Origin of the sequence: Streptomyces diacarni (genome assembly GCF_003323715.1) — a bacterium.
Classification (GTDB): Bacteria; Actinomycetota; Actinomycetes; order Streptomycetales; family Streptomycetaceae; genus Streptomyces; species Streptomyces diacarni.
On the sequence record NZ_QOIN01000041.1, the window covers coordinates 1 to 41658 of the forward strand.

39 protein-coding genes and 5 pseudogenes are annotated in these 41658 nt (G+C 69.0%); 22 read left to right on the forward strand and 22 right to left on the reverse strand.

Features of this window, described 5'->3' with window-relative positions; genetic code table 11:
- A pseudogene (locus DTL70_RS12290) lies at positions 1 to 121 on the forward strand (IS5/IS1182 family transposase); the annotation flags it as partial.
- Here DTL70_RS12290 and DTL70_RS12295 read toward each other — a convergent pair.
- Both DTL70_RS12295 and DTL70_RS34235 read right to left on the reverse strand, forming a co-directional pair.
- Positions 120 to 425 (reverse strand): annotated as a pseudogene (locus tag DTL70_RS12295) (hypothetical protein); the annotation flags it as partial. The pseudogenes DTL70_RS12290 and DTL70_RS12295 sit on opposite strands and share 2 nt — an antisense overlap.
- 2 nt (positions 426 to 427) lie before the next feature.
- On the reverse strand, positions 428 to 742 hold the full coding sequence (locus DTL70_RS34235; RefSeq protein ID WP_245979318.1) for a hypothetical protein: 315 nt from the start codon (positions 740 to 742) through the stop codon (positions 428 to 430).
- Between the two features lie 67 nt (positions 743 to 809).
- Between DTL70_RS34235 and DTL70_RS12305 the strand changes: the two genes are divergently transcribed.
- Positions 810 to 1592: an SDR family oxidoreductase gene (locus tag DTL70_RS12305; protein ID WP_245979320.1), complete on the forward strand. Its 783-nt coding sequence runs from the start codon at positions 810 to 812 to the stop codon at positions 1590 to 1592.
- Positions 1593 to 2021: 429 nt separating this feature from the next.
- Here the strand turns inward: DTL70_RS12305 and DTL70_RS12310 are convergent, their stop codons facing one another.
- From DTL70_RS12310 to DTL70_RS33845, 3 genes are read right to left on the reverse strand one after another with little or no spacing between them, the layout of a single operon-like run.
- A complete protein-coding gene (locus DTL70_RS12310) occupies positions 2022 to 3515 on the reverse strand; it encodes a phytoene desaturase family protein (protein WP_114021961.1) in 1494 nt (497 codons plus the stop codon).
- Complete coding sequence (locus tag DTL70_RS35115; protein WP_425470355.1) at positions 3515 to 4030, reverse strand: carotenoid biosynthesis protein; 516 nt, start codon at positions 4028 to 4030, stop codon at positions 3515 to 3517. The genes DTL70_RS12310 and DTL70_RS35115 overlap by 1 nt, the downstream gene beginning before the upstream one ends.
- The gene (locus DTL70_RS33845) at positions 3973 to 4476 is read right to left on the reverse strand and encodes a carotenoid biosynthesis protein (protein WP_220183614.1); all 504 of its coding nucleotides are present in this window, start codon (positions 4474 to 4476) and stop codon (positions 3973 to 3975) included. The genes DTL70_RS35115 and DTL70_RS33845 overlap by 58 nt, the downstream gene beginning before the upstream one ends.
- A 337-nt stretch (positions 4477 to 4813) precedes the next feature.
- Between DTL70_RS33845 and DTL70_RS12320 the strand changes: the two genes are divergently transcribed.
- The gene (locus tag DTL70_RS12320) at positions 4814 to 6373 is read left to right on the forward strand and encodes an FAD-dependent oxidoreductase (RefSeq protein ID WP_245979321.1); all 1560 of its coding nucleotides are present in this window, start codon (positions 4814 to 4816) and stop codon (positions 6371 to 6373) included.
- A 201-nt stretch (positions 6374 to 6574) separates the two neighbouring features.
- Positions 6575 to 6976, forward strand: coding sequence for an OsmC family protein (locus tag DTL70_RS12325; protein WP_019359438.1), 402 nt, complete (start codon positions 6575 to 6577; stop codon positions 6974 to 6976).
- A gap of 44 nt (positions 6977 to 7020) precedes the next feature.
- Here DTL70_RS12325 and DTL70_RS33510 read toward each other — a convergent pair whose 3' ends face one another.
- From DTL70_RS33510 to DTL70_RS12335, 3 genes are all read right to left on the reverse strand, one after another.
- On the reverse strand, positions 7021 to 7188 hold the full coding sequence (locus DTL70_RS33510) for a hypothetical protein (protein ID WP_181860897.1): 168 nt from the start codon (positions 7186 to 7188) through the stop codon (positions 7021 to 7023).
- A gap of 379 nt (positions 7189 to 7567) precedes the next feature.
- Positions 7568 to 8788 carry a phospholipase D-like domain-containing protein gene (locus DTL70_RS12330; protein ID WP_245979323.1) on the reverse strand — a complete coding sequence of 407 codons (1221 nt, stop codon included), beginning with the start codon at positions 8786 to 8788 and terminating at the stop codon, positions 7568 to 7570.
- 92 nt (positions 8789 to 8880) lie between these two features.
- Positions 8881 to 10128: a hypothetical protein gene (locus tag DTL70_RS12335; RefSeq protein WP_245979325.1), complete on the reverse strand. Its 1248-nt coding sequence runs from the start codon at positions 10126 to 10128 to the stop codon at positions 8881 to 8883.
- A 581-nt stretch (positions 10129 to 10709) separates the two neighbouring features.
- On the opposite strand from DTL70_RS12335, the gene DTL70_RS12340 reads away from it, so the two are divergent.
- Together DTL70_RS12340 and DTL70_RS12345 are read left to right on the forward strand one after the other, a co-directional pair.
- Positions 10710 to 11912: a PP2C family protein-serine/threonine phosphatase gene (locus DTL70_RS12340; RefSeq protein ID WP_245979327.1), complete on the forward strand. Its 1203-nt coding sequence runs from the start codon at positions 10710 to 10712 to the stop codon at positions 11910 to 11912.
- A 191-nt stretch (positions 11913 to 12103) separates the two neighbouring features.
- Positions 12104 to 12726 (forward strand): annotated as a pseudogene (locus tag DTL70_RS12345) (GAF and ANTAR domain-containing protein).
- Positions 12727 to 13102: 376 nt separating this feature from the next.
- Here the strand turns inward: DTL70_RS12345 and DTL70_RS12350 are convergent.
- The 8 genes and pseudogenes from DTL70_RS12350 to DTL70_RS12385 all read right to left on the reverse strand — a co-directional run bounded on the left by DTL70_RS12350 (position 13103) and on the right by DTL70_RS12385 (position 21744).
- Positions 13103 to 13672 (reverse strand): Dps family protein, encoded by a 570-nt coding sequence (locus DTL70_RS12350; protein ID WP_114021964.1) that lies wholly within the window; start codon positions 13670 to 13672, stop codon positions 13103 to 13105.
- Between the two features lie 30 nt (positions 13673 to 13702).
- Positions 13703 to 15355: pseudogene (locus DTL70_RS12355) on the reverse strand (FAD-dependent oxidoreductase).
- Positions 15355 to 16578, reverse strand: coding sequence for a lycopene cyclase family protein (locus DTL70_RS12360; protein WP_342776488.1), 1224 nt, complete (start codon positions 16576 to 16578; stop codon positions 15355 to 15357). Before DTL70_RS12360 ends, DTL70_RS12355 begins: the two are co-directional and overlap by 1 nt.
- Positions 16579 to 16637: 59 nt before the next feature.
- Positions 16638 to 17639 (reverse strand): Rieske (2Fe-2S) protein, encoded by a 1002-nt coding sequence (locus DTL70_RS12365; protein WP_114021966.1) that lies wholly within the window; start codon positions 17637 to 17639, stop codon positions 16638 to 16640.
- A complete protein-coding gene (locus tag DTL70_RS12370) occupies positions 17636 to 18619 on the reverse strand; it encodes a phytoene/squalene synthase family protein (RefSeq protein WP_114021967.1) in 984 nt (327 codons plus the stop codon). Before DTL70_RS12370 ends, DTL70_RS12365 begins: the two co-directional genes overlap by 4 nt.
- Positions 18616 to 20187, reverse strand: coding sequence for a phytoene desaturase family protein (crtI, locus tag DTL70_RS12375; RefSeq protein ID WP_114021968.1), 1572 nt, complete (start codon positions 20185 to 20187; stop codon positions 18616 to 18618). The genes DTL70_RS12370 and crtI overlap by 4 nt, the downstream gene beginning before the upstream one ends.
- Positions 20184 to 21443, reverse strand: a complete 1260-nt coding sequence (locus DTL70_RS12380) for a polyprenyl synthetase family protein (protein WP_147266771.1) — start codon at positions 21441 to 21443, stop codon at positions 20184 to 20186. The genes crtI and DTL70_RS12380 overlap by 4 nt, the downstream gene beginning before the upstream one ends.
- A 61-nt stretch (positions 21444 to 21504) precedes the next feature.
- Positions 21505 to 21744 carry a hypothetical protein gene (locus DTL70_RS12385; RefSeq protein ID WP_019359421.1) on the reverse strand — a complete coding sequence of 80 codons (240 nt, stop codon included), beginning with the start codon at positions 21742 to 21744 and terminating at the stop codon, positions 21505 to 21507.
- 139 nt (positions 21745 to 21883) lie between these two features.
- Here DTL70_RS12385 and DTL70_RS12390 point away from each other — a divergent pair, with 139 nt between their 5' ends.
- Both DTL70_RS12390 and DTL70_RS12395 read left to right on the forward strand, forming a co-directional pair.
- Positions 21884 to 22783, forward strand: a complete 900-nt coding sequence (locus DTL70_RS12390; protein WP_181860898.1) for a MerR family transcriptional regulator — start codon at positions 21884 to 21886, stop codon at positions 22781 to 22783.
- A gap of 419 nt (positions 22784 to 23202) precedes the next feature.
- Complete coding sequence (locus DTL70_RS12395; protein ID WP_181860899.1) at positions 23203 to 24234, forward strand: NAD-dependent epimerase/dehydratase family protein; 1032 nt, start codon at positions 23203 to 23205, stop codon at positions 24232 to 24234.
- Positions 24235 to 24239: 5 nt separating this feature from the next.
- Here DTL70_RS12395 and DTL70_RS12400 read toward each other — a convergent pair whose 3' ends face one another.
- Complete coding sequence (locus DTL70_RS12400) at positions 24240 to 25586, reverse strand: NsdA family TPR-like regulatory protein (protein WP_114021971.1); 1347 nt, start codon at positions 25584 to 25586, stop codon at positions 24240 to 24242.
- 192 nt (positions 25587 to 25778) lie between these two features.
- On the opposite strand from DTL70_RS12400, the gene DTL70_RS12405 reads away from it, so the two are divergent.
- From DTL70_RS12405 to DTL70_RS12475, 14 genes are all read left to right on the forward strand, one after another.
- Positions 25779 to 26255, forward strand: a complete 477-nt coding sequence (locus DTL70_RS12405) for an ATP-binding protein (RefSeq protein ID WP_114021972.1) — start codon at positions 25779 to 25781, stop codon at positions 26253 to 26255.
- On the forward strand, positions 26255 to 26752 hold the full coding sequence (locus tag DTL70_RS12410) for a hypothetical protein (protein WP_114021973.1): 498 nt from the start codon (positions 26255 to 26257) through the stop codon (positions 26750 to 26752). The genes DTL70_RS12405 and DTL70_RS12410 overlap by 1 nt, the downstream gene beginning before the upstream one ends.
- Before the next feature lie 36 nt (positions 26753 to 26788).
- A complete protein-coding gene (locus DTL70_RS12415; RefSeq protein ID WP_114021974.1) occupies positions 26789 to 27253 on the forward strand; it encodes a helix-turn-helix domain-containing protein in 465 nt (154 codons plus the stop codon).
- 294 nt (positions 27254 to 27547) lie between these two features.
- On the forward strand, positions 27548 to 27778 hold the full coding sequence (locus DTL70_RS33850) for a DUF5999 family protein (protein ID WP_114021975.1): 231 nt from the start codon (positions 27548 to 27550) through the stop codon (positions 27776 to 27778).
- Positions 27775 to 28428: a hypothetical protein gene (locus DTL70_RS12425; protein ID WP_114021976.1), complete on the forward strand. Its 654-nt coding sequence runs from the start codon at positions 27775 to 27777 to the stop codon at positions 28426 to 28428. The genes DTL70_RS33850 and DTL70_RS12425 overlap by 4 nt, the downstream gene beginning before the upstream one ends.
- Positions 28429 to 28529: 101 nt before the next feature.
- Positions 28530 to 28775 (forward strand): hypothetical protein, encoded by a 246-nt coding sequence (locus DTL70_RS12430; protein ID WP_114021977.1) that lies wholly within the window; start codon positions 28530 to 28532, stop codon positions 28773 to 28775.
- A 107-nt stretch (positions 28776 to 28882) separates the two neighbouring features.
- A complete protein-coding gene (locus DTL70_RS12435; protein WP_114021978.1) occupies positions 28883 to 29866 on the forward strand; it encodes an MvdC/MvdD family ATP grasp protein in 984 nt (327 codons plus the stop codon).
- Positions 29859 to 30359, forward strand: a complete 501-nt coding sequence (locus DTL70_RS12440; protein ID WP_114021979.1) for an RpiB/LacA/LacB family sugar-phosphate isomerase — start codon at positions 29859 to 29861, stop codon at positions 30357 to 30359. The genes DTL70_RS12435 and DTL70_RS12440 overlap by 8 nt, the downstream gene beginning before the upstream one ends.
- On the forward strand, positions 30359 to 31567 hold the full coding sequence (locus tag DTL70_RS12445; protein WP_114021980.1) for a DegT/DnrJ/EryC1/StrS family aminotransferase: 1209 nt from the start codon (positions 30359 to 30361) through the stop codon (positions 31565 to 31567). Before DTL70_RS12440 ends, DTL70_RS12445 begins: the two co-directional genes overlap by 1 nt.
- A gap of 13 nt (positions 31568 to 31580) precedes the next feature.
- Positions 31581 to 33383, forward strand: coding sequence for a B12-binding domain-containing radical SAM protein (locus DTL70_RS12450; RefSeq protein WP_114021981.1), 1803 nt, complete (start codon positions 31581 to 31583; stop codon positions 33381 to 33383).
- Positions 33380 to 34198 (forward strand): nucleoside phosphorylase, encoded by an 819-nt coding sequence (locus tag DTL70_RS12455; RefSeq protein ID WP_114021982.1) that lies wholly within the window; start codon positions 33380 to 33382, stop codon positions 34196 to 34198. The genes DTL70_RS12450 and DTL70_RS12455 overlap by 4 nt, the downstream gene beginning before the upstream one ends.
- 122 nt (positions 34199 to 34320) lie before the next feature.
- Entirely contained in the window at positions 34321 to 35151 is an 831-nt protein-coding gene (locus DTL70_RS12460; RefSeq protein WP_114021992.1) for a glycosyltransferase family 2 protein, read from the forward strand.
- Positions 35152 to 35744: 593 nt separating this feature from the next.
- The gene (locus DTL70_RS12470; RefSeq protein ID WP_114021993.1) at positions 35745 to 36161 is read left to right on the forward strand and encodes a helix-turn-helix transcriptional regulator; all 417 of its coding nucleotides are present in this window, start codon (positions 35745 to 35747) and stop codon (positions 36159 to 36161) included.
- A 121-nt stretch (positions 36162 to 36282) separates the two neighbouring features.
- Positions 36283 to 37545, forward strand: coding sequence for a tyrosine-type recombinase/integrase (locus DTL70_RS12475; RefSeq protein WP_114021983.1), 1263 nt, complete (start codon positions 36283 to 36285; stop codon positions 37543 to 37545).
- 384 nt (positions 37546 to 37929) lie between these two features.
- Here DTL70_RS12475 and DTL70_RS12485 read toward each other — a convergent pair whose 3' ends face one another.
- The 5 genes and pseudogenes from DTL70_RS12485 to DTL70_RS12505 all read right to left on the reverse strand — a co-directional run bounded on the left by DTL70_RS12485 (position 37930) and on the right by DTL70_RS12505 (position 41467).
- The gene (locus DTL70_RS12485) at positions 37930 to 38847 is read right to left on the reverse strand and encodes an AraC family transcriptional regulator (RefSeq protein ID WP_114021984.1); all 918 of its coding nucleotides are present in this window, start codon (positions 38845 to 38847) and stop codon (positions 37930 to 37932) included.
- A 70-nt stretch (positions 38848 to 38917) separates the two neighbouring features.
- On the reverse strand, positions 38918 to 39826 hold the full coding sequence (locus tag DTL70_RS12490) for a zinc-binding dehydrogenase (RefSeq protein WP_114021985.1): 909 nt from the start codon (positions 39824 to 39826) through the stop codon (positions 38918 to 38920).
- 211 nt (positions 39827 to 40037) lie between these two features.
- Positions 40038 to 40454, reverse strand: a complete 417-nt coding sequence (locus DTL70_RS12495) for a nuclear transport factor 2 family protein (protein ID WP_114021986.1) — start codon at positions 40452 to 40454, stop codon at positions 40038 to 40040.
- Positions 40455 to 40526: 72 nt separating this feature from the next.
- Positions 40527 to 40834 (reverse strand): annotated as a pseudogene (locus DTL70_RS12500) (transposase); the annotation flags it as partial.
- A gap of 261 nt (positions 40835 to 41095) precedes the next feature.
- Positions 41096 to 41467 (reverse strand): hypothetical protein, encoded by a 372-nt coding sequence (locus DTL70_RS12505; RefSeq protein ID WP_147266772.1) that lies wholly within the window; start codon positions 41465 to 41467, stop codon positions 41096 to 41098.
- Between the last annotated feature and the right edge of the window lie 191 nt (positions 41468 to 41658).

The window sequence follows — 41658 nt, forward strand, 5'->3', positions numbered from 1 at the left end:
CCGCGCGATCGCCACACGCTTCGACAAACTCGCCGCCCGCTACAAGGCCGGAGTCCACCTCGCCGCACTCATCCTCTGGCTCCGCGAACCCACCCAAGACCCTTTGTCAGACACGGCTTAGGCCGGTTGATCCTCTGGTGCCGCAGGAAGGTAACGACGTGCAGGTACCGCTTGCCGTCGACCTCGTAGCGGCAGATCAGCCCCGCCGTCGCGAGCTGGGTCAGATCGTCCTCGACACCGACCGGGCCGTGCTCGGGGCGCAACGACCACAATAGTCCGGCGATAACGGCGGGCTGGTCTCGGAAGCGACCGTGATCGTCGCACTGGGTCAGCAGGCCGAAGAACGTCCGCTCGGCGTGGATGCTCACCTCGGCGAGCGACTCCGAGGCGAACGCCTCGGGCTTGAGCGTGCGAATCCGGGCCATGCTCAGCACCCCCCGTCGACAGCGGCGTATCCCACGGCCGCGGGCCGCAGCGTGCCCGAAACGAGGTCGAGGTCGTGCGGCTCGTCCCAGTCCAGCTCCGGGCTGGCCCGGATAACCCAGCGGGCAGCGGTCAGCCGCTGGGCGCGGTTCAGGATCAGCAGCCGTCCCCGCTCGTCGTAGGCGCGAGCGAAGGGGCTGGGCCAGCAACGGTCCGGTTCACGCTGGGAGACACGGATGACGCAGGCGCCGGGGATCATGTCGGCGAGCAGCTCGGCAAGGCGTGCGTGGCAGGCGCCGGAAGCACCGTCACCGATCACCAGGCACTGGACCAGGCTGCCGATATGGTGGAGGACACCTGGGGGCCGATCGATGTGTGGGTCAACAATGCCGGCAATCTTCGCCCCGGTCTCGCTGGTGGGCGCGGACAGCTTCCGGCGCGTCACTGAGGTCACCTACCTGGGTTACGTCTTCGGGACACAATGTGCACTGCGGAAGATGCTGCCCCGCGATGCCGGAACGATCGTGCAGGTCGGCTCGGCCTTGGCCTACCGCGGCATTCCCCTGCAGGCGGCCTACTGCGCTGCCAAGCACGCCATCCTGGGCTTCCATGAGTCGCTGCGCTGCGAGCTGCTGCCGACGGGCAGCAAGGTCGCCGTGACGATGGTGCAACTGCCTTCAGTCAATACGCCGCTTTACGACTGGCTGCCCGCCGAAGCCGGCAGGCAGCCCAGGCCCGTGCCTCCTGCTTACCATCCCGACGTCGCGGCGCGCGGTATCCTCCATGCCGCGGACCATCCGCGCCGCCGCGAGTACTGGGTGGGTGGCCAGAGCCTTGCGACCATACTGGCGACCAAGGCGGCGCCTGCCGTCGTGGACCGCGTCCTCGTCGCGGCGGGCTACTGGCTCGCAAGCTCCTCGAAGCCGCACCCCGCCCTCCCCTCGAACTTGTGGGCCGCCGCAGACGATGATCAAGACCGGGGCGTCAAAGGCCACTGCGTGAGCTACACCCGGCGCTTCTCCATGCAGTTGTGGGCCTCACACCATCGTGTGCCGGTCGCCGCCATCGGGGCTCTCGCCGCCTGGGCTCTCGTGCGCCGTCTCGCGTCCGCTCATGCCCGGTCTCTGAAAGCTCGCGCTTGCCAACGGCTGGCGCTGAGGGAGCGCTGATACGTGGAACGGCGGAGATCCTCGGGATGGACGCCGAGGAGGCGGACGTCGCCGGGTGCCGGTGACCGGCGGCCGGTCAGGGCAACGAAGCGCGAACCAGGGCCGCCATCGCGGCCCGGAGCGCAGAGACCACTGTCCAAAAACGTACCGCGCAACGCCTGCACCGCCCGGCTGGTGCCGCAGCTGCCGAGGGGACGTGTGTTCGGCGCCCGGTGCGTGCCGTCCGGCCCGGGCGAGGCAGGAGCCGCTCCTGCCTCGCCCGGGCCGGGCTGTCTCCGCCGCAGTGCGGATAGACAGTGCACTTCTCACGGCCCGTACCGCGGTGGTCGTGCATCGCGCGGGTTTGCCGGATTGCTGTGCGGGCGGCCAATAGCCCCTGGGAGGGCTACTGAGCAGTGCCTCGCCTCGGGGCCTGGCGCGCGGCGGGGATCAGCACGCTCCGATCAGGGACGCGGTGATGGAGGCGGACAGCGCCACGAGGGGCAACCCGCCGCCCGGGTGGCTGGAGCCGCCGACGAGGAAGAGGCCAGGGACCGGCGACCGGTTGGCCGGCCGCAGGAAGGCAGCACGAGGGCCGTTGCTGGAGGTGCCGTAGATGGCGCCCCCGGGTGCGCTGTGGTGCCGTTCCAGGTCAGCGGGTGTGCGGGTCTCGTACCACAGCAGGCGGTCACGCACGTCGAGTCCCCGGTCTGCCAGCACGTCCAGCACGTGTTCCGCATAGCTGTGCCGCAAGCCGGTGGTCTCCCAGTCCACCGTCCCCGCTGCCTCGCTTGGGGAGTGGCGTGGGGCGTTGACCAGAACGAACCAGGCTTCGTGCGCGTTGTCCGGGCGCAGGGCCGGATCGTCGGGGGCGCTGATGTAGATGGCTGGGTCGGTGACGGGCCGGGCATGGCTGCCGAAGAGCGCGTCGAACTCCGCGTCGTAGTCGCGGGGGAAGAAGACCCGATGATGCGGCGTACCGCGCTCGCGTCCCCGCAGGGCCATCAGGAGGGCGAACCCGGAAAACGACGGGACCGCGCGGCGCAGCGCGGTGTGCGCCCCCCGAGAACGCGGATCAGCGGTGAGGCGGCCGTAGAGGTGTGCGGCGTCGGCGTTGGAGATCACCACGTCCGCCGCCAGTGCGCTGCCGTCCCTGAGCCGTACGCCGTCGACGCGAGTGCCCGCAGTGGTGACCTCGACAACCTCGCAGCCGTGGTGGAAGCGGACACCGCGCTCCAGGCACCGTTCGTGCAGCGCCTGGGCCAGGCGGTGCAGTCCGCCCTTCACATACCAGGCGCCGTAGTGCTGCTCGATGTGGGCGGCGACCGCCATGACCGCGGGGGTCCGTCGCGGATCGGAGCCCGTGTAGGTGGCATAACGGTCCAGCCAGGTGCGCAACCGCCAATCGTGCAGGTGTCTGCTGCCCATGCCGCGCAGGGTTCGCCACGGCGCGATGGCCGCCAGGTCGCGTAGGCGTGTCGCGTGGCGCAGAAGGTCGCGGGGCCCCTGCAGAGGGCGTTGCATGACTGTGTCGTTGACGATGTGCCACAGCCGTGCGGTGGTCTCGTGGAGGCTGCTCCACTGCTGACCGGCCCCGTCGCCGAGCGCCTGGTCCAAGGCGGCCGGCACCTCTCGCGAATTGCCCGGCATGGAGAGTTGGGTGCCGTCGGCGAAGCGGTACCAGCACGCCGGGTCGACTCGCGACAGGTCGCAGTAGTACTCAAGAGGCGCACCCGTGTCGGTGAACAGCTGGCGGTAGACGTCGGGCATGGTGAGCAAAGACGGGCCTGTGTCGAAGACGAACCCTTCCCGGCGATGCACACCGAGTTTCCCGCCGCTTACTTGGGTCCGCTCGCAGACGGTGACGCGATGTCCGCCGACGGCGAGTCGTGCGGCTGCGGCCAGTCCGCCCATGCCCGCACCCACCACGACAATGCGAGCCATCAGCCGCCCCTTCCTCGCTCCGGTGCCTGACGAGACGTTGTCGTGCCGGTCGGCTGACGAAGCGGCGGCGTGGGCGCGCTTCTCGCTGCGCGAGGACGTCGCCACCGATGGCGTCGCGCGCTGCCGCGGCAGCGCGCTGCCAAGCCCACACGGCCTGAAACGACTGTCAGGACTGACCTGCTGCGCCAAGCCACCGAGGCCATGGGTACAGCGGTGACGCCCATCAGCAGTCCTCCGACGAGGGCCACCGAGGGCCGGCCGAAGAAGACGGCGGCGGCCAGCACGCAGGAGGCGTAAGTCCACAGATACAGCGTGACCGCTGGGCCGCTGCACGCGCCGTCGAAGCGCACCTCAGCGCGAGGGGCCCCGGCGGTGCGCCCGACCGCGGTGTCGAGCGCGGCCATCATGAGGGTGGCCACAGCCAGCCAGCCGGCGAAGTTCGACAGAGGAATCCCGGCTACACCGGGTAGCGCGGGGTGCGGGTCGTGCCACCGCCAGTGGCCAGCATCGACCATCTGCGGGTCCAGAAACACATCCCAGGACGCCAGCGCCCATCCCCCACCAGAGTCGTGCGCAGCCGGTTGTGCCGCCGCGGGGTGCGGTCGCGGTTGCGGACGGTCAGGCCGCGTGCGACGACGAGTGCGGGCCAGGCCATCATGGCCCACGCCAGCGGCACGACGAGCGGGACACCGGCCAGCGAGGGACCCAGCGTGTCGCTGTACTCGTAGGAGCCGAAGGGGAAGCCGCTGCGCAACCCCACGATCTCCACAGCCAGGCCGCCTCCTGCGGCCACCAGCAACACTGTGAGCGCGCCCCGGCGACCGTGGCACCGGGAAGCGTCCAGCAGCGAAGCACTGCAGAAGAACAGCACCGTCACGATGGTCAGACTGTTGCGCTGGGAAGGCGTCGCGAGCGGGTAGAGGATCTGGCACACGATGGCGATGCCGGCCAGGCCACACACCGTAGCCGTGAGCCGACGATGCCGCCCACGCGCAGGCGCAGGTGCCGGGGGCTGAACCGACTGCAGCATGGGCATGAGCTTAGAAAGGCACACGTCAAGCGCCCGGGAGCTGCAGGCCCATTTTCCGCCCCCGCAGTGCCACTGGGCGCCCAACGCAGCACGCTCAGACGTCCATGCGTCATGTACCGCTGCTCACTCAGCACCCGTTCGGCGCAGCAGGCGGGCGTGTCGCGGCGATCCCCCTCGGCGCGGCTGGGAGGCTCGATTACCCCACTGGGCGTCTGCTCGGGAGAGTGAAGTGTTTACTCCGGCGTTTGTAACTCCCCGCCCACGCGAGGTGAGGCCCGGCCGTGACAGGCGCGCCGTACGGCACACGGCCACGCCGGGCGATCCGCACGCACCCAGGAAACCGCGCAACGTCGCGGTCATCGGTGGAGGCATCGCCGGCATCACCGCCGCCACCGCCCTGGCTGAACGCGGCGTACGCGTCGACCTCTTCGAAGGCCAAGCATCACTGGGAGGGCGGCTGGCAGGCTGGCCGAGCACACTGAGGGACGGAAGCCAGGTGACCATGTCGCGCGGCTTCCACGCCTTCTTCCGCCAGTACTACAACCTTCGGGCCCTGCTGCGCCGTGTCGACCCACAGCTTGAGTCCCTCTCCCCCGTACCCGACTACCCCCTCTGGCACAGCGCCGGCCACCATGACAGCTTCGCCGGCCTGCCCAGAACCCCGCCATGGAACGTGGCAGCGTTCATCCTGCGCAGCCCTACCTTCTCCATGGCAGACCTCAAAGCGATCGACCGACAGACCGCGCTGTCACTCTTCAACGTCGGTGTCCCCGAGACCTACCGACGACTCGATCACCTCGACGCCCGCACCTACCTGCGCTCCATGCGTTTCCCCGAGCGCGCCCACCATCTGGCCTTCGAAGTCTTCTCCCGCAGCTTCTTCGCCGACCCGTCCCAGCTCTCCGCTGCCGAACTGGCCGTCATGTTCCACCTCTACTTCCTGGGATCGAGCGAGGGACTCCTCTTCGACGTCCCGACGCGGCCCTTCCCCCAAGCCCTGTGGGAGCCATTGGGTGACTACCTGCGCGCCCACCACGTCTCCATCCATACCCGCACGCCCGTCAAGCGCCTCGTGGCGGACACCACGCACGAGCTCACGGTCGAGACGGAGGACAGTGGCCCGCAAGGCGGCCTTCGAGGCCAGCGGTTCGACGGCGTCGTCTTGGCGATGGACACCGACGGCCTGAAGAAGCTCGTCGCTTCCTCGCCGAATCTGGGAACCGGCACCTGGCGCCGCCGGATCGACCAGCTCCGCACCGCCCCGCCCTTCCAGGTCACCCGCCTGTGGCTGGACCGGCCACTGGATTCCACCCGCCCCGCCTTCCTGGGCACAGCCGACTGCGGCCCCCTGGACAACATCAGTGTCCTCAACCGCTACGAGCAGGAGGCACAGGCCTGGGCAGAGCGCCGCAACGGCGCCGTCGTGGAACTGCACGCGTACGCGCTCCCCGGCAGCCAGGATGCAGCACGTACGCGGGAACGACTGCTCGAAGAGCTGCGACGCATCTATCCGGAGACTGCCTCCGCGCGCGTGGTCGACGAACGTACCGAAGTCCGGGCCGACTGCCCGCTCTTCCCGGTCGGCCAGTTCGACCGGCGGCCGACCGTTGCCACCCCCGATCCGCGCGTGATGTGCGCAGGTGACCTCGTCCGAGTCGACCTCCCCGTCGCCTTGATGGAGCGAGCCGCCACAAGTGGCTTCCAGGCAGCCAACGCGCTCCTTGCCCGGTGGAAGCTGCCCGGGCACGACATCTGGAGCGTGCCCACGGGCGGCCGTGCACGGATCCTGCGTGCCGCGGCCGCCCGCACCAGCGTCCGTGCCCCGTGACATCCCTCCATCGGCAAGGCGCGAGTAGCAACCGCAGGCGACCGGCGTGCCGAGACTGCGAACGCCGACCGTGTGCCTGAGCGTGCGATGCCGCAAAGGGCCGACCTGATCGATCTCCGCACGTGCCGCGCACCTACCCGAGCCGCTGGAACCCATCACGCGCCGCACGTGCGCGGCCCACCACACCCGACCGGAGGCAACATGACACAGGAACGCAGCATCTACACAACGACGGCCCGAGCCCGAGCCGGCCAGGTGAAGGTCGAGGGAACCGGGGAAACGCTGCCGGTCGCCCTTCCCACTGCGTTGGGCGGGGCCAACGCCTGGGAGGGATGGAGCCCGGAGCAGTTGCACGCCGCTGCCCTGGCTTCCTGCATGCAACAGTCCTTGGCCCTGGCAGCGAGTGTCCGCGGCCTGTCCGTGGAGAACAGCAGCGTGACCGCCGACGTCTCACTCGAACACAGCGGCCCGCTGCGATACGCCTTCCAGGCCAGCATGCGCATCGACCTGCCGGACCTGGAAGCCGGCGAGTACCAGAACCTGATCGCCGAAGCCGCACGCGCGTGCCCCATGGCTTCCGGCGTCCACATCGACGGACTCTGAAGCCCACGACGGTGCCGTCTTGTCATCCAGCGTCTCGGACGCGCTCACTCGCGGAACAGAGCTTCGAGGAGCTGAGTGACCTTGACAGCGTCCTTGCCGGGCAGCGCAGAGACCACGAGCGCCTGGACGGCCTTATGGAGCGCTACTGGGCAGCCGACAGCCCAGACATTGAGCGGACCGTCGAGGAACTGATCCGGCTGGTCGCCAGCCATACGTTCGCCGAGGGATTGTGCTGTACCCGGTCGTGCGCGGTCGCGTGCCAGAAGGCTGCCGGCTCGAACGGGACTTCAACGACCTCCGACCGGCGGCTCGGATGACCATCGTCCCCGGGGGCCGCTCGCTCCGGAGGAGGCACGGGCCGCCTCCCCGACACGGCACGGCTTGTTGACTCGGGGCTCAGTCAGGGCCACGGACAATCTGCGGCAGTGTCGCACCATCGTCATCTGGTGGGTGATGTCCATCCAGGGCCTGGACCACGCATCACCGAGCAGGCTCCCGTCTGCGCACCCCGCGAGCCCCGTGAACTTCTCCGGGGTCGCGGCGGTGTATCAGGCGCCTCGCCCGAAACGTCCCGATGCTCTCCGTGGGTGATCAAAGGAAGCGGCGGATGGGACGTACAGCTGCTTCCCCGAGGCGCTGCTGCACGGGCCTGCGCTTCCAGCGTCCGGGCGTGATGAGGTCGCCTCCCTCCCAGTCCTCGGCGAAGTGCTTGTCCAGCGTGGCGGTGAGCTCCTCGTCCACGACAGCGAGCATGACCTCTTCGTCGTGTTCGAGTGAGCGACGGTTGAAGTTGGTGGAGCCGACCAGGGAAACGATGCCGTCGATGGTCACGATTTTGGCGTGCAGCATCGTCGGCTGGTACTCGGCGATCCGGACCCCGGCATCCAGGAGGTCCTCGTAGGAGCGGCGGCCGCCCAGCTGTGAGACGCGTTTGTCCGTGTGCGGGCCGGGGATGAGGATGTCGATCGTGACTCCCCGGCGAGCTGTGCGGCAGAGCAACTGGACGAAGAAGTCGTCCGGGGTGAAGTACGCGGTCGAGACCCGGACCCGCTCCTGCGCCGACTCCAGCAGCACGCGCAGCAGGGTCTGCATGTCCTGCCAGCCGAAACTGGCCGAACCGCGGACCACCTGGACCACGGACCGACCGGTCGTGTCGTGTTCAATGAACCGGTCTTTCTCGTCGAAAAGCTCCTGGTGGCACTCCGCCCAGTTCTGTGCGAACGCGGCCGTGATGCCGTCGACCGCGGGGCCGCGAACCTGGATGTGAGTGTCCCGCCATTCACCCGGATGGCGGGCGTCCCCGCACCATTCCTCGGCGATGCCCACCCCTCCGGTGAAGGCGGTGCGCTCGTCGACCACGAGAGCCTTGCGGTGGCAGCGGTGGTTCTGCTTGAGAGGAGAGACCCACAGCGGCTTGCGGAACCACACCACATGCACGCCGGCCGAGGACATCTCATCGAGCAGGTCCTGCTGGATCGGGCTGCTGCCGAACCCGTCCAGCAACAGCCGTACGCGTACGCCTTCCCGGGCGCGTTCCGAGAGCGCGGCTGCGAAGTCACGGGCGATGTCACCGCGCCAGTAGACGAACGTCATCATGTCGACCGTGTGCTCGGCCGCTCGGATCGCCCCGAGCATCGCGGGGAAGATCTCATCGCCGTTACGCAACACGCGCAGCTCGTTGCCTTCTGTGGCGGCGATGCCGATCAGTCGTTCCAGACGTCTGCGTATCTCCTGCTTCCGTTTACCGACCGGCACAGCCGCAGAATTCTTGTCGTCATCGGCGGGACTGTCGGCCTGCTCCACAACACTCATGAGGGGGACCATACGGATCGCGACGACGGGATGGAAAAACCCCTCGTCACAGCAGTGATGCCCCTCGGACACCGGACGACGGTGGCCGGAGCTCAGCTCTCGTGCTCTTCAGCGCGTGTCGCCTCGCGGCCGGTGCGCTGCTCTTCCTTGTCGCGCTGCGCCTGACGCTCAAGCTCTCGTTCGCTGTAGGCGGCCCGGCGCACGGCGTCCTCACCCGCGAGACCGGATCCCAGAGCACCTGCGATCGTTCCCATGGACGCGGACAGCCACGCGATGGTCGCGAGGTCGGGAATGCCGGCGCCGTGCCGGAGCGTGGTGGCGAGGTAGCCGGTCGGGATGGCTACGAACGCGGCAAGCAGCGTGACGGCGTACAGCAACAGGTACATACAGAAGACACCGAAAGACACGGTCAGCGTCGTCACCGAGTTGTACAACGCCGATTCGGACCGCAGGCGACGGTTTCTCGGGCTCTCCCACAGGCCGTTGTCGAAGATCAGCCAGACGATCATCGCGAGCACCGCGGCCGCGTTGACCAGGATCAGGCGCGCGGTGCTGAAGGCATCTGCCAACTGCCAGATGTTGGAGTAGAACACGCCGAACGCGGCACCGGCAGCAGCGCCCGCCAACGCCGGCGAGAGGCTCGGGACCAGACGCCATGGACGGTTCGCCCTCACCATCCCGGTCAACAGCCGCAGCTTCCCGCGCGCCCCCGTCAGCACAAGATGCAGGGATTCCCCCTGGGTACCGAGCTGAACGTCGGAATCCTCGCTGCCGTCCTCCTCGATGTCGGCGCGCCTCTCTTCCCGATCGCTGATGATCTCGTAGGAGAACCCCAGCGCGGGCCCAGGAGACTTCCGCTCCCCACCTGACTCCTCGGCCGCGGATCGAGCACCGCCCGCGTTCCCGAGATGCGCGGCCACCAGATACGCGATCGTGTCGCGCGCCCGGCGACGCACCCGAAACGCCCCCAACGCGGGCAACGACACCAGCCCCACCCCGGCCTCAGGATGACAGTCGGCGACAATCGGCTGCCGACCAGCACGGCGCGGCAGCTCAGTCAGCAGGACAGTGACGTCCCAGCCTTGCTCCTCGCGCTGACGACGCCCGATGTCGAGTAGCGGCAACGCGCCTTCCTCGTCCAAAGGCAGCAGCTGCGACGAGGTCTCCACCCGCCAGCGCTCCGGGCCATCCTCCCGCTCCGCGAGGAGAGCAGGCAGCTCCTGCCCGATCGCATCCACGAGCTCAGCCGACAGACCAGGGTCAGCGACCAGTCCGAGAACGGCTTTTGCATCGTCTCCGCGACCGTTGCCCGCTTCTGCCGGGTCTTCCTGCGTGCTCAAAAACATCTCCCATTCGCACCGCCCTATTGCCCGGTCACGGAAGTAAGTGTCCAGGTCGGCGGCTTCTTTTCTCCGTACGTTGTTCTGCTTGCGGCGAAGTGCGTGCCGAGAAGCCCATCTCCTGCGGTACCCGGACACGCGCCGCCCAAGCCCGGGAGGCTTTCACAGCCGAAACGGGTTTCCGCAACTCTTTTTCGCTGGTAAGGCGCGCGCACACATGAACCAGAGGGGTACGTATCTCCGCTCTCGGCATGCGTCTGCGCTGGTCGGGAGGTTTGCACGGTTGCGGACGGGTACGCGAGCCGTGCTTGACCGTTTCGGAAAAGAGCCGGTCGGGAAGTGCGCCAGAGCGTCCCGGGCGCTCTGGCGGGGCGCACCCACTGCCGCAAAGTGGCCGGTGCTGCGGGCGACCGAAGGCCGCTGGCAGTCCCTCGCAAGAGCGCTACTCACGGTCGTAAGCCCACGTACTGTTGGCGGGCTTGACACGGCTCCTCCGGCTACCCTGGGAGAGCAACGCCTGAGTTTCTCGTCGGAGTGGCTGGTCCGCCGGACATGGTCGGTATCTGCAGGGCGGTGGTGATGTGCAAAGGCGTGCGGAGGAGGGGCAGGGGACGCTGGCCCTCCTGACGGAGGAGATGCACAAGGTGGCGCCGGACCGGCTGCCGGGGCTGTTCAACCAGCACGCCTCCGACCTGGGGCTGGAGGAAATCACCGTCTACCTGGCGGATGTCCGCCAGGACACTCTGGTGTCCATGCCCGAGGGGGCGCAGCGGCCCTCCCATCGCCTCAGCGTAGAGCGGAGCGACGCCGGGCGGGCCTACCGCACCGGGCGGGCGGAGACTCACGAGAACCGCGGCAGCGGGCTGCAACTGTGGCTGCCCCTGCTTGACGGTGTCGAGCGTATCGGCGTCCTCGGCGTCCGTGCCCAGAGTCTTGACAAGCCTACGCTGCGTATCTGCCGTGTTCTGGCCTCCCTCATGTCGCTGGCCGTGGTCAGCAAGACGCATTACAGCGACACCTTCTCCCGCCTCCAGCGCAGCGCGAAGATGCGGCTATCCGCGGAGATGGTGTGGGCTTACCTGCCGCCGCGCACGATGGGCACCGACCAGGTCACCTCCAGCGCTGTGCTGGAGCCGGCCTACGACCTGGGCGGCGACGCCTTCGACCACTCCCTGATCGACGGCGACCTGCACGCCACGATCCTGGATGCCATGGGCCACGACCTGCTTTCCGGCCTGACTTCCACCGTCGCCATGGCCGGCTGCCGCCAGGTACGCCGCAGCGACGGCGGCGAGCTGCGGGACATCGTGGCCAATGCCGACGGGGAGCTGGAGCGCTGGTTCCCCGAACGCCAGGTGACCGCCGTCTTCGCACACCTCCAGCTAGCCAGCGGCATGCTGACCTGGATCAACTGTGGCCACCCGACTCCGCTGCTGCTGCGCGACCAAAACGTCGTCCCGCAGGCGCTGGAGCGCCCGTCTCAGCTGCCGCTGGGCATGGGCAGCGCGGACACGCACCACACCTGGCGCGTCGATGACCTGCAACTGGAGCCCGGCGACCGCATCCTCCTCTTCAGCGACGGAGTCCCCGACGCCCGCAGCCCCTCGGGTGAGCGCTTCGGTGAGGAACGCTTCACCGACTTCATCATCCGCGCCATCGCCGCGGGCGAACCCGCCCCCGAAGCCCTCCGCCGCCTGGTCAACGACATCCTCACCCACCAACAAGGCCACCTCAGCGATGACGCCACCATCCTCTTGATCGAGTGGCACCCCACCCGCGGGTGACCGCCGCAACGCAGCCACTCGCCTCACGCCGGCCCCCTCGCGCGGGGTGAGAACGCCACTATCATCGGCGCCTGCACGGGGGTACTCGCCTGCCCCTCGCCGTCCACGCCACGGACAGGGACTGGCCGCCCCGACGCGAAAACGGAGCCGATCGCGGGCCGCCCGTGCGGCTCGGGAGAGGGGAGCCTGCCATGAGCGATCAGGACCTCGGCCACGATGTGGTCCCGGACCTCGACCTGACACATCTGGTGCTGGAGACCGACACCTTCTACGACTTTCTCCATGCCCTCGCCGGCCAAGCAGCCCACCACGCGTCGGCTTCGGACGGCTGCGGCATCACCCTGCAGCGAGAGCACCGCCCGCTGACGGTCGTCAGCGTGGGAGACAGCGCCAGCGCCCTGGACGAGAAGCAGTACGGACTCGATACCGGCCCCTGCCTGCAGGCCCTCCGCGAGGGCACCGAGATCCGGGTGGACGACATGCTCGATGAGAAGCGCTGGGGTTCCTACCCCTTCTATGCCGTGGCCTGCGGTGCCCGCTCCTCACTGTCGCTGCCCATCGCCGCCCGCACCCACACCACCGGCGCCCTCAATCTCTACGCCTCCGCCGCCGGCGCCTTCACCCACACCGACCTCGGCCCCCTGCGCGTCCTGACCGCCCAGGCCAGCGCAAGTGCCCCGCCGACGACGCCTTCGCCCTCCTGCGTGAGACCTCTCAACAGCACAACCGCAAACTCCGCGACCTGCGCGCCGACCTGATCACCGACATCGGAGGCCGGCCCCCGACCACCACCGACGTCCAGCGCCGCCCATAGCGCGGAGCACGCACGGTGTTGTGCGCCAGGTCGGCGACCGCCTCCGTGTAGGTCACACCGGGGGTCTCATAACGACCAGCAGGGCCTCGGTTCCAAGGTCAGCGACACCGTGCCCGAGATGGCCGGCTTCGTGCGCTGTTCCGCCGACCACCCGCCCCCGAGGAACCGGCCGCCCAGATGGACGGTAGCCCACGCCCCCGCCAGGTGGGGCATGAACACCGCTCAGGACAGGGACGCCTGGCGCGGGCCTCGGTCCAGCATCGATCTGGAGATACGACCCGGACGACGCCGCCCCGGCCAACCTCGCATCCACCGGGCCCGGGACCCGGTACCTCGGGCCTGGCGGGGAGGATTCGGGGCCGGGGCTTGGCGCGTGTCAGGGCTGTTGCCGGGCTTGCTGGTCGGCCTGGGCTGCTGCCTGGGTTTCGGTGTTGGCACTGGTGGTGCTCAGGTTGCCGCTGGCGCTCTCCAGATGGGCTCGGACGAACCATTGGAACAGCTCCAGGTCGCGGAGGTGTTCGATGAGCATGTCCTGGGTGACCAGGTCGAGGTCGTCGGTGGCGGCCATGGCTTTTCGGTGGTCTTCGATGACGCCGGTGTAGACGAGGTCGAGGGCGCCGAGGTGGGCGATGGAGTCCGCTCTGCCGACGGCGTAGTCGCTCCAGGTGCGTTCGGCGACCAGGGCGCCGGGCGTGCCGCAGGGGGAGCCGCCGAGGGTGGCGATGCGTTCGGCGGTCTGGTCGGTCATGTCGCGGACCTTGTCGACCTGGGGGTCAAGCATCTCGTGGACGGCGATGAAGTGGGGGCCGACCACGTTCCAGTGGATGTGCTTGAGAGTGAGGTGCAGCTCGTTGAGGGCGTGCAGGCGCCTGCGGAGCAGGTCGAGGATCTGCTGTCCGGACTGGGTGGACAGGCCGGGAACGGTGTAGCGGGGGGTGTCAGCCATGGGGTACCTCCGGTGGGTGGAGCCTGCGCTTCAGGTCTGCGCGGGCGTCGGGCTTGCGTGCCGGTCGGTTCCTGTTCTAGCGGGACGGCTGCGGTCGGGGTGGGATGTCAGGGCGGGGCTGAGAGCGCGGGCGAACAGGCGCAGACAGGCGGTGCGGCCTTGTGCGGGCACGGTCAGCAGGGGGTGGCCGCGTACGTGCCAGGTACCGAGCAGGGCGTTGGCGGCTTGGAAGCCGCTGGTGGCGGCGCGTTCCATCAGGGCGACGGGTGCGTCGGTGCGGACGAGGTCGCCGGCGAGGACGAGCCGGGGGTGGGCGGTGGTGATGGTGGGGCGGTCCGGGTAGCTGCCGGGGGCGAACAGAGGGCAGTCGTTGCGCCATTCGTGGCGCTGATCGAGGACGTTGGCGGTGGCCGTCTCGGGGTAGAGGCGAGCCAGCTCGGCTCGGAGGCGTTGTTGCAAGGCGCTGCGGTCGGTGTGCGGGTCGGTGGCGTAGGCGTGGAGTTCGACGACGCTGCCGCCAGTACGGGCGGCCCACCGGACGGCTTGGCCCTCGAAGCGGTCCAGGACGCTGATGTTGTCCAGCGGTCCGTAACCTGCGGTGCCCAGAAAGCCGGGTCGTGCGGGGTGGACGGGGCTGTCGAGCCAGTAGCGGGAGACGAGGAAGGGCGGGGCCTGCTGCAGGCCGGCGATGCGGGCGCGCCAGCTCGGGTCGCCCACATGCGGGGATGCGTCGAGCAGGGCTTTGAGGCCGGCGGTGTCGAGGGCGAGGACGACGGCGTCGTAGGTGCGCTCGTGGGTGCTGCCGGGCCCGTGAGCGGGGGCGGTGGTGAGGGTGAAGCCGCCCGCGTGGTGCGGTGTCAGACCGAGTGCGCTCGTGGCTGTGTGCACGTGCGCGCCGTGTCGGGCCAGGTGGTCGGCCAGCGGATCTCACAGGGCGGTGGGAAAGGGGTCGGCCGCGGTGTCGAAGAGCAGGCCCTCTGCGGAGCCGAGGAAGTAGATGTGGAACATCAGTGCCAGTTCGGCGGCCGACAGGTTCTCGGGAGCGGCGAAAAAGCTGCGGGAGAAGACTTCGAAGGCCAGGTGACGGGCGCGGGCGGGAAAGTTGATGGCGGTGAGGAACTGGTCGGCGCTGAGGTGGTCGAGCTGGCGGTAGATGCCTGGGGGGTGCACGTCCAGCAGGTGCAGGGCGGCACGGGGGTGCATGTGGGCCAGATCGGCGGTGGTGAAGGTGTCGCTGGCGGTGGTGAAGCCGAGCGCGTTCCAGGGCGGGGTGCGGGGGATGCCGGCGAAGCTGTCGCGTGCGCCGGCGGCGTGCTGAAGGGGATAGTCGTCGAGTGGCGTCAGCATCGCCAGGTGGGGGTCGACGCGGCGCAGCAGATTGCGCAGGTTGTAGTACTGGCGGAAGAACGCGTGGAAGCCGCGGCTCATGGTCTGAGTGGTGCCGTCGGCCAGTTGGGTGGGCCAGCCGGCGACCCGGCCGCCGAGGTAGGGCTGCTGCTCGAAGAGGTCGACTCGCATGCCCCGTTCGACAAGGGCGGTGGCCGCCGCGAGACCGGCGATGCCGCCGCCGACGACAGCGCAGCGGGCCTGCCCGTCCATGCGTGCGGCTCCTGGCGGCGCGGGCCGGTAGGCGGCTTGGCGGTCACGCGCCAGACGGTGCGGGGAGCTGCTGAAAGCGCGCATCACGACCGGGTTTCTGTGCGGTGAGGAGTGTGGGCGGGGTCGCTGCCGTGTGCGGGCTGACGGGGCACGAAGGGCAGTTCGGCCAGGGTCCGGCTCATGGGAGCAATCGGGCAGTGGGAGCCGAGGACGATGTCCTGGAGCGGGCTTGAGGTGCCGTGCAGGAACGACAGCACGCGGTCGAGCGGGTTGCGGGTGAACATACGGGTGAAGAAGGCGGGTCCGTCGATGCGTCCTTGGGCCAGCGCGCGCAGCCAGACGGCGTCCATCATCAGGTGGCGGCGGCTGTGCGGCCTCGGCGGCACGGGGCGGCGCCCAGCGCGGCATGCCTCGGCGACCGCGCTGGTCTGCGCCTGGATGGTGGCGAAGGTGTAGCCGGTCGCGGGTCGAGTGGCTCCCGAGGCTGTCCCGATGCGGAAGAGGGAGCGGCCTTGCCGGCGGACGAAGGCAGCATCAGTCATCGGAATGACGCCCTGCTCGGTTTTGGTGACGGTGAACGGACCCAGTGGGCGGATGTGGCGGGTGTAGTGGTCGAGGGCCGCGTCGTAGGTCCTGCTGTCCAGCGTGCAGGGAGAGAACTCGGTGTATTCGACCAGTGCCCGACGCCGGGTGAGCGGAAGGAGGTAGGCGAAGGACAGGCCGCGGGGCGGTTGCGGGGTGCGGAAGTCCATCAGTTCCGCCAGGCCGGGATCGAACCGGTCGCTGTCGGTCTCGATGAACCAGCCGCGGAAGTGCTGCAAGAGCGTGGTGCGAGCGGGAGGCAGAGGGCGGGGCGGGCGGGAGTCGAAGACCCAGCGGCCGTGCACGCTCAGGGCGCGGCCCTGGGGGGTGACGGCGGTTACCTGGGCGCCGTGGGAGACGTCGCTGACGCCGGTGACCGTCGCCGTCATCTGCTCCACGTGGGGGGAGGCGGCGAGCTCCGCGCGGACGGCCGGAAGGAAGTCCGGTGAGCGGATCATCTTGTACCGGTACGAGCTGGTACCTGTGATGGGCTGCCCACCTGCGCTGCGGACACACAGGCGAGGCCAGGAGTGAGCGACGAACTCGTCCAGCTCACCAGGCCCCTTCTCCCAGAAACACCAGGTACGTGGCGGACTGGTGAGTGTCCCTGGCGGAGGTTCGATGACAACGACCTCCAGCGCCCGTCGGCTCGGGGCGGGCGGAGCGGCCAGGCGCCGGGCCAGGGACAGTCCTGCCGCGCCCGCGCCGACCACAACGACATCCACACGCCTCACCTTCGTCTCCTCTCCTGTCGTCCCGTGACTTGACCGGATACAGGGCTGGGTCAGGCTTTCCCTGGGAAACGGCCGCGGCTGCGCAGGTGCCAGCGGCGTTCGGCGTAGGCCAGGTCGTCGCGCCACAGCCGTGCCGCTGCCCGCCGCATCAGCGGGCGCAGCAGGGGAGCGGCCGCCCGGGCCGCCGCGAACCCGGTGCGGTGGGAGGTGGCGATGACCGCCTCGACGACGGCCGTGCGGGGGCTGGTGGCGGAGGGTGTGGTCAGCGGAGTCGCATGGGTCTCCACCACGGAGCCGGTGCCTTCGCCCTCCAGGATGCGCATCACGATGGTGCGCGGGCCCGGTGCGGTGAATTCCGCCAGTACGGGTACCGCCGCGCGGGTGCTGAGGCGATAGGAGACCTGGACGAGGAAGCGGTCGCCGTTTTCGGGGCCGGGTTCTTCCAGGACGGTCAGGTGGGCGAAGGCGTAGGGGTGAAACCAAGCGCCGTGCCAGGGGTCCAGCCGGTTGGCGATCACATCTTCCGGCTCGCAGCGGCCTATCAGCGTGGTGACGGCCTCGATCGCTGCTGATGGGGAAGGCCGCGCGGGCACCGCGGGCTTCGGCCAGCCGGACTCGCTGCCGGGTACCGGCAGGCGCACCCACACCAGGACACCGTCATCATGGGCGGGCAGGGGAGACCATCCGGGGCCGCCTTCGGGACCGAGCCGCAGTCCGTGCCAGTGGCAGATCAGCTCTTCCCCGACCGCGGGTGACTGGCACAGCGGAGCTCCCAGATGCGGGCAGGCACCTGGACCTGCCACGACGTGGCCGTCAGGGGTGCGCCAGGCGACGATCTCCTCGCCGACGACGGTGCGGCCCCAGGTACGGCCGGGCGGCAGGTGCCGGCTGGCACCCAGCACGTACCAGTTCCCCGTGGGTCGGGCAGCGGCCCGCTCGTAGGCGTCGGCGATCAGTCGCGGTTTGGCCGCCTGCCATGTGGAGGGCTGCTGACTCCAGTCGGGGTAACGGCCCAGTCGCAGAGGACTACGCCATGGGGTGGGGCGCGTCACGTCGCTGCTCCTTCCACAGCCTGGCGCCGAAGGGGTGAGTGGGTGTGCTGGTGGCGTGCCCGGTGGGCGGTGGCTGAGGCCAGACCGCACGCGGCGACGGCGGTCTTGTAGGGGCGAGGCACGATCGTCCGGCGTGCGATGATCGCGCAGTCGGCGGCTTCGATGCGCGTCAGAATGGCGCTGTAGAGAACGAAAGCGGTGTGCACGCACGGCCTGGAGGCCGGGTCGAGCAGCCGGATGCCGCGGGCGGCGTGCCGGTAGATGCCGCGGGTGAGGCCGATCATCTCCCGTAGCGCGGCGCGGACGCGCATGTCGGTGTGCCCAGCGCGGCGGCACCAGTTCAGCAAGGGGCGGTCGACGCCGTGGGCGGCCAGCAGGTCGGCGGGCAGGTAGATGCGGCCCCGGTCAAGGTCCTCCCCCACATCCCGCAGGAAGTTGGTCAGCTGGAAGGCGACCCCCAAGGAGGCGGCGTGCGGAGCCGCCTCCCGCCTCGGGACTGTCGTGCCCAGGATCGGTAGCAGTTGCAGGCCGATGACGGCGGCGGAGCCGTACATGTAGGAGCGCAGCGCCTCCCACGTCGGGTAATCCGCGGTGTCCAGGTCCATGCGCATGGAGCGCATGAACGCGGTGAAGTAGGCCGGGTCGATGCGGTAGCGGGCCGCTGTGTGCGCCAGTGCGGCCAGCACCGGATGGCTGCTGCGGCCGGTGGCGAGCGCTTCGTCCACGGAGGCGCGAAGTGCCATCAGATCCCGGGCCCGTGCGTCGGTGTTCTCGTAGGCATCCGGGTCATCGACGATGTCGTCGGCGTACCGAGCGAATCCGTACAGTGCGTGGACGGCGGGTCGCTGGGCGGGCGCCAGCAGGCGGGTGGCCAGGAAGTAGGTGGCGCCGCCTTGCGCGTTGATGCGCCGGCAGCGGCTGTAGGCGGCCCGGAGCCGCAGGTCGTCGATCCCGGCGGCGTCCAGTTCGCGGGTGGTCACCGGGAGCCTCCCTCGGATGTGAGGTGGGCACGAGACGTGCGGTGCTGGCCTGGTAGACGTTTGCCGCCCCCAGCGCGGTCCGGATGACGGTGAGGGGTGCCGGTGATGCGGGCGGCGGCGAGTTTCCCGGACAACAGCACGGTGGGCACGCCCACGCCGGGTGTGGTGCCACATCCGGCCAGCACGACGTTGTCCCAGCCGCGTGGCAGGTTACGGGGGCGGAAGGGGCCGGTCTGGGCGAAGGTGTGTGCGGCGGAGAACGGGGTTCCGGCGGCCAGGCCCTGCCGGGCCCAGTCGGCCGGGGTGACCACCTTTTCCACTTCCAGGTCCTGGCCGAAGCCGGTCAGGCCGCGCTGTTCCAGGGTGGCGCACAGATGGTCGCGATAGCGGGGTCCCAGCCGGTCCCAGTCGAAGCGGCCCCGGTGCAGGTTGGGGCAAGGGGCCAGCAGATAGTGCAGATGCCGCCCCGGTGGCGCCAAGCCGGGGTCGGTACTCGTGGGGCGGGTGATCAGCAAGGAAGGGTCGCTCATCAACTCGCCGGTGCGGGTCACCTGGCGGAAGGTGTGCTTCCAGGCATGGCCGAAGGAAAGGGTGTGGTGGCTCAGCTGCGGCCACGTGGTGGCCGCACCGGTGTGCAGCAGCACGGCCGAGGGCGCGTACCGCAGCGGGATGGGCCTGCGCGGTGCCGCGCCCAGCAGCCTGTGAGCGACGGGCAGATCGCAGGTGAGGATGAGCGCGTCGCAAGCGAGGCGCTGACCGTGCTCGGTGCGCACCGCCCTCGCGCGGCCGCCGGAGCGCTCCAGCGACACGACACGGTCGCCGTAGCGAAAGCGGGCACCGGCCGCGGCTGCGGCCGCGGCCATCGCGCGGGGCAGCGCGTGCATACCCCCTTTGGGAAACCACACGCCGGCCACCGTGTCCATGTAGGCGATGACCGCGTAGGCGGCCAGCGCCCGGGCGGGTGGCACCCCCGCGTACAGGGCCTGGAAGGAGAAGAGGCGCTGCAACCGCTCATCAGACAGGTAGCGGGAGATGCGGCCATGCCAGGTGCCGAAGCCGCCCAGTGCGGCCAGCCGGGCCAGGTCCGGGGTCAGCAGCCCGAGCGGTGAGTCGAAGTTGGCGTCGATGAAGGTGCGCATCTGTACGCGGTACAGGTGGTGCAGCCAGCTGCGCAGACGACGGTAGCCCGCCGCTTCCCGCTGGCCGGCCACCTGTGCGATCTCGGCTTCCATGGCGTCGGGGTCGGTGTGCACGTCGATGCGGGACCCGTCCGCGAACAGCGCCCGGTAGGCCGGGTCCAGCCGCACCAGGTCGAGATGGTCGCTCATCCGGGCGCCCGCTGCGGCCATCGCCTCCTCGACAAGGTCGGGCATGGTCAGCACCGTGGGCCCCGTATCGATGCGGTAGCCGGACATGTCGTCGAGACCGGCCCGGCCGCCGGGGGCCTGTGCCGCTTCCACGACGGTCACCGACCGCCCCTCCGCCAGCAGATGCAGCGCTGCCGACAGGCCCGACAAACCGGCTCCCACCACAACGACATGGTCGCTGGGGCCACGCACTGCCTTCATACCGGATCTACCCCCTCGGCGCTCGCGTGTCGGGGCGGAGCCGCACGAAGGGTGGCGCCGACCAGCGCGGTGAGGCTGTCGGCTGCCGCCCGGGGCATGGCCGACTCGGCGACCGCCTCCCGGGCTTCGTCCGCCAGCTCGCGGACCAGTTTTTCGACGTGGCCGCGGGCACCTACCTGCGTCACCGCTGCGCGGACCTCGTCGAGTCCGTCCTCGCTCAACTCGGGATTCCCTTGTGCGCGGGTCAGGACTTGCTGCGCTGTGCGGTGACCGCCGCGGCTGGCGGCCTCCAACGCCACGGTCATCAAGTAGGTCGGCTTGCCCTGCCGGACGTCTTCCCCGGTCCGCCTGCCCAACTGCTGCTCGTTCCCGAAAAGATCGGCCACATCGTCTGCCAGCTGGAAGGCCAGTCCGGCGCACCGGCCGACCCGTTCCAGCCCCGCGCTGAGGTCAGCGGATGCTCCGCCGAGCGTGGCGCCCAGCAACAACGGGCGCTGCACCGTGTACAGACCGGACTTGAGGTAGGCAGTGCGCAGCGCCTCGTCCGGGCAGCTTGCGCCGTCAGCCTGGGAACGCAGGTCAAGGTACTGTCCGGCGACCATTTCGGTGCGCATCGCCTGCCACAAGCGACGCGTCCGCTGCCGAGAGGGCTGCGGCAGGTCCGTCTGCTCCCACAAGTCCTGTGCCCATGCCAGTGCCAGGTCACCAGCCAGCAGAGCAGCCGAGTATCCGAACGCCTCGGCCGAGCCACTTGCGCCCCGGCTGCGGTGCACGGCCTGAAAAGCGACGTGCAGGGCGGGCCGGCCCCGACGACTTGTCGCGGAGTCCATGAGGTCGTCGTGGATGAGCGCGCAGCCCTGCAGCAACTCCAGCGCCGCACCGATCTCCAGTACGGCGTCTGCCGAGACGTCGGCTGCTCCTGCCGCGTGCCAACCACACCACAGGAACGCCGGCCTCAGCCGCTTCCCGCCTCCCAGGACGAGCCGGGTGAGATGGTGGACGACTTCGTCGGCGAACGCGGCAGTCAGCGCGGCGCTTTCCGTGCGGCGCTGCGCCAAATGGGTGTCGAGGACACGTTCGACACGTGCGGCGACGCTCCGCGCACAAGAGCCCGGCGGCGTCTCGTCCGCCTCGCAGGCCGGGGTGATGCGTGTGTCCGGCAGCGGTGGTGCGGTCCGGACCGGGCCGTCGTGCCGCATCGCACTCCCTTCGGTTTCGCCGACATGCACAACACCTGCGCTGACGAGGTCACTCATCCGTGCCGTCCGGCAGCTCCAGCCAGACGACGACCGCGGTGGTGCGGTGGCCGTTGCACGATCACTGGGAGGACAAGGTGCCCTCGCTGCGCTCGTACTGGGACAGTGCCAGCCCAAGAGCGAAGAAGGTCGGGGCCCACTCGCCGACGAAGATGCCCCAACGGTCCGCGCGGTCCATACCGGCGTGCTCGGCCTTGTTGGAGGTCAGCCAGGTGACGAAGGAGGCGCCGATCGACGCGAACGCTCCCAAGTAGGCGTGCTCGCTGCGTAGTCCTGCTTCATGCAGTTTCTTGACGATCATGCCGTCCCTTTCTCCGTTGTGACCGGACGACACGACGAGTAACCTGCCCCCGAAAGCGGCAAACCTCGACAGAACTTATGCACCCGTTCGTGCCTTGCGATGTTGCGACGTGCGGCCCGGTCGCCGGAATATGGCGCGCATGAGCACGCACGCGACACCCTGTCGGACCTCGGCAACGCCCGAGGCGGAGGTGAGCCTGTTCTCGGTGGGTGTCGCGGCCCAGCGGCTACAGACCAAAGCGGCGACCCTGCGCGCCTGGGGGACCCGCTATGGCCTGGAGCCCTCCGGCCGTACCCCCGGTGGCCACCGGCGCTACTCGCTGGAAGACCTACAGCGGCTGGATCGCATGCTCCATCTTGTCCGCCAAGGCGTCGCCGCCGCCCAGGCAGCCCGCGCAGTCTCGGCCGGCCCCCCGCCGGACTCCACAGGGTCCGTGCCGGTCAGCGCACAGGATCTGCGCGCGGCGATGGACGCCTTCGACCCCGAAGCCGTCACACGCCTGGCCGCAGCCGCGCTCGCCCGCCAGGGCGCCGCGCTGGCGTGGACGACCGTCTTCGCCCCCGCTCTGGTGGCGATCGGCGAGCACTGGGAGAAGACCGGCTGCGGAGTCGAGATCGAGCACATGACCAGCGGCCTCCTCGAAGCCGCCCTGCGCCAGCACGCCCAAGCCCACGCCCCGAACCCGTCAGCACAGGCCCCGCTCGTGCTGCTGGCAGCCACCTCCGACGAACAGCACACTCTGCCCCTGACCGCCTTGGCTGCCGCCCTGGCAGACCGCAGCTACACCAGCGTCCTGCTCGGCAGCCTTCCTTCCCGCTACCTGATCGAAGCCATCTCCCGTACCCAGCCACACGCCACCGTGCTGTGGGCACGCGACCCGGCCACAGCCGACACCGGCATGCTGCAAGACGCTGCCAGCAGCGCGAGCGCACTGGTCTACCCGGCGGGACCAGGATGGCCCTGCTCCCCTTGCACCGGACACGCCGCATCCGTGCTCCAGACCCTGCCTCAAACCCTCGACGTCCTCACCGGCATCTGATCGCCACGCCGCAGACGACTCAACCGACCGTTTCTGGCAGTCGAACTGTCGAGCTGACTGGGACACTTCCAGGCCTCGGCCACGACGCCGGCCGGGGCGTGGCACCCAACCCGTCAGCGCGGTGGCCATCCGCACCACCGAATACTCCAGGCCGAATCCAGTGGTACCAGCTGGTGCGGCAGGCGCAGTTCCTCCCCAGCGCGCAAGGCGATGGCCGCAATGACCTCGTGGCCCGCCACATAGTCCTGCACTCCGCAGCACAGTGTGTCTCCTCAGCTCACCGCCAGAAAGGGGGTGCTGACGAGACCGGCCAAGCTGTCGGCGAAACGCCCCCCTGCCCAGGAACCGGCCGAGGCCGCGCAGGCAAGCCGTCACGGGACTCTGGCTGATCGGGTGACCGTTCGGGCAGGATCGCAGGCATGAGACTCCTTGTGCTGGGCGGTGGATGGTTCCTCGGGCACGCGGTCGCACACGAGGCTATGAGCCGAGGGTGGGAGGTGCACGTATTCAACCGCGGCAGGACCGGAGCGGTCCCGGACGGCGCCAGCCCGGTGCATGGCGATCGAACCATTGCCGCAGATCTCGAACGGCTTGCTTCCGCAGGGCCCTGGGACGCCGTCGTGGACACATCCGCGTCCGAGCTGGCCCCACGCGATGTCCTTGCAGGGGCCCGAGTCCTGGAACGAGTCGCCAGGCGGTACGTCTACATCAGCACAGTGAACGCCTATCGCGGTTGGCCAAACGAGTCGTTGACGGAAGGCTCTGAGCTGCTGGACGGCCCTCCGGACGCCGGTGCCGATTACGGCCGCCTCCCGGCCGACTGGACAGGTCCCGACTGGCATTACGGTCGGCAGAAAGCGGGCGCTGAGCGTGCAGTTACTACCGTATACGGCCTCGGGAGAACGAGCGTTTTGCGCCCGGGTGTCATCCTGGGGCCACGTGAGTACGTCGGACGGCTTCCCTGGTGGTTGCGCCGTGCTTCCCGCGGTGGTCGCATGCTGGCTCCTGGGGCACCAGAGAAGACCATCCAGCCGATCGACGTGCGGGATGTGGCTGCGTTTGCTCTCGACCAGGCGGTTGCCGACAGCGGAGGCGCCTACAACTGCGTCGCACCAGTCGACCAGGCGACTATGAGCGATCTGCTGACAGCGTGCGTCCTGGCCACGGGCGGACACGCACAGCTGATCTGGGCTTCCGACAAGCTGCTCCTGAACCACGAGGTGAGGCAGTGGACGGAGCTGCCGCTATGGCGCACGCATGCCGGCGTATGGCGGATCGACTCGACGCGCGCGCAGGCTGCTGGGCTGGTCTGTAGACCGCTGGCAGACACGGTCGCAGACACCTGGGCATGGATGACAGAAGGTGGCACGCCGGTGGAACACCCGCGATGGGCCGAGCACGGCATCTCGCCCGAGAAGGAACGAGCGATCCTGGCCGCGCTCGGCCGGTAGAACGGTCAGGCTTCGATTGCCAGGGGGCTGACTGCTCCGAGTCGGCGGGCCGGCGACAGCGCGCTGAATTCCTCTATGCGTTCCGCCAGGTCGACCGCGGCCGGAGCCCGCTCGAACGCGGGGCTGGTCAGCTCGATCCTGGCTGCGGTCAACCGTTCCAGTAGGCCCGCACCGCGCCACTCCGGTGGAATCTGCAAGACCGAAGCGAGCGCTTCACCAGCGCCTTCAACCTCCCGGCGCATCAGCCGCGCACGGGCCAGGTCGATGGCGGCCGGGCCGGAGACCACGATCGGCTGCTCGCTCTCGGGACGGTTGCTCAGCAAGGCGAGGGCTTCGGTAGCGGACGCTTCCGCTGCTTCGCCGTCCCGCAGCAGCAAGCTCGTGGTGGCGTTGCTCATCGCCGTGCGAGCGAGGTCGAAGTCGAACTCCCCACCGATATCGTCGTGGAGCTCGTCACGGTCGCCGGCCGCCTGCTCCCCCGCCTGGCGTATGGCGCGCTGGGCCTCGCGGTCGTTGCGCAGATGCCCGTGTGCGCGCGCCTCGATGGCGAGCAGACGGCGGCGTGCAGTGTCCCCCAGGCCACCGAACTCCAGCGCCTGCCGGGCGAGGCGCACTGCACCAGTGGGGCGCCCTTCCCAGAAGGCCATGAAGGCGAGCATTCCGTGGGCATATGCCTGAACAGGGCCGTTTTCGATGGTTTTGCCGTACTGCGCGCTAGAACGCGCGAGGGAGACCGCGGGTGCCATCGCGCCCAGGTCGAAGGAGACTGCACTGAGCAGCGCCGTAGCTTGCGCTGCCGCATAGTAGAGGCGGGTGTGCTGCTGTGGTGAGCTCGTCCGCTCCAGCATGCTTTGCGCAGCTTGGAGCAGTGTCTTCGCGCGTTCGTAGGTCTGTGACGGGGCGGTCATTCCGTAGGAGCGGGCGAGAACGACCAGGTCGTCGTCGAGCTGGTCGAGGCTCATCTCGTCCAGGTGGAGAGAAGCGGCCTGGCCTGCGTGTGCAGCGGCGTCCTGAGCGGTCATCAGCAGTTCACTTTCGTTGGGCGCACGGGTCTGCGAAACGGCGTCTACCGGGGCCGACTGGGACGTAGGGGCGGGACTCAGCAGTTCAGCGATGGGCCGCTGGAACATGTATTCCAGAACCCGGACGGTCGGCGCGAAGGGCTCCGTCTTGACGGCACCCACCTTGAGAAGGCGGGTCAAGTGCCGCTGGGTCGGTGCTGGAGCCACATCCGCCCCACGGCGGGTCAGGTCGCTCGCGGCGGCACGATAAGCCTCACTGAACTTGCTGTGGGCTTTGATGCCCTGCGCAGTTGCCAACTCGCAGAGCAGCGTGCGGTCCTCGCCGTTCATGGCCCCCTCCGCAGATTCGGTTCCCTCCCGGGATACCGCCTCAGTCTGCTGTAGGAAACGGTGCGCAAACAGAAGGCCGACAAGAAGTCCTCCTGAGACATGCAAGTCCTGGAGAAGTCCAACTTCCCGTCCTAGCCAACACGTCCCCCTCTCTTGAACTCTGTGTGTTCACCTCGCGACGAGGAGGAACCGATGAGCGTGCATGTGCTCACGAAGACGGTGGAGAAGAGGGACAGGACGAAGCGCCCGCCGACCGGGACGTCAGACTCCAGTGAGCTCCTGCCGCAGACCTCGCGGGCCTTCGCGGTGGCCTTCGCACCGGACAGTGCCCGTGTCCCCGAAATACGACGCACCGCTGGCACCATCCTGCGATCTTGGAACCTGCCCACGCAGTTAGTCGAGGATGTCCAACTCGCTGTCTCCGAACTGCTCGCCAACGCGCTGGAGCACGGCGATGGCGACATCGAAGCGCGGGTGCTGCGCGTTCTCGACGAGGTGCGCATCGAGGTCACCGACGACAACCCGGAGCCCGCTCAACTGCGCTGCCCCGACGTTGATGACCTCTCCGGCCGCGGGCTGCTTCTCGTCGCTGCCCTCGCGCAGAGCTGGGGCGTCAGCCGCGACGGCCGTACGACCTGGTGCTCCTTCCGCCTCGCTCGGAGGGCCTGATGATCGCCGTAGACGACGCCACCGCCGCCACGCTGGTGCGACGCCGGTTCTCCACCGACACCGAGACGCTGGTCAAGTACCTGGGCTCCATGCGCCGCTGGCTGGCGGCGGAGGAAGGCATCGGCGACGACCTCTACAACGTGCTGGAGCAGATCGTCGGCGAACGGGCCCAGCCCGCCCCCGACAGCCTCCGCCGCCCCAAGCTCGACGACGTCTTGGTACGCCTCCGGCTTCCGCTACCGCGGCGTTGTCGGCGCGGCAGCGCCCCGCCTATGGACCCAGCAGAGGCAGCGCGGATCACCGACCACTTCCGCAGCGCGACGACCGAGCTCAAGCAGCTCGCACCGCACCGTACCGCGGTCTGCCCCATCCGGGAGATCGCGCGCCTGATCGCTCTCGCTGACGAGCGCCCGCCACCCGACCAGGCCGTCGCGCACCTGCGGCGGTACGCCTTCGCGATCCTCGACGTCCTCGACCTGATGGGAGACGACGCGTGACACGCCCCACCACTCCTCCCGGCAAGGAGCACCTCTGTGACCATTTCTGTCGCCAGACCCCAGCTCGCACCCCGGGAACGGCAGGTCCTCGCAGGCTTAGCAGGGGGAAACACCCTCGGAGAGGTCGCAAGCCGGCTCCGGCTTCGGGAGGGTACGGCCCGGGGCTACCTCGACCTGGCGAAGTCCAAGCTGTTCGGCGCCCGCAGTACCGAGTCCGCGATCGCGGCCGGCTACGCCGTCAACGCCATCACCCAGCCGATGCCGTTGCCGCCTGAGCAACTGCTCCTGACTCCCGAGCAGCGCGCCCTCGTGCCCTTCATCGCCCAGGGGATGAGCGCGACCCAGATGGCGGCGCAGCTCACTCGGCCGCTCAACACCGTTCGCCGAGACGGCCGTGAACTCCTGGCGGCTGCGAGGGCGGTCAACCCGGCTCACCTTGTCACGCGGACGTGGCAGCACCAGGTCCTGACCGAGAAGCAGGTGCTGACGTGGCTGCCCTGACCCGCGGTGGTCGCCGCCTTACCTCATAGACCGGTCGTCTCTGCCGCGCAGGCCCCCTCGCCCGGGTGCACGCCACTTGGCGGAGACGACCCTCCAGATGGGCTTCCTCCCCGGCGCGCTCCCGAGACCTGGCCGGGGACGCCGGCCGCCCCCGAGGGGGGCGGCGCCGTCCCCGCCTGCCGACCCGTACCGGTACCCCCCGGGGGCGAGCGCCCCGGCCGCCGCTCACATGGGCTGGAGGAGCGGCGGCCGGCCTCAACACCGCTACCTACCGCGACGAAAGGCACTACCACCATGACTCCCGCTCCGCGCGTTCCCGAGGGGTGTCCGCACCAGCCGTCCTGCCCGACCGCGGAGGCAGGCGACAGGGAAGCAGCGCAGCCTGTGGCCTTCCACCCTGAGCAGGGGTGGTCGCTCCTGTGCAATGGCGTAGTCCTGTTCGATGACACGGGAGAGCTGCTGCCGGATGGCCGCGTCGTCGGCCCGCACCGTCCGCTCGGTGATCACCTCCTGACCGCCGCATGAGCCCTCAGCAGTACTACGAAGACGGCCTGCGCGTGCCTTACGTCGCGTCCTGGCAGTACGAGGACACCTTCATGCCGACACCGGTCGAGCGGCGGCATGGCGTCGGCGGCGCGGGCATTGGCTACCTGGGTGAGGCGCGCACGGGCGGGGTCGACCGGCGAAACGGCGTCCTGTGGGTCAGGGCGCCCCTCGCGCGGGGGCGGGGGCGGGCGCGGCTGGGCAGTGTCCATCCGCTGCGTCAGCGGCAGGCGATGAGTCACATGCTCTGCCAGGTCTGCGGCGCTGACACCTTCGACAGGAGCGACGAGCGGCACATGGTCCTCGCGCGTGGGGAGACACCCATCCGCGAGGGAGAGCGGACCGCCTCACCCCCCGTGCATGAGAGCTGTGCAGCCGAGTCGGTCCGTGACTGCCCGCATCTGCGCCGAGGCCACGTGGCTGCCTTGGTCCGGCACTTCCAGCCCTGGGGCGTGGCTGGCCTCCTCCACCACCCGAAGACTCTGAAGATCCGCTACAGCGGCACGAGAGACGGGCTCACTTTCGTGGGATTCGGCGATCCACACATCCGCTGGACCCTCGCCGCCCGGGACGTCAGCACCCTGCACGGCGTGGAGGCCATCGACTTGGACGACCTCCACCTCACCGCGTGACTGGCTGCGGAAGCACGTTTTCGCTCGCCCCGAGCCGTCTCCGGGCTTTCCGCCTGGAGCGCAGCACCCTCACCGAGAGAACCGAGAAAGAGGAATCTGACATGCCGACCATCTCAAGTCCGGACCTTGCCCTGCCGTTCGCCGCGCGGCTGTTCGAAGGACCGGTGGCCCCCACCGCGCCCGAGGCCGCCGGCAGCGCGTACAGCACCGCGGCCCAGGTCACCATGGCGCCCGACGGGGCGCCTCTCGTGCAGGCCCACCCGGGCGCTTCTGCGCAGAAGACCGCGGTCACCGTGAGCGGGAGGCCCGGCGACGACCCCGAGCCGATGATCACCAACTGGTGGTAGCAGCCCGCTTGCCACTGAAGGCAGCACGCCCTGAGGTGGTGGGCTCAGCCGCGAGCCCGCCACCCCGCCCCAGACTGATAGGAGTCCCCATGTCTGTCCCCGGAGCTGTGGTCGTCCTGACGTCTGCTGACGACCTGGCCGCCGACAAGGTGGTCCTGGAGCTCGGGAGTCTCGGCGCCCCGGTGCTGCGTTTCGACCCTGCCCGTGAGCCGGTCACGCTGGCGGCCAGCCACGGCCCTGCCGGGTGGCACGGCACGCTGAGCACCGGCGCACATCACGTGTGCCTTGAGGACATCGGCGCCGTGTGGTGGTGGCACCCCTCGCCCCTGGCCCACACCAGCCTGCGCCCCCGCGACATCCGTGACTGGGCGCAGCGCGAGACCGTCGCCGGGCTCACCGGTGTACTGCACGCGCTGCCGTGCCTGCACCTCAACCACCCCGAACGTGTCACAGCGGCCCAGAACAAAGCCGGCGTGCTGGCGCGAGCCACCGAGTGCGGCCTGCGGGTGCCCGCCACGTGGATCGGCAACAGCTATGCCAGCGCGGCACAGTTCGCGTCCGGTTCCCCCGGCGAGCTGGTCGGGAAAGCCCTGGCGAGCCCTCAGATCAGCTTGCCGGACGGCAGCGCGCGCACCTTCTTCACCACTTCGCTGCCGCCGGACGGGCTCGACGAGACGGTCGAGAGCGCGGTCCACCAAGTCCAGCGTCGCATCGACAAAGCGTACGAGGTGCGGCTGACAGTCATCGGGCCCAGCACGTTCCCGGTCCGCATCGACGCCCACAGCGCCCGCGCGCGCGAAGACTTCCGCGCCGACTACGAGTCGCTGTCGTACTCGGTCACCCCCCTGCCGACCGAGGTGAGGCAAGGGATCGCCGACCTCATGGACTCCTATGGCCTTGCGTATGCGACCGTCGACCTGTTGGTCGACGGCGGTGGCACCTGGTGGCTGGTGGACCTCAACCCGGCAGGCCGTTGGTCTTGGCTCGAAACCGCACTTCCCGACCTGGGCATCACCACCGCGTTGGCCCAACTTCTGGGTGGGACCCTCTCTCCGGCACGAAACGACCGGGCGGTGGAAGCCTGTGGGTGACACCGAGTACGGAACGCTGCGTGTGGCAGTCGGCTCCGACCGTGCCGGCGATGCCTACAAGTCCGTCTTGACGAGTGATCTGCACGCTCACCGCCTGGTGGGTTGTGTCGTCGAGGGTAGCCCCGGCCAGCAGTCTGCGGCCACCTACCCGGAGGTCGCTTTCGCGGCTGCTCAGCTCGTCGCGTGCGGGGAGGCGGACCGCGCACTGCTGGTGTGCCACACGGGACTGGGCATGGCCGTGGCCGCGAACAAGGTGCCGGGCGTCCGCGCCGTCACCGCCCACGACTCACTCTCCGTCCAGGCCGCGGTCCTCTCGAACAGCGCACAGGTGCTGGCGCTGGGACAGGGCGTCGTCGGGCTCCAGCTCGCCCGCCGCCTTGTCGCGGAGTGGCTGACCTACCGGTTCGACAGCACCTCCTCGGCTGCCAAGAAAGTCGAGGCGATCACGGCACTGGAACGTCGTGCCAGCCACTACATGCAAGGGAGAGGCTGATGCCCACCGATCCCTCCACCGTTCCCCGCTCTCTCCATGCTCTGCGGTGGCCCGTAGAACCCGCGCAAGGCGGCTGGTACACGGAAGCCGAGCACGATGCGCTGCGCCGGGTCCTGGCCGAGTCCGCGGATTGGCGCACCGGATGGAGAGCCACGTCCTACAGCGACCCGTTCGAGGCGGCCTTCGCCACGTACACCGGAGCACGGCATGCCGTGGCGTTCAACTCGGGCGGCACCGCCCTGGAGATGGTGCTGCACCACCTGAGGCTCGCACCCGGGGACGAGGTGATCTCCTGCGCGCTCAACTTCGTCGGGCCGCACCTCGCGGTCATCAGCCAGGGCGGCCGGCTGATCCTGGCCGAGCCCGAACCGGTTACGCTCAACCTCGACCCCGCCGATGCGGAGCGGGTGATCACGCCCCGCACCCGGGCCATTCTGGTCACCCACTGGAACGGGGCATGTGCCGACCTGCGGCCTTTCCTGGACCTCGCCGAACGTCATCCCCACCCGGTACACGGGCCGCCGGTGGTGATCGTGGACGCCGCCCGCGCGTGCGGCGGCCGGACCCCCGCGGGCCCGCGGTTGGGGTCGGAGGGCTGGGCGACCGTCTTTTCCTTCGAGTCGAAGAAGCTGATGACCACCCTGGGCCAAGGCGGCATGGTCACCACCAACGACCCGGCCCTGGGCGAGCAGCTGCGATGGCTGCGCACCTATGGCGGCCGGGAGCGCTGGGGCACCAACCAGATGATGAGCAAGGCCCAAGCGGCGGTCGGGCTGGTGCAGCTTGCTCGGCTGGATCGGATGAACGACGCCCGTATTGCCCGGGCACACGAGCGATCCCGCTGCCTGGCCGGCACTGCGGAACTGACGCTGCCGCCCACCGTGGGCGACCGGCGGCATCTGTACTACCGGCACAACCTCTTGGTCCCCGAGCCCTGGGCCGGGGCTGGCCGCGATGAGCTGATGGAGCTGTTGGCCGCCCGGTATGGCGTCGGCAGCATCGTCAACGATCCGCCCACCTACCTCGGCCACCGCCTGATCCGTGACCACACCCGCGGGCAGCGCTGCCCGCGCGCCGAACAGCTCGCCGCCCGTCTGCTGTGCCCCTGCATGCACCCACGCATGCGACCCCCAGAGGAGGCGGCGGTCTGCGACGCCATCGAGCAGGCCACCGCCCACATCGCCCGCACGTACGGCACCACCGACTGAGGGAGCAACGGCCATGTCCCAGCAGACCGAAGAGATCGACGGCATCCGCGCCCACGAGATGCAGCTCACCCCGCCCTACCCGCACACCGACCCGGCCGGGTTACTGCGCATGGTGTTCGTCATGCCGTTCGGACACCCCTACAGCCTCATGTGCAACGGCCCGATGAGCCTGTACGACCTGATCAACAGGAGCGAGGACATCCCGGCCCTCGCCGAACGGGCCATCCAGTACGACTGCCTGGTCCGGGACGGCAACCAGCTCGTCATCCCGGATGGCGAGCCGTACCGCAGCATCGAATCACCCCTCCCGGTGAGCGAGGCCGACGTCCTTGGCCTGTCGGTGATCAACAGCGGAGACCTGCACAGCGTCTTCCGCCTGCTGGACCTGGCCGGCGTTCCCAGGCGAGCGGCCGACCGGCTGCCCGGCGTCCATCCGCTCGTCGTCGGCGGCAACAGCGGACTGGCCGACCCCGAGCCGATGGCCGACTACCTCGACGTGGTCGCCCTCGGCGAAGCCGAACGCTCCCTGCCCGAGCTGCTGCGCATCCTGCACGCCTACCGCGCCCAGCCCAGCGCAGCCCACGCCCCGCTGTACGAACAGATCGTCGGCGTGCCGGGCCTGTACGTGCCGTCGTTGTACGCCCCCGACTTCCTCCCCGGCGGCGGTGTCCGCCACGTCCAGCCCAAGGCTCCGACGGCTCCGGAGGCCGTGCACGCCCAGTACCTGGAGGTGGGCGACCTCCACCCGGCGCACTTCACCTACCCCCTCACCGACGGGACAGCCGCCGGCCTCCACCCCGTGGTCGGATGCCGCCACTCCTGCGGCTTCTGCAACCTGGGCGTCCCGCCCTTCCGGCAGGCCCCGCTGGACATGCTCACCCGCTACGTCGACCGCCTGGAGGACCTCCAGGTCGAGAAAGTCATCATCAGCGCGCCGACGTTCACCCAGTACCGCCACCGGCAGGAACTCCTCGAACACATCCACGCCTACGCGCAGCGGGCCGCTGCCGACGGACGCAAGGTCACCACCATCATCGGGTCAGTCCGCGCGGACGAACTCAGCGCCCACTACCTGGACTCCGTCACCGAACTGGGCGACTTCGGGCACCTGTTCACCGAGCTGAACCTGTCCCAGGCCCGCGGCATCATCACCATCGCACCGGAATGGGCCGCCGGCGACCTGGTCGCCCTCTACGGAAAGACGCAGACCCGCGAACGCGTGAACAAGGCGATCGACCTGTGCCGGGCCAGCGAAGACATCAACACGATCATGTTGTACTTCATCGTCGGAGCGCCCGGCGAGCACCCCGCAGACCGGCTGGCCATCGCCGACTACGCCCGCGACGTACGCGAACGGCTGGGCCACGCGGACGGCAGCGTCATCGTCAAACTGCACCAATTCATGCCCAAACCGGGCACTCCCAGCCAGCGGCTGCGCATGGCCGACCCGGACCTCGTCGAGGACTACGCCAAGCAGATCGCCGACAGGCTGCGCACGCTCGTCGGAGAGGAGCAGTACACGCAGCACTACCGGGTCGTGCCCGGAGACACCAGCCGCATGCACCTCGAAGTCGTCTGCTCCCGCGGGGACCGCCGTATCGGACACGTCCTGGAAGACCTCTACACCGCCGGCACCGATCTGCGCACCCTGACCAAGGACCAGCTCGTGGAAGCACTGGACAAACGCGGCCTGGACTACAACCGGCACCTGCGGCACATGGACGAACCGGTCCTGCCCTGGCACACCATCAACCACGTCAACCGCGACGCCGAGCAGCAGTTCACCGACGCGATCCTGGCCAGGGAGGGACGGTGAGACAGCCGACGTTCCCCCTCTTCCCCGACAAGCACACCCACCCAGCCGCCCCCGACCCGGCCGAACACGCCGCCTGGGTTTGCAGCATCCACGGTCACGGGGCGAGTCTCAGCGGACTCGACGGGGTGGCGATGGTCTACCAACCGCGCCTCTTGGAGTACGCGCTCCACCGCTACCGCCCGCGCGTGCTTGAGGGGTGGGTCCGCGGGCAGCTGCTGATCGTCCAACACGACGGCCGCACTCTCGGCATCTGCGGAGGGTTCGGCATCGGCGCACCGGCCGCCGTTCTGGTCCTCGAACAACTCGTTGCCCTAGGCATCACCCGCGTGATCACGGTCGGCACCGCAGCCACTCTCCAACCGGACATGATCCCCGGCGACACCGCGGTCTGTAACGCCGGCCTGCGCGACGAAGGCGTCTCTCACCACTACTTGCCCCCCGGACGCAGCGCTATCGCTTCAGCCGGCCTGACGCAGCACCTGGTAGCCGCGCTGCGTGCCGCAGGAGTCCCCTTCCGGCTCGGAGACGGGTGGAGCACCGATGCGCCCTACCGTGAGACCGTCCCAGAGATCACCCGCTACCGCACCGACGGCATCCTGACCGCTGACATGGAAGCGGCCGGGGTGTTCGCCGCCGCCGCTCACCGAGCTATCGACGCAGCCGCTGCCTTCGCCATAGCCGACTCCCTCATCGACCGTCGGCCCCGGCAGACCCAGCCCCGCACCTTCACCAGTCTGTGCGCCCTCCTGTCCGCCTCCTTGGATGCCCTCAGCGCCTGCGTTCGAGCGTCGGCAGGCGCACACCAAGCGCATTAAGGTGTCCTCCAGCCGTAACCCGCCGTTCACCAGAAGGGGGCGCGGCCCGCCGGTCGCGTCTCCATCCGCTGCAAAGGACCGCCCACGTGACTCTCCCCGCCATCGGCGCTGTCGTGCTGACGATGAACGACCGGCCTGTCGAGTTTCCCCGGGCGATGGCCTCCCTCACGGCGCAGGAGGACGTCGAACTCGACATCGTCGTCGTGGGCAACGGCTGCACCCCCGAACACGTACCAGAGGGAGTACGTACCGTCTCCCTGCAGGAGAACGTAGGCATCCCCGAGGGCCGCAACGTCGGCGCCAACGCGGTCAAAGGCGACTACCTGTTCTTCTTCGACAACGACGCCCATCTGCCAGAGCCCCACGCCCTCCGGACCCTGGCCGACGCGCTCGCAGCCGACCCCGGCTTGGCGTACGTCCAGCCCCGCATCGCGGACCCGGAGACCGGCACCACCCTGCGCCGCTGGGTCCCCCGCCTGCGCGCCGCCGATCCAACCCGCCCCGGCACCGTCACGGTCATGGCCGAGGGCGTCGTCATGGTGCGCCACACCGCCTACGACAACGCCGGCGGCTGGCCCGGCCACTTCTTCCTCTTCCACGAAGGCGTGGACCTGGCCTGGCGGCTGTGGAACCAGGGCTACACCGGCCGCTACATGCCCGACGTCGTCGTCCACCACCCCGCCACCGACCCGGCCCGCCACGCCACCTTCTACCGGCTCAACGCCCGCAACCGGGTCTGGCTCGCCCGACGCAACCTCCCTATCGCCTTGGTCCCGCTCAACCTGTCAGCCTGGCTGCTGCTGAACCTGTGGCGCCTCCGCGACATAGCCGCTCTACGGGCCTCCCTGGCCGGTTTCGTCGAGGGCCTACGCGGGGGGCATGGGACACGCTCCCGAATGACATGGCGCACCGTCGCCCGCCTGGCTCGTGCGGGCCGCCCACCGATTCTCTGACCAGGTAGCACTACCGCCCGGCCGTCTGGACCTTTCAGCACGTGCCGCCTCGCAGACAACGGCGGGCTCTCTTGCCCCACGACGTGGCAGCCGAGCCGGACGCTGGAAGCGGGCCGCCGACCGGTCGCGGGGTACACCTCAACGACCACACCACCGGGCAGCGAGGCAGAGTAGTGAACGGGCCCGGACACGTGCTCTTTCCTCGACGAAGACCAGACCCATGGCGCTGTAGAGCTCATGGGTTTCTTCAATACGGTCGGTGTAGAGGATCAGGAGCCCGATGTGGACGGTCGTCATGCTGGTTAACAAGACATATGGCGCCCCCTACACGAGCGGCCGACTTACGTCGAGGAAGCCCTCAGCCCGAGGTTCCTCTGAACTGAGCCCGCGTGCGGTCGCACAACCTGCAGCCGAACATGCGCCGGTGTTCGATGAGATCAGCCAGGGGTGGTGCTGAATTCTAGAGACGGTCTTGGTCCGAAGACCCCGCCATGCTGGGAAGCGCCTGGTGTGTTCTCCACAGCGATCCAAGCGGCAGCCCGGCTTCCCCTCAGCAACCACCTGGCCGCAAGCAACCACCTGCCCACATGCGCATGCTTCACCCTGGCCAGCGGAAGCCACGCCGGGCATTCGCTATCGCTGGGAAGACAGACCTCAGTTACCACAAAACCTCGGCGCCACCAAGTCGTCTTTCCCGTGGACACTCCCCTTACACCGACAGCGAGACGGGAGTCCACGTGTCCGAGTACCAACCGCACCTGCCACCACCGTCTTTTCTCACACTGTCGAAAGCCGCCCAATATCTCGGCATCTCGGCCAACACCCTTTACGTGTGGAGGCACCGCAGGCAGGGTCCGCCTAGCTTCCGTATGGGTGGTCGAGTGATGTACCGCATATCCGCTCTGGAAGAGTGGGTGGCCGCGCAGGAGTCTGCGGACTCCCGGTCCAATCCCTCCCGTAGCCCGTTCAGCAGGCCACCGCAGCGTCGAACTCCGCGCTGGAATCGGTAACGCTTCAACCGTCGACGATCACGAAACTCACCGCCCGCGTCGGGATTCGAACGCGATGGGCGAGGCGTTACAAGCATCAGTCGTGCAACCAACGCGAGTGACCCAAGGAGCAAGAACACCATTGCCTGGTTACATAGAAGACAGGTGGCTAAGGAAGCGTCCGAACAAGGAAACCGGGAAGCGCGAACGCACCACGCTTTGGGGGAAGTGCACTCGGTACCGCGTAAAGGGGATTCCCGAGGTTCGGGACCGTTCGTTCGACACGGTCGCGGACGCCAAAGCTTGGCTTGCCGAGGCCCAAACCGACTCGCGACGTAGCGACTTCGTGGACGCACGCGACGGCGCGATCAGCCTCAGCGAGTACGTCGAGAAGCACTGGTGGCCCTCACAAATTCATCCAGCACAGACACTGGAGAGCATGCAGTACCGCATCTGGGGCCATTTGCTACCGCACCTGGGCAATCTCGCCCTGCGGGACATTGGCGTCGCTGAGCTCCGTCGCTGGTCTGCTGACATCCAGCGTGAGGTCGGAGCGGGTACCGCGCACCTGGCCTGGGTCTACTTGAAGGCCATCCTCGAAGCCGCCGTCGAGGACAAGCGGCTGTACCGCAACCCCTGCAAGGGCAGCCGCTCGATCAAGCCACCAAAGAGGCCGGAGAGGAAGGCGCGGGCGTGGCATCGGGACCGTGTCGAACGCGTGAGGGGGCATCTGCCCGAGCGGTATCAGGTCACGGCCGACCTCGGCTTGGGGTCAGGACTGAGGCAAGGGGAGGCATTCGCCCTCAGCACGGACGACGTGCATGAGGACTTCGCTCACATCGAAAGGCAAGTCATCAGGTATAAGTCGCAGCTCTACTTCGGCCCGCCCAAGGGAGGTAAGGAGCGGGACGTGCCGCTCCCTCCGTCTCTGGCCAAGCGCATCATCAGCCACCAGGAGCGCTTCCCTCCGGTCAACGTCACCCTGCCTTGGCTCGATCCGGAAGAACCGGACGTTCCCCGATCTCAGCGACGCTTGGTAACGGTCCCACTGCTCGTCTACACCACCCGACAGTCGGTGATCAACCGGTCGGTGTGGAACACGAAAACGTGGAAGCCGGCGCTCGCTGCCGCAGGCGTCATCTCACCCCTCGCTGTACCGGCGGAGGGTGAGAAGCCGTCCAGGGTCTGGGAGCCCAGCCGTGAGCACGGCTTCCATGTGCTTCGTCACACGTACGCCTCCATCATGCTGGAAGCCGGCGAGTCGATCGTCTCGCTCGCGAAGTGGCTCGGTCATTCCGACCCGGCCTTCACTCTCCGCACCTACACACACTTCATGCCGCAGGCCGGCGCGCGGGGCATGAAGTCGCTGCAGTCCTGGCTCTCGGACGCACCGGTAAGTCCCTGAACGAGGAAAAGTCCCTCACAAGTCCCAGAGCGTTGGGCGGCCCGGCCCGTCGGCCCTGAAACGCAGGTCACAGCCTTACTCTGCCAGCAGCGGGCCAGAACCCGGCGTACAGGCCGACTCGTCCGCCCCCACCTGGGGCTTCACCCTGGCACGGGCCTCTGGCCAGCGCCGGAGGCAGCCCAGGAGTGATCCGAGCGCTCTTGCCTACACCGCCGACTCCTCGACCGCTGCCAGCCGCTCGACGGCGGCCACGGCCTCCCCACGATCCCGGCCCGGCGCAAGGCCCGCCGCGAGTACGAGAACCGGGTCAGCGCACTCACACCCGGACCATGATCGTTCTCAGCGCCAATCGCTGTACCGATGTTCCTACCAGTCGAGGCCAGATCACCTGCGAAGTCGAGAACGATATTCGCCCGGGGCCGTGCCTCGGGCACGTCTGAAGGCACGGCTGAAAGCGTGCGGAGAGCCGTATCCGACCGCGCCGGAGATCGACTCGACGGGCTCATCGGTATCGCGGAGCCGGACGGACGCCAGGTCGATGCGCCACTGCGTCACGTATGCGCCCGGCGTCTGTCCGAGGGCGGACCGGAAGCGCCTGGACAGCGTCGCCCGGGAGACGTTCGTCGCGGCGGCCAGGGCCTCCGTGGTCCAGGGGTGCTCCGGTTGGGCGTGGACACACGCCAGAGCGTCGCGCACGACCGGATCACGCATCGCTCCCAGCCATGAGCCGGACCGCTCCTGCGGGTGGCGGGCCAGCCAGGCACGTACGAACTGGACGAGCAGCAGGTCGACGATGCTGTTGACGGCGGCGGTGGTGCCGATCTGCGGCTGTGCGAGCTCAGCAGCGAGAAGTCCGACGGTCCTTGCGAGCTGCGCGTTCTGGCGGGCTGCGACATGAATCGGCCGGGCGAGGGAGGTGAGCACCGGTGTGCGCACCTCCGGGTCCTGCTCGTAGTGCAGGACGATTACTTCCGTCTGCACCGGCGCCGAGCCCAGCCGCAGGGCCCGGCCATCGGCAAAGGACCGGGCCGCTGCCTCACGGTCGCAGGAGCCCATCGTCACACTGGCTCCGCCGGCTATCCCGTGTGCGGTGCCCGGCGACACCAGGACGGCGTCTCCGGCCCGCACCTCAAGAGGTTCCTCGCCCGTGACGTGGAGCCACATGGTGCCGCGGGACACCACGTGCAGCGCCGCCCCTGGGTAGGAGTCCAGCCACAGGCCCCAGGTTCCGCCGGCCTTCAGCACGACCCCGAGCCCTCCACGCGCACCCGAAACACGCAAGACCTCCGCCAGCACATCCATGGGTCCATTCTCGTCCACCGCCGCGAACCGCCCGCCGGCGGGCGAGGCGCATGTGTCCTCGCCTGCAGCGTCAGACCACGTCAAGAACGACCTTTCCGTGCACCTTCCGCGCGAACAGCGCCCGGACGGCGTTGTCCACGTCCTGCCAGTCGCCTCGCAGTCCGACTGGCGCCGAGAGCCTCCCGGCGGCCATGAGGCCCAACAGGTCCGTCAGCTCCCCGCCGGTCGGCGTCATGTCCCCGTAGGTGGCGATGCTGCGGGGTTCGCCGAAGCCGAACAAGACCTCTGCCGGGAAGGTGGTTTCCTGCCCCGAGGAGTAGCCGACCAGGTGGATGGTGCCCCCCTCGGCGAGGGAACTCCACGCCCGGGCCACCAGTGGTCCGCCGACCGTGTCCAGGACGAGGTCGAACCGGTCCCCGGTCTCGGCCAGGTCGGTCAGGACCCTGTCGGCGCCGAGTTCACGGAGTCCGTCGGCCCGCTCCGGCGAACCGACGAGTGCCGTCACCCGGGCGCCCGCCAGGGCCGCCAGCTGGACGGCGAAGCGCCCCACGCCCCCGCTAGCGCCGGTGACCAGAACGTTGCGCGCCAGCAGGGAACGCTTGCGCAGCACTCGCAGAGGGGTGACTCCGGCGATCCCCAGCGCCGCGGCGTGGGCCAGATCGACCCCCTCGGGGACGGTGCCGAGCGAGGCGGGGCTGACTGCCACCCGCTCCGCCCACGCGTGGGGGGCCATTCCCACTGCGACGCGCGTACCTGCGGGCGGCCCCGAGCCGTCGGACGCGGCGCGCACCACGATGCCGGCCGCGTCGTGACCGTGCACAGCGCCGGCCGGCCACTGGTGCACGTAATTCAGCTCTCCGAAGTTGAGACCGATGTGCCGTATCTCCACCAACGCCTCACCGGCGGACGGTACGGGCTCATCGACATCGGCGAACCGGACGGGGCCGGCCTCACTGTGATCGACCACAAGGGCGTGCATCAGGGGTGTGTTTCCTTCTCTCGTGGGTACGCCTGAACACTCGGCGCGGCAGCAGATCGAGTGCGCAGATGCCGCACTGCCGCCTTCTTGGAACCCTTTCGCAGGACCGGGACAGCGACCAGACCCGTGAGAATCAATCAGTTGACAATCAGTGTCAGACGTCACGGACTGCCCCGGGATGCCGGGGAGGTCCGCAGCGACTGCCCGCGCGTCAGCCCGTGAGTACCGTGTGTGGGAAGGCCGAGGTGATGACGCGACTGGCGAACTTCCACTCGCCTTCGGCCCGGATGTAGCGATCGTTGTACGTGACGTGAGCGCGGGAGCGACTGCCGTCGGTCTTCACAATCTCCACGAGGCAGTTGACCCGGCCTTCACCGTGGTCGCCCTCGATGCTGGTGATCAGGTGGTTGAACATCATGTGGACGACGTGCGTGGAGTTCGCCATGAGCGTGTCGCGGAAGAAGGCGCGAATCGCCTCGCGGCCTTCGAACAGTCCGAAGCCGGTTTCGGACTCGTCCAAAACGCCGTCCTCGACCCAGCAGCCGACGGACTCATCGAGCTGCCCGGAGTCGAAGGCGATCGCGTAGCGGCTGTTGAGGTCCTGGATTTCTGCACGGGCGTCACTCATCCAGGAACCGTACGTCAGCGAACACGAGCAGGATCAGGAGGTGCGGCCCGCCGCACCTCTCTGGACGCTATTTCAACTCGTGACGCGGCGGTGGCATATGAGGGTTGCTGCGATGGCCGTGAAGGCGAGGAAGTGCTCGGGGTTGCGTTCATAGCGGCGGTGGAGGCGTCGGCATCTCGGCATCCCGACAGCCAGGACACCGTTCGTTCCACGACCCAACGGTGTCGGCCCAGGCGCTGGGAGGACTCGGTGCCTCTGCGGGCGATGCGATGGCCGATCTGTCGCAGGGAGAGCCAGCTCCGCAGGTGGGGGTAGTCGTAGCCCTTGTCTCCGTGGAGTTTGTCCGGCCTGCGGCGTCTCGGGCCACGGCGAGGCCGAGCGAGCGGGCTCATACGGGAGCGCGGCGGGGGCGACCCAGCGCGCCGCGTCCTCAGCGTCGTGGGCCTGGGGTGTCGTGATACTCGCATCGCTGTCCGAGGAGACGGTCGGCGTACTTCTCGCCCACCTCTCGGGCGTGCACCCAGCCCTCTCCGCGCACCTGGACAGCGACCATCTCCTCGCGCGCGGGAGTGGGCAGTCCTCGGCGGAGAGGCGTGCAACGCCGCCGCCTGCGGGTCTGCACAAGGGGTTGTTCACTGCGGTCAGCCGCCCTTCGCCATTTCCTCGAATGCGTCCGTTTCTCGGTGGAAGTCCGCGAGGTCGGCCGGCACGGGGTGGAGAGCGAGCCGGGCCTGGGTAGCGGTGATCTGACCGCTGTCGGTCCGGTCCAGTTCGTCAGCCCGGTCAGCCGCCCTGTACGGGTCGCAGGAGTGGGGGCGGTGTTCGCTAGCCCTCTTGCGGAGATCCCATCGAGCGCCGCACACGTCGCCGGAGCGTGCTTCCTCGCCAATCCGTGCAAATTCCTCGGTGAGCGGCGACGAGGCGCCTTCCTCAACCTGCTGCCGCCACCACGCCGGTAGCGCCCGAACGGTCACAAGACCGGTTTCATCGGCCTGGCACAAAGCCTTGGGCATATCAGTGACGGTGATCGGCCTGAGCGCTAGGCCGTTTCTGGTGGCTCTTGGTGGTGGATCGGTGTGGTGTTGGGCAGGTGTCCTGCATGGTGCGACGGCATGAGCTGAGTGATGCGCAGTGGCTGAAGATCGAGCCGTTATTGCCGGTCAATGGCAGGCCAGGTGGGCAGTGGGCCGATCACCGGAGGGTG

What these genes read in the sequence shown, in the direction of transcription:
- DTL70_RS12325 (WP_019359438.1), top strand. Translation starts at nt 6,575, where the DNA reads ATGACACAGGAACGCAGCATCTACACAACGACGGCCCGAGCCCGAGCC.
- crtI (WP_114021968.1), bottom strand. Translation starts at nt 20,187, where the DNA reads ATGAAGGCAGTGCGTGGCCCCAGCGACCATGTCGTTGTGGTGGGAGCC.
- DTL70_RS12400 (WP_114021971.1), bottom strand. Translation starts at nt 25,586, where the DNA reads ATGAACGGCGAGGACCGCACGCTGCTCTGCGAGTTGGCAACTGCGCAG.
- DTL70_RS12470 (WP_114021993.1), top strand. Translation starts at nt 35,745, where the DNA reads ATGCTTCACCCTGGCCAGCGGAAGCCACGCCGGGCATTCGCTATCGCT.
- DTL70_RS12505 (WP_147266772.1), bottom strand. Translation starts at nt 41,467, where the DNA reads ATGCCCAAGGCTTTGTGCCAGGCCGATGAAACCGGTCTTGTGACCGTT.
- DTL70_RS12390 (WP_181860898.1), top strand. Translation starts at nt 21,884, where the DNA reads ATGAGCACGCACGCGACACCCTGTCGGACCTCGGCAACGCCCGAGGCG.
- DTL70_RS33850 (WP_114021975.1), top strand. Translation starts at nt 27,548, where the DNA reads ATGACTCCCGCTCCGCGCGTTCCCGAGGGGTGTCCGCACCAGCCGTCC.
- DTL70_RS12410 (WP_114021973.1), top strand. Translation starts at nt 26,255, where the DNA reads ATGATCGCCGTAGACGACGCCACCGCCGCCACGCTGGTGCGACGCCGG.
- DTL70_RS12460 (WP_114021992.1), top strand. Translation starts at nt 34,321, where the DNA reads ATGAACGACCGGCCTGTCGAGTTTCCCCGGGCGATGGCCTCCCTCACG.
- DTL70_RS12425 (WP_114021976.1), top strand. Translation starts at nt 27,775, where the DNA reads ATGAGCCCTCAGCAGTACTACGAAGACGGCCTGCGCGTGCCTTACGTC.
- DTL70_RS12330 (WP_245979323.1), bottom strand. Translation starts at nt 8,788, where the DNA reads ATGAGTGTTGTGGAGCAGGCCGACAGTCCCGCCGATGACGACAAGAAT.
- DTL70_RS12395 (WP_181860899.1), top strand. Translation starts at nt 23,203, where the DNA reads ATGAGACTCCTTGTGCTGGGCGGTGGATGGTTCCTCGGGCACGCGGTC.
- DTL70_RS12450 (WP_114021981.1), top strand. Translation starts at nt 31,581, where the DNA reads ATGTCCCAGCAGACCGAAGAGATCGACGGCATCCGCGCCCACGAGATG.
- DTL70_RS12310 (WP_114021961.1), bottom strand. Translation starts at nt 3,515, where the DNA reads ATGGCTCGCATTGTCGTGGTGGGTGCGGGCATGGGCGGACTGGCCGCA.
- DTL70_RS33510 (WP_181860897.1), bottom strand. Translation starts at nt 7,188, where the DNA reads ATGGCTGGCGACCAGCCGGATCAGTTCCTCGACGGTCCGCTCAATGTC.
- DTL70_RS12485 (WP_114021984.1), bottom strand. Translation starts at nt 38,847, where the DNA reads ATGGATGTGCTGGCGGAGGTCTTGCGTGTTTCGGGTGCGCGTGGAGGG.
- DTL70_RS12405 (WP_114021972.1), top strand. Translation starts at nt 25,779, where the DNA reads ATGAGCGTGCATGTGCTCACGAAGACGGTGGAGAAGAGGGACAGGACG.
- DTL70_RS12445 (WP_114021980.1), top strand. Translation starts at nt 30,359, where the DNA reads ATGCCCACCGATCCCTCCACCGTTCCCCGCTCTCTCCATGCTCTGCGG.
- DTL70_RS12430 (WP_114021977.1), top strand. Translation starts at nt 28,530, where the DNA reads ATGCCGACCATCTCAAGTCCGGACCTTGCCCTGCCGTTCGCCGCGCGG.
- DTL70_RS12495 (WP_114021986.1), bottom strand. Translation starts at nt 40,454, where the DNA reads ATGAGTGACGCCCGTGCAGAAATCCAGGACCTCAACAGCCGCTACGCG.
- DTL70_RS12350 (WP_114021964.1), bottom strand. Translation starts at nt 13,672, where the DNA reads ATGGCTGACACCCCCCGCTACACCGTTCCCGGCCTGTCCACCCAGTCC.
- DTL70_RS12380 (WP_147266771.1), bottom strand. Translation starts at nt 21,443, where the DNA reads ATGAGTGACCTCGTCAGCGCAGGTGTTGTGCATGTCGGCGAAACCGAA.
- DTL70_RS12305 (WP_245979320.1), top strand. Translation starts at nt 810, where the DNA reads ATGCCGGCAATCTTCGCCCCGGTCTCGCTGGTGGGCGCGGACAGCTTC.
- DTL70_RS12490 (WP_114021985.1), bottom strand. Translation starts at nt 39,826, where the DNA reads ATGCACGCCCTTGTGGTCGATCACAGTGAGGCCGGCCCCGTCCGGTTC.
- DTL70_RS12385 (WP_019359421.1), bottom strand. Translation starts at nt 21,744, where the DNA reads ATGATCGTCAAGAAACTGCATGAAGCAGGACTACGCAGCGAGCACGCC.
- DTL70_RS35115 (WP_425470355.1), bottom strand. Translation starts at nt 4,030, where the DNA reads ATGGTCGATGCTGGCCACTGGCGGTGGCACGACCCGCACCCCGCGCTA.